Origin of the sequence: Streptomyces sp. NPDC050997, assembly GCF_040660135.1 — a bacterium.
Taxonomy (GTDB): domain Bacteria; phylum Actinomycetota; class Actinomycetes; order Streptomycetales; family Streptomycetaceae; genus Streptomyces.
On the sequence record NZ_JBFAGK010000029.1, the window covers coordinates 56356 to 112740 of the forward strand.

Here is a 56385-nt window from a genome sequence, read left to right on the forward strand (position 1 = left end):
CCGTCAAGCAGCGTTAACAAGACGTTGACATGCGAGCAATAAGCGCAAAACTGCTGGTCACGGCTTTGCACAGCTCACAGGGGGTGCGTTTTCAGACTGTGACGGTGACTTTCACGGGGATGCCGTTGAGTACCGCGTTGCCCGAGAGCGGGTCGAGCAGGGTGCCGTCGAGGAGCTGGTTGACGTTCACGCCGGGGTCGGTGGCCGCGTGGCTCTGCCGGGTGCCGGGCCGGTCGTGACCCCAGCCGTGCGGCATGCTGACCACCCCCGGGCGCACGCTGTCGGTGACCTCGGCGGGAGCGGTCACCTCTCCCCCGGCGCCCTTGACGCGTACGGCCGCCCCGTCGCGTACGCCCAGCCGTTCGGCGTCCTCGGGGTGGATGTGCAGGGTGCAGCGGTTGGTGCCGCCGGTGAGGGCGGGGACGTTGTGCATCCAGCTGTTGTTGGAGCGCAGATGGCGGCGGCCGACCAGGACGAGCCCGTCGGGGCGTTGCTCCAGCGCGCGCCTGAGCCGGGGCAGGTCGTCCGCGATCGGCTGCGGCAGCAGTTCCACCTTGCCGCTGCGGGTCTTCAGGGGCTGCGGCAGCCGGGACCCGAGCGGCCCGAGGTCGATGCCGTGCGGATGCGCCAGCAGCTTGTCCAGGCTGAGCCCGTCCGGTCGTACGCCGAAGCCGTCGCCGTAGGGACCGAGGCGCAGCATCATGTCGAGCCGCCGCTCGGGGCCGTTCTCGCCGGTGAGCTGTGCGGCGAGCTCCTTCGGGTCCCGGCCGTGCACGGGTGAGTGCGGTTCCCCGACCGCCTTGCCGAGGGTCTGGCCGAGGACCAGGTCGTCGACGGCGGACGGGTCGGCGCCGTGCATGCCGGTCGCGGCCAGGACCAGCCGGGCCAGGATCTCGGTCTCGGCCATCCTGCCCGGCTCCAGGGGGACGGCGGGGCGGGTGTAGCGGACCTGGTTGCGGACGGCGAGGGTGTTGAAGGCGAAGTCGTGGTGCGGGCTCTGGGCGGGCGGGGGCGGCGGCAGGACGACATGGGCGTGCCGCGAGGTCTCGTTGAGATAGGGGTCGACGCTGACCATGAAGTCGAGCGAGTCGAGCGCCTTGTCGAGCCGGTCGCCGTCGGGCGCGGACAGGACGGGGTTGGCGGCGACGGCGATCAGCGCCCGGACCGGCTCGCCCTTCTCGGTCGCGGTGTCGATCTCCTCGGCGAGCGCGGACAGCGGCAGCTCCCCCTTGGCCTCCGGGTGCCGGCCGACCCGGGAGTGCCAGCGCCCGAGCGCGAACCCGCGGCCGGGTCCGGCGGGCCGGGGTGTCCTGTCGGTGGCCGCCTGCGGGAAGAGGGCGCCGCCGGGCCGGTCGAGGTTGCCGGTGAGGATGTTGAGGATGTCCACGAGCCAGCTGGCCAGGGTGCCGTGCTGGACGGTGCAGCTGCCGATGCGACCGTATACGGCGGCGGTCGGGGCGGCCGCCAGTTCACGGGCGAGGGCGCGGATGGTCGCGGCGTCCACATCGCACGCGCCGGACACGGCCTCCGGCGTGAAGTCCTGTATGGATCCCCGGAGTTCGTCGAGCCCCTGCACCTGCGGGGCCAGCGCGCCGAGGTGTACGAGGTCCTCCTCGAAGAGGACGTACGCCATCGCGGCGAGCAGCAGGGCGTCGGTGCCGGGCCGGATCGGGATGTGCCGGTCGGCGAGCCGTGCGGTACGGGTCCGGCGGGGATCGATGACGGTGAGCGTGCCGCCGCGGGCCTTGAGCGCCTTGAGCTTGCCGGGGAAGTCGGGGGCGGTGCACAGACTCCCGTTGGACTCAAGGGGGTTGGCGCCGATGAGCAGGAGATGGTCGGTGTGGTCGAGGTCCGGGACGGGGATCGCGTTGGCGTCGCCGTACAGCAGGCCGCTCGAGACGTGCTTGGGCATCTGGTCGACCGTGGAGGCGGTGAAGAGGCTGCGGGTGCCGAGCCCGGCGAGGAGCACGGTCGGATAGAGGGCTCCGGCCATGGTGTGCACGTTGGGGTTGCCGAGGACGATACCGACGGCGTGCGGCCCGTACCGCTCGACGACCGGCCGGATTCCGGCGGCGACCGCGTCGAACGCCTCCTCCCAGCTCACCTCCCGCAACTCCCCGTCCTTGCGGACGAGCGGGGCGCGCAGCCGGTCGGGGTCGCCGTCGACAGCCCCGAACGAGGCCCCCTTGGGGCAGATGAACCCCCGGCTGAACACGTCGTCACGGTCACCTCGGGCACCGGTCACCCGGGTCCCGTCGATGGTGAGGGTGAGGCCGCAGGTGGCCTCACAGAGGGGGCAGATACGCAGGGCGGTGCGGGACACGGGTCCTCCCGGAGACGGCGGCGGCGGTGACGCCGGGTTCGGGGCCGAGCATACCGACCGGTATGCACGGAGGGGAGGCCTCAGCGCCGGCAACCCTCGCCGCGGCGCCTGGGCCGCTCGGTCCGGCACTCGTGCACCCAGTCCGGCACCCGTGCCGCTCAGTCCAACACCCGCGCCAGATACGCCCGCAGCAGCTCCCGCGTCTCCAGGATGATCCTCTCGTCCCCCTCCGGCGCCACCCGGAAAGCGAGATGGACGAGGGTGTCGGCGGTTTCCACGGCGACGAGGAAGACACGGCGCAGGTCCTCGTCCGGTTCACGGTCGAGATAGCCGGAGAGCAGGTCGGTGAGGCGGTCGGCGACACGGTGGTTGGGCTCGGCGTAGCGGGCGCCGACCGGGATCTGATTGCCGAAGTCGACGAGGGAGAAGCCGGGCGCGGTGCGCTTCATGGCGAGGTACTCGTCGAGGACGGCGTCCATCGCCGTGCGCCAGCCTCCCCCGCCCTCGGCTCCGCCCGAGTGGGAGGCGTCCTCGCCGCCGGTCTTCCTGAGGCGTTCGGTGACCCGCTCGGTGTAGCGCTCCAGGTTGCGCTGGGCGAGCGCGTCGGCCATCGCGCGCTTGTTGCCGAAGAAGCGGTAGACCGAGCCGATGGGGACCTCGGCGCGCAGGGCGACGGCCCGGGTGCTCAGGGCGTCGTAGCCGACCTCGTCGAGCAGATCGGCGCAGGCGTCGAGAATCCTGGTCAGCCGTTCGGCACTGCGACGCTGCACGGGCGCTCGGCGGAGCGATGTCGCTTGGGGCACGGGCTTCATGATGCCTTTCCGCCGCGGTCCGGGGAACCTCGCCCCCCGGTACGCGGTGGGGTGGCGGGCACACTCAACGCGCCGTTCGCGGTTCCGGTGTGCTCCGGCCCCGAGGCCGTGATGTCCGCGGTGCTCTCGACGGGTTCGCCGTCGACGCTCCACACCGTGCCGTCGTCGGCGTACAGGCGGGCGGTGAGGTGGTGCGTGCCGTGCGGGACGTAGCGGGCCGCGAGACGGTACGCGGAGGTGCGCAGCCGCGCGACGGGGCGCCCGTCCACGAAGAGCCGGGCCACGCCGCGGCCGGTCACCGCCGTCGCCTTGCCGCCGGCTGCGGAGAAGCGGAAGTCGCGGAGGGTCAGCCGTACGTTCCACCCGCCGTCGTCCGCCGCGGGCTGCACCTCGATGCCGATGCCGGGTGCGCCCTTCTCGTCCACCTCCCGGTAGTGGTGCCCCTGCTTGTCCGTCTCGTCGAGGAGCTTGCCCACCGGTGAGGGTGAGGCCCCTGTCTGCCCGTTCTCCTGCGCACCATCCGAGCCGCACCCCGCGGATCCGGTCAGCAGCAGGACACAGACCGCGAGCACGGCAGGAAGTCCCCGCGTCCACGACATGCCGGGGAGCGTAGAACACCGGTACGACACCTCGTATCCCCCTGGAGTCTGGTTCCGGTCGGCTCCGGTAGTACTCGATGAGGACGCCGTACGGCCTCTTGCGTCCGGGAAACCGCAATCCTACGGTGATACATAGGAATCAAACACCCAGGGAGATGTGATGAGCGGGGTCGCGCAGAAGACCGCGGAGGGGCTGACCTACCTCTCCGGTTTCGGCAACGAGCACAGTTCTCAGGCCGTTCCGGGCGCCCTGCCCGAAGGCCGGAACTCGCCCCAGCGCGCACCCCTCGGGCTGTACGCGGAGCAGCTCAGCGGTACGGCGTTCACCGAGCCGCGAGCCTGCAACCGGCGCTCGTGGCTGTACCGGATCCGCCCCTCGGCCGCGCATCCGGCGTTCACCCGCACGGAGAACGGCATGATCCGTACGGCACCCTTCACGGAGGCGGTGGCCGACCCGAACCGGCTGCGCTGGGACCCGCTGCCCGAGTCGGCGCCGGGAACCGACTTCCTCGCGGGGCTGTGGACCCTCGGCGGCAACGGCGACGCGACCCAGCGCACCGGCATGGCCGTGCACCTGTACCACGCCAACGCCTCGATGGACCGCGTCTTCAGCGACGCCGACGGGGAGTTGCTGATCGTGCCGGAGCGCGGCGGGCTGCTGCTGCGCACCGAGTTCGGCGCGCTGTATGTGGAGCCGACCCAGGTGGCGCTGATCCCTCGTGGGGTGCGCTTCCGTGTGGAGCTGATCGAGGACTCCGCCCGGGGTTATGTGTGCGAGAACTATGGCGCCCCGTTCCGCCTCCCCGACCTCGGCCCCATCGGCGCCAACGGCCTCGCGAACGCCCGGGACTTCCTGGCCCCGGTCGCCGCGTACGAGGACGTCGAAGGCCCGGTGGAGGTGGTCAACAAGTTCTGCGGCAACCTCTGGACGGCGACCTACGACCACTCACCGCTCGACGTGGTCGCCTGGCACGGCAACCATGTGCCGTACATCTACGACCTGCGTCGTTTCAATGTGCTCGGCACCATCTCGTACGACCACCCGGACCCGTCGATCTTCACGGTGCTGACGTCGCCGTCCGACACCCCGGGCCTGGCCGGCGTCGACTTCGTCGTGTTCGCGCCGCGCTGGCTGGTGGGCGAGGACACCTTCCGGCCGCCGTACTTCCACCGGAACGTGATGAGCGAGTACATGGGCCTGGTCGAGGGCGCGTACGACGCCAAGACGGCCGGAAAGGGGGGCTTCGTGCCCGGGGGCGGCTCGCTGCACACCATGATGTCGGCGCACGGGCCGGACCGGGAGACCTTCGACCGGGCCAGCGCCGCCGAGCTGCGTCCGCAGAAGGTGGACGACGGGCTGGCGTTCATGTTCGAGACACGGTGGCCGCTGACCCTGACACCGCACGCGGCCCGGGCGGAGCACCTGCAACAGCGGTACGACGACGTGTGGCAGGGCATGCAGCGGCATTTCCGCCCCTTGCACTGAGGATTCCCTACCGGTACGGATGGGCCCGTGACCTCCTTCGCCCCGGACTCGATCGTCCTGAACCGCAAGCTGCCGCTCTGGTATCAGGTGTCGCAGTCGCTGCGCGCCTCGATACTCGGCCGCTCGCCGCGGGACCCCTTGCGGCTGCCCACCGAGGAGCAGCTCGCGGGGCACTACGGGGTGAGCGTGCTGACCATGCGGCAGGCGCTGAAGGAACTGGAGGACGAGGGCCTGATCACCCGCCACCGTCGCCGCGGCACCTTCATCGATCCGACCGCCCGCAGGGGAACTCCCGTACGGCTGTTGGGCTCGGTGGACGCGATCGTGGCCCAGCAGTCCGGTATGGCGACGGAACTGCTCGACCACGGCAAGGCGCCGGCGCCGGCCGAACTCGCCGAGTACTTCCCGGATCTCGGGGAGGTGGCGACGTACCACCGGCTCCGCTCCGACGAGAAGACCGGCGAGCCGACCAACCACGCCCGCAACTACGTCCGGCCCGAACTCGCCGCGTCCATCGACCTGGACGACCTGGCGCGCTGGCCGATGACCAAGGTGCTGCGGGATGTCGTCGGGGCGGACATCAGCCGCATCACGGACACGGTGGAGGCCCGCCTGGCGGACCCGGAGACGGCCCGCCTCCTCCAAGTCCCGCTGCTCAGCCCGATCCTGCACTACACGGGAGTGACCTATGACGGCGAGGGCCGGGTACTGGACGCGGCCGTCATCCACTACCGGGGGGATCGTTTCTCCTTCACGGTCACCCTCGACGCCACGTAGGCCTGTCCGGCGGATCGGCGGATCCTCGCGCGAGCAGGACAGCGTGCCGGAACGGTGGCGCTTCGGCCGGGTGGCCGGACAGGCCCTCGTCCCGCTGTCGCCGGCAGGTCGTACGATGCCCAGCGTGACGCACGACGACGCTCCGCCGCTGGCGGACCTCATGCCGTGGTCGGTCGCACCGCCCCGGCTCGGCCGGGGGTGGCCGGCGGGCCCCGACCCGGCATCCCTCAGGGCCCGCTGGGACGCCCTGCTGAAAGCCGAGGGCCCCGGCCGGGAGACCCTGTTCGAACCCACCCGTTCCCGCACGCTCCACTCGGCCGTCGGACAGTTGCCGGGCCGGTACGGCGGCACGGAGAAGCTGGTGCGTGCCTCGGGGCCCTGCCCGCAGCCGGTACGGGTGCTGCACGGCCCCTTCGACGAGCAGTGGCTGATTCCGGACCAGCGGCTGATCGACAGCGCCCGGCCGGAGCTGTGGCGGGTGGCCGACGAACAGCAGATCTTCGTCGCCGAGATGCCCGACGCCGCCGGCTCCCAACTCCTCGCGACCTCACTGCTCCCGCTCCTTCGCCCCGGTCGGATCCGCCCCCTCTACCGCCGCCCCGGCGGCGCGGAACCGAACCTGGCACCGGGCCTGCTGGAGCACCTGGCCGCCCGCCTCGGCCTCTCCCCCACCCCTGCGGACCTGCTGGCCTGGATCGTGACGGCGGCCCGCCCCGGCCTCACCGTCCCGCTCACCGAGGACCCCGAACTCTGGGCGCACGGCGTCGAACTGGGCCACCGCACGCTCTGGCTGATGCGCCGCGACGGCGCCCGCCCCAAACTCCCCGGCGGGCGCCGCCCCTACGTCCGCGCCCCGCTGCCCGACCGCCCGCTGACCGTGCGCTACGACCGCGACGAGGAGTCCCTGCACCTCGACGACGGCCGTATCTCCCCGGTCCCCCCGCAGGCCTGGGACTTCGAGGTGGCGGGGGTGCGCGTCCTGGAGCAGTGGCTCGCGAACCGCACGGCGACGGCCGATCCGGGCACGCTGGCGGCGATCCGCCCGGTGACCTGGCCGCAGACGTGGACGTCGGAACTGCTGGAGCTGATCACCGTGCTCGCGCTGCTGGCGGAACTGGGCCCGCGGCGGGCGGAGTTCACCGTGTCCGCCCCGATCACGGCACCGGAGCTGAGAAAGGCGGGCATCCTTCCGGCGCCCGAGGCGACACGTCGGCCGGCCTCGGTCCTCGACCACCACGAGGAAGGCCCGGAAGGGCAGTTCGCCCTGCTCTAGTGCCGCGGCACCAGGGCCCTGCCCGCCGGCCTCCGCCCCTACCTACCCCCTGGGCTCGAAGGCGTCCAGCACACGGCCCAGCATCCGCTGGAACACCGCCTCCATGTCGATCGGCCCCGCGTCCTCCGTGAACGCGGCGGCCAGCCTCGGATAGGCGCCGGAGGCGATCCGCCCGCCCAGATAGGCGATCCGCACCGCGTTCTCCTGGTCCTCCGACCACGGCAGCGACCGCGACCGCTCGGCCGTGGACAGCTCACTCGAGACGTACACCGTCACGCACCCGTTGAGCATCGCGAGCAGCTCCATCTTCGTGCCGTAGGGCGCGTCGAAGGGGTCCAGGCAGGCCATGCAGTGCTCGAGATAGCGCAGGGCGTTGGGGCTGAAGCCGTACACCGGTGACATCAGCCGTGGCAGCCAGGGATGCCGGTGCATGAGTTCCCGGGACTGACGGGCCACCCGGAGCATGTCGGCGCGCCAGTCGCCGCTCGGCTCCCACAGCTCGTGCTCCCCGCTGACCGCGTCCACCATCAGCTCGTACAGGTCCTCCTTACGGGGGACGTAGTTGTAGAGCGACATCGTCCCGCAGCCCAGCTCGGCCGCGACATGCCGCATCGAGACGCCGTCCAGCCCCTGCGCGTCGGCGATCCGCACCGCCGCCGCCGCGATGTCCGCCCGCGTGAACGCCGGTCTCGGTCCCCGGCCCGTGCGGTCGGGACGGGCCCAGATCACTTCGGGTACGGCCGCTCGGCCCGCCATCGATCATCACCTCGTCCACCATCGTAGTTACGTACACCGTACGTAGTGCGCTATGGTCGAGACATGACTACTACGTACGCTGTACTTAGTGAAGGTCTGGAGAAGCGGTTCGGTGCTGTCCACGCACTCCGCGGCCTGGACCTCGCGGTGGAGACCGGCACGGTCTGCGGAATCCTCGGACCGAACGGGGCGGGCAAGACCACGGCCGTCCGACTGCTCACCACCCTGCTGCGGCCGGACGCCGGCTCCGCGCGGATCGCGGGACACGACCTCGTCCGGGAGGCGGCGGCGGTACGGACGAGGATCGGCGTCACCGGGCAGTACGCGTCGGTCGACGGGGACCTCACCGGCCGCCAGAACCTCCACCTGTTCGCCCGGCTGCACCGGGTGCGCGGGCCGGCCGGGCGGGCCGGGGAACTGCTCGACCGCTTCGGACTGACCGAGGCCGCCGACCGGCCCGCGGCCACCTACTCGGGCGGGATGCGCCGCCGGCTGGACCTGGCGGCGAGCCTGATCCGCCGCCCCGAGGTGCTGTTCCTGGACGAGCCGACGACCGGCCTCGACCCGGCGAGCCGCAACCTGATCTGGGCCGCCGTACGCGACCTCACCGCGGACGGCACGACCGTACTGCTGACCACGCAGTACCTGGAGGAGGCCGACCAACTCGCCGACGACATCGCCCTGGTGGACGGAGGCCGGGTGGCGCACACCGGTTCGCCGACCGAACTGAAGGCACTCATCGGGGCGCATGTCGAGGTGGTCGTCGCGGACGTCGACGTCATGGCGACAGCGGCGGGCGTCCTCGACCAACTCACCGGCACACAGCCGACGTTCGACCACGAACGCAAGGCCGTCGGCGCGGTCACCCGGGACTCGACACTCACGCTTCCCCGGCTGGTGCGTGAACTGGACGCGGCCGGCGTGCCGTTGCTGGACGCGAGCCTGCGCCCGCCGACCCTCGACGACGTGTTCCTCCGACTCACCGAGGACACCCCCCAGGACCAGAAGGAGGTCGCCGCATGAGCATGCTGGCGTACGACGGAACCGCGATGCTCGGCCGCCAGCTGCGGCGGGCACGGAACAACCCGGGCCTGCTGATCCTGACCCAGACCATGCCGGTCACCATGCTGCTGTTCTTCGGCTACGTCTTCGGCAGCGCGCTGGCGATGCCGGGCGAGGAGTACCGCTCGTTCCTGATGCCGGGCCTGCTGGTGGCGACCGCCGCGAACGGGATCATGACGGGGATGTTCCAGGCGGCCCAGGACACCCACCGGGGCGTGATGGACCGCTTCCGCACGCTGCCGATGAGCAGGGCGGCGGTACCGCTCGGACAGGCCGGTGCGGATCTGGTGGTCACGGCGGCCGGCACGGTGCCCTTCCTGCTGGTGGGGCTCGCGGTGGGCTGGCGGATCGAGGGGAGCGCGCTCGAAGCGGTGGGCGCCTTCGGCCTGTTGCTGCTGTTCCGGTTCGCGACCACATGGATCGGGATCTTCCTGGGCCTGCTCACCCGGAACGAGGAGGCCGCTGGCCAGCTGGGCGGCTCGACCTTCCTGCTGCCACTGCTGTCGAACGCGTACATCCCGACCGATGGCCTGCCGGGCTGGCTGCGCGTGGTCGCCGAGTGGAATCCGATCAGCGCGGTGACAACGGCCCTGCGGGACCTGTTCGGGAACGCGCCGGTGCCGGAGGGCGCGGCCTGGCCGGTGGCCCATCCGATCGCCGGGTCACTGGTCTGGTGCGCGGTGCTGTTGGCGGTGTTCGTACCGGCCGCCGTGCACCGGTACGCGAACGGCGAGCGGTGAACCGGCGCCGGTAGGCCGGATCGACGCCCGTACCGGGCGGAGCCGCCCGGCACGCCGGGTGGAGGCGGCGGGCGGCGTGGATGAGGGCGCGGGGGATGGACGGGGGTCTTGCCCCGCGCTCGGGAGCCACGACCGGTGCGCCGCCGCGTGCCGTGGGGTGACGGACAAGGAAAAACGCGGCGTCGCGCCGGGACGGCGTGGCGACCCGAGCGAGGGCTCCTCGGGTCGGCCCCGAGGAACGCCGGTGTCGCTCAGCGCCCGCCGAACAGCGAACGGCGCAGCCGACGCAATGGCGCGAAGAGCGAGAGGCGGCGCACTCGCGCTCCCCTGGCACTCCGGTTCTGTGCGGGCTCACGTGCGGTCAGCTCACGCATCAGCGAGGTCGCCTCAGCCGCTTCCCGCTGCGGGACGGCAGGGCCCCCCAGCACCGAAAGATGGCGATCAAGACGCGAACTGGTTGCACTGCTCCCGCATGTGATCGCAGGAACCCTCGCCCTGCTGCGCACTGTTATCTGCTCCATGTCACTCCCCACCCGTACGAGTCCACCCGGCCCGGGCAGAGTAACCCTATCGCCCCCTCGGGGCACTCATGTATCGCGGTCGCATGATTCACCTTCCCCATAAGGGCGTTGACGACTCCTCCCCGGTTACTCTCCGAATCCGACCGATTTCAGGGCGAGTTGGACAACCGGCTGGGTGGTGGGCTGCTTCGAGCCCCCGCCCGGCTCGACGGTCACAGCGAGTGACGTCGCCGACTTGTTCAGGCCGGATGTGACCAGGGGCGTGTCGTCGGCGAAGAGCCCGAGGGAGCGCGGTTGCGCGTCGGGGCGCATCAGCCACAGTTGGCGTACGCGGTCGCTCGGCAGATCGCCGTACCCGCTCAGGGTCACCACCGCACGCCCCTCCGAGGCGGAGGCGATCACTCCGATGGTTCCGCCCTTGGGGTCCTGCCCGGTTGTCGCCCGGGCGTCGGGAGCCGCGAGAACGTGGGCGATCTCACTCGCCCGGGCCCGTTCGGCGTTCAGCGTGTCCTGTGTCTTGTTGGCCTGGACGGCGAACAGGGACCCCACCACGAGGGCCGCGGCCGCCGTCGCCGTGGCGAACGGCACGAACAGGGGGCGCGAGCGCGGCGCATGGGAGCGTGACGGCGGTGGCTGCGTGCCCCACACATGCGGCGGCAACTGGGGCGCCCGCGCCCGTCCCGGGTCCTGCCGGTACTCCTGCCGGTGTTCCGGCCGGGCGGCGGGTTCCTGCGGAGTCGTGCGTACGGCGGCCAGCACCCGGTCGCGCAGCGCGGCGGGCGCCGGGGCGGCCGTCGACCAGGCGAGCCGGACGGCGTCCTCGGACAGGGTGCGGACCTCGGCGGCGCAGCGGGCGCACTTCCTGAGGTGCTTCTCGAAGCGGACCCGTTCGGCGGGCTCCAGGGCGTCGAGGGCGTACGGGGCGGCGAAGGAGTGGAGATCCCCGCGGCGGAACAGGCGGTCGCTCAGGCTCATGCGACACCTCCCAGGCACTCGCGCAGGCGGGTGAGTCCGTCGCGCATCCGGGTCTTGACCGTGCCCAGCGGCAGGGAGAGCCGCTCGGCCACTTCACGGTACGTATAGCCCTCGTAATAGGCGAGCGTGACCGACTGTCGCTGCAGGGCGGTAAGTCCTTCCAGGCAGTGGCGCACCCACTCCCGTTCGAGTCCGGCCTCCACCTCCTCGGTGACCTGGTCGAAGGCGGGGTGGTGGGCGCGGCGGGCCTCGCGCTGCTCGCGTTCGCCGGCCGCGCGGGCGCTGCGTACCCGGTCGACGGCCCGGCGGTGGGCGAGGGTGAGGACCCAGGACAGGGCGCTGCCGCGCCCCGGGTCGAACCGGGCCGCTGACCGCCAGAGTTCCAGCAGCACCTCCTGCGTCACCTCCTCCGACTGCGCCGGATCCCGTACCACCCGCCGCACAAGTCCGAACACCGGTCCGGACACCAGCCCGTACAACTCCTCGAATGCCCGCTGGTCGCCGCCGGCCACCAGCACCAGCAACTCGTCCGCCTCCAACTCGTCTCCCCCTCCAGCCAGACCGCATCTGGGCCGCCGTCCCGTCCCACGAGGCATTCGCAACCAACCCACCTCCGGATGGGGTTACGGATCGACGAGCCGAAAACGCGGGTGGCTGTCGATGAAACAAGTTTTCACTTCCGCCGTAAGAACGTTTGGGATTCGACCAATCCACCCTGCCGACCGCTCCGAATCGCGTTCGTCAGGCAAGTTGGCACTGAGGACGGACGGCATGACACCAAACTCCAGGACCGGCGCGCGACACCGGAGCCTTGCGACCCTCATATGCGGGGCGCTGGCCGCCGGCGGGCTCGCAGCAGTCGGCGTGGCCACGCTGGAACCGGGGGCGGCCTCCGCCTCCAGCCACCGGGAGGCCCCGCTGATCTCGGGGCAGCCCCAGTACGACAACACCGACGTGTACGCGTTCGTCAGCCCGGACCATCCGGACTCGACGACGATCGTCGCCAACTGGATCCCGTTCGAGGAGCCGGCGGGCGGACCGAACTTCTTCCCGTTCGCCGAGGACGCCCAGTACGACCTGCACGTCGACAACAACGGTGACGGCCTGGGCGACCTGCTGTTCCGGTACACGTTCAAGACGCACACGAAGAACGACAAGACGTTCCTCTACAACACGGGCGCGGTCACCAGCCTGGACGACCCGGACCTCAACATCACGCAGACGTACGACATCGAGCTGTTCCAGCTTGAACATGGGAAGGCGAAGTACAAGACGAAGGTCGCCGACGATGTGCCGGTGGCGCCGTCGAACGTCGGCAAGGCGTCGATGCCGGACTACAGCAAGCTGCGCTACGAGGCGGTGCACAAGCTCGCCAACGGCGCGAAGACCTTCGCCGGCCAGGCCGACGACCCGTTCTTCCTGGATCTGCGGGTCTTCGACCTGCTGTACGGCGGAAACCTCACCGAGGTCGGGAACGACACCCTCAAGGGTTACAACGTCAACTCGATCGCCCTCCAGGTGCCGACCGAGATGATCACCGAGTCGCACGACCAGCCGATCGTGGGCATCTGGTCCACCACGCAGCGCAAGAACGCGCAGGGGTACTACGCGCAGGTCTCACGCCTGGGCAACCCGCTGGTCAACGAGGTCGTCAACCCGCTGAAGGACAAGGACAAGTTCAACGCGTCCGAGCCGAAGGACGACGGCCAGTTCCTGAAGAACGTCACCAACCCCGAGCTGCCGAAGCTCATCGAGGCGATCTACAAGATCAAGGCGCCCGACGAGCCCCGCAACGACCTCGTCGACGTGTTCCTCAAGGGCGTCAAGGACCTCAACCAGCCGCCGTACGTGACGCCGGCCGAGGAACTGCGCCTCAACACCTCGATCAAGCCGACCGCCAAGCCCAAGCGGCTCGGCGTGCTCGACGGCGACACCGCGGGCTTCCCGAACGGGCGCCGGCTGACCGACGACGTGATCGACGCCTCGCTCCAGGTCGTCGAGGGTGAACTGCTCGGCGCGAAGAACGACCTCGGTGACGCGGTCGACAAGAACGACAAGAACTTCGAGAAGTCCTTCCCGTACGTCGCGCTGCCGACGGAGGGTTCGCGTGGCCCGCTCGCGAAGGGCACGACCGACGGGACCGACGTCCGCAGCCAGCTCGGCGACGCCCTTCAGCCGGCCGGCTCGGACAGCTCCGACAACATGACCCTGATCGCCGGCTCCGCCGGTGCCGGTGCGCTCGGCATCCTGCTGATCGGCGGGGCCCTGATGTGGTGGCGCCGGATGCGGGACCGCGCGTACTAGGCCGGCCCTCCCGGCCGCACCGGCCGGGAGCCCGTCCCATCGACTGGCGCGGTCCGCTCGTACCCATCCCCCACGGCGCGGGCCGCGCCGCAGCACGACAACCAGGTTGAACAGTCCGTCGACCCGTCGACACGTCGACCAAGGAGAGGGCATGCCCCGGCGTACGAACGACAGCGCACCGGAAGGCGGCCACATGGCACCGCCACCCGCCGCACCGGAGCGCGACCACGGCACGGGTTCGCCCGCCGGGGTTCAGACACCGAACACGCCGGAGGCCACCGAGACTCCGAAGGCCACCGAGCCGGCCTCCGGGCCGGCGCCCCAGCCCGCCGAGGCCGAGGCAGCCACCGCGCCGGAGGGCGCGGAGTCGCGACCCGACGGGCCGACCGCGGCGACCGGATCCGAAGCCGACTCGGCCGCGGGCCCCGAACCCACCCACCAGGAAACCGGCGTGGGCCCGGACACGGCGTCGCAGGGCGCCGGTGCGGAGGAAGACCAGGACATCGTCCCCGTCACGGAGGGCGGCGACAGCGGCGACTCCGCCACTGAAGCCGAGGCCGGCACCGGCACGCCGAGCGAGGAGCTCGGTGGGGCCGGTGAGGGGGCGGCTACGGATCCGCGGGTCGTGGCCGTACGGCGGGTCTCGGCTGCCGGGCGGCGTTGGCGGGTTGCCCAACTCACCGGGTGTGCCGCCCTGTTGGCGGTGGCGCTCACCGCCGGGGCCATCGTGGTGGGGGCCGCTCGGGACGGCGGGGGTACGGCGGTGGCACCCGCGTCCGCCGCGCTGTCGCCCCAGTTGCTCACCAGCGGCGACATCGACGCCAGCATCACCGCTCTCCAGGCTCATCTCCGCGGCCAGCCCCGGGACTTCGGCGGCTGGGCCACCCTGGGTCTCGCCTACGTCGAGCAGGCCAGGACCAAGGGCGACCCCTCGCGCTACCCGCAGGCGGAGCGTGCCCTGAAGCGGTCGCTGGAGCTGGAGCCGGACAACGACCAGGCCCTGGCCGGCCGAGCGGCCCTCGCAGCCGCCCGGCACGACTTCGAGAACGCGCTGAAGTACGCCGACGCGACTTTGGAACAGAACCCCTACAGCGAACGCGCGCTGTCCTCCCGTATCGACGCGCTCGTCGAACTCGGCCGCTACGACGACGCGTCGAAGGCGGCCGACACCGCCGACACCCGGCGGCCGGGCGTCCCCGTCTTCACGCGGTACGCGTACGTGCACGAGCTGCGCGGTGACGTGGCGACCGCGAAGCGGGTGCTGGAGCAGGCGCTCGCCACCGCCACCGCCCCGGGAGACGTGGCCTACGTGTCCACCTCTCTCGGCCAACTCGCCTGGAACCAGGGCGACTACAAGGCGGCCCTGACCCATTACGCGCGCGCCCTCGCAGCCGACGAGAACTACCTCCCGGCGCTGGAGGGCCGTGCCCGCGCCCAGGCCGCCGACGGCGACAAGGCCGCCGCGCTGCGGAACATGGAGGCCGTGGTCGCCCGCTACCCGCTGCCCGGCCCGCTGGTCGAACTCGGCGAGCTGTACGAGGACCGGGACGCCGAGGGCGACCGGGCGAAGGCGCGCGACCAGTACGCCCTCGTCGACGCCTGGACGGCACTCGCCCGCGCCAACAAGGTCAACGTCGACCTCGACACCGCGCTCGCTGCCGCCGACCACGGCGACAAGGCCGAGGCGCTGCGCGCGGCCCGCGCCGAGTGGTCCCGCCGGCACACCGTGCACACGGCGGACGCCCTCGCCTGGGCCCTGCATGTCAACGGCCGTGACGAGGAGGCCCTGCCGTACGCCCGCCGGGCCACCGCCACCGGCTACCGCAACGCCGCGTTCCGCTACCACCGGGGGATGATCGAGCGGGCCACCGGCCACGAGAAGGAGGCCCGCACACATCTGACGGCGGCGCTGGAGCTGAACCCCGGCTTCTCGCCGCTGGGCGCCCGCGAGGCCCGTAAGGCGCTCAAGGCACTGGGGGTCGGCCGGTGAAGGCCCGGTTCGCGACCCGTCGCCTCGGCACCTCCGGCGCGGCCGTGCTCACAGCCGTGTGCGCGCTGGTGCTGCTCCCCTCGGGGGCCGCGAGCGCCCACCCCCTCGGCAACTTCACCGTCAACCACTACGACGGACTCGTCGCCGCCCCCGGCGAACTGCGCGTCCAGCACGTCGAGGACCTCGCCGAGATCCCGGCCACCCAGGCCAAGCCGGACCTGAAGAAGCTCGGCACGACCGAGTGGGCCCGGCAGCGGTGTGCGACGGCCGCCCGGGACAGCGAGGTCACCGTCGACGGCCGTACGGTCAAGCTCACCGCGCACGGCAGCCAGGTGCGGGTGCGTCCCGGGCAGGCCGGGCTCGACACCCTCCGCGTGGAGTGCGGGCTTACCGCGCCGCTGCCCGAGAACAAGACCGTGACCCTCGGCTTCCACAGCGCGGCCACCTCCGCCGGCCCGGGCTGGCGGGAGATCACCGCGCGCGGCGACCGTATGACGCTCACCGGCTCGGACGTACCGAAGAAGTCGCTGTCGGGCGAACTGACCAAGTATCCGGAGGAGTTGCTGTCCTCCCCCGCCGACACCACGACCGCGTCGTTCCGGGTCCGCCCCGGCGGCGCGGCCCTGGCCGAGACCGACCGGGACGCTCCCGCCGCCTCCGTCCTCCCGCGCGGCGCCGACCGCTGGACGCGGGCCCTGGACTCCCTGGTCGCCCGCAACGACCTCACCCTCGGCTTCGCCGCGCTGGCGATCCTGATCTCCGTCGCCCTGGGCGCGATGCACGCGCTCGCACCGGGCCACGGCAAGACGCTGATGGCCGCGGTGGCGGCCGCCCGGGGCGGCAAGGCCCGGATGAAGGACGTCCTCCCGCTGGCCGCCTCGGTGACCGTCACCCACACCCTGGGCGTGGTCGCCCTCGGCATCCTGGTGACGGCCGGCTCGGCGGCGGCGCCCTCGGTGATCGCCTGGCTGGGCATCGCCAGCGGCGCGATGGTGACCGCCGCGGGGCTCACCCTCCTACGACGGGCCTGGCACAACCGGGCCCACGCGCGCGGGCAGGCACAGGGGCACGACCACGCTCATGGCGACGGTCAGGGGCACCACCACGACCACGGGCCCGGTCACAGTCACGACCACGGGCCAGGTCACGGTCACAGCCACGACCACGGTCACGACCACCCGCACGATCACGGCCACCCGCACGAGACAGCCGACGCGCACGAGCGTCCGCTGGTCCTGGCCGCCGCACACAGCCACACCACCTCCGCCGCCTCCCTTGCCGGCTCTCCCGCCCTGTCCCCGACCCCCAGGCACGACCACCCCCATCCCCACCCCCACACGCACGATCACGGCAAGGGCCACTCCGTCACGCACTCGCACGGCGGCTTCAGCCACACCCACGACACCGCCCCCACCCTGCGCGGCACGATCCTCCTCGGCTTCGCCGGCGGGCTCGTGCCCAGTCCGTCCGCGGTCGTGGTGCTCGTGGGCGCCGCAGCGCTCGGGCAGGCCTGGTTCGGGCTCCTGCTCGTCGTCGCCTACGGCGTCGGACTCGCCCTCACCCTGACCGCGGCCGGCTTCGCCGTCGTCAAACTGGGTACCGGTGTCACTCGGGTGTTGGACAAGCGTCCACGGTGGACCGCCAGTCCGCTGACGGCCCTGGTACGCAGGACCGCACCTCTGGGATCCGCGCTCGTCGTCGTGACCCTTGGGGTCGGATTGGTGCTCAAGGGGGCGGCATCCGCACTCGGCTGAGCTACGTTTGTGGAGAAATCACGCGGATGCGAATGGGGGACGCCCGTGTCCGAAGAACCGGGCAGTGAACGTCTGATCGCGGGCCGCTACCGTCTCCTGTCCGCGCTCGGCGAGGGCGGCATGGGAACCGTGTGGCGTGCTCACGACGAGGTGCTGCACCGCGAGGTCGCGGTCAAGGAGGTACGGGCACCCGCCGGGCTGCAGGGATCAGAGATCGAGCGGATGTACGCCCGGCTGGAGCGGGAGGCGTGGGCGGCGGCCCGGGTCGCCAACCGCAACGTGGTGACGGTGTACGACGTGGCCACCCAGGACGGCCGCCCCTGGATCGTCATGGAGATCGTGCGGGGCATCTCCCTGGCCGAACTGCTGGAGGCGGAGGGGCCGATCGCCCCCCAGCGGGCCGCCCACATCGGCGCCGAGGTGCTGTCCGCGCTGCGGGCCGCGCACGAGGCCGGGGTGCTGCACCGGGACGTGAAACCGGCCAACGTGCTGATGTCGAACGACGGCCGGGTCGTGCTCACCGACTTCGGCATCGCCATGGTCGAGGGCAGCTCCGCGCTGACCATGACCGGCGAGGTCATCGGCTCGCCCGAGTTCCTGGCGCCGGAGCGGGCGCTGGGCCGCACGCCCGGCCCCGAGTCCGACCTGTGGGCACTGGGCGTCCTGCTCTACGCGGCGGTCGAGGGCCACTCCCCGTTCCGCCAGAACACCCCGCTCAGCACCCTGCGGGCGATCGTCGACGAGGAGCTGCCGCCGCCGCTCCGGGCCGGTCCGCTGACCCCGGTGATCGAGGGGCTGCTGCGCAAGGGCCCGGCCGAGCGGCTGTCGGCCGAGCGGGCCGAAGAGGACCTGCGGGTCATCGGCGCGGGCGGCACACCCCGCGCGGACTTCGGGCCGGAGTCCTCGTTCGCGTACCCGCCGACCGTCGCGGCCCATCAGCAGCCGCCGCCGACCTCGCCGGGTCCGTCCCAGTGGACGCAGCCCGCCCCGGCCGACGGCCGGACGGCACCCACGACCGCCCCCGGCGGACCCACCGGACCGCGGCGCAACCGCCGCGCGGCCGTCGTGCTGGTCGCGGGCATCGCCGCCCTGGCGCTGGCGATCGCGGGGCTGACGTACGCGCTGCTGAACGGTGACGACGGGAACGGGAACAAGGCCGACGGCGGAGGGACCAAGAACGAGACGTCCGCGCCGGTTTCGCCCTCGGTGAGCGACACCGCGCCGAAGGACACCTCGAGCTCGGAGCCCACGCCCAGCGAAAGTCGCGAGTCCACGTCCGCCGCCCCGCCGCAGTCGGTGAAGGTCTCCCTGGCCGGCTCGCGCACGGAGTACTCCGGCACCTGCCCGCCCGCGCAGAACGACGCGCCCGCCTTCACGGCGACGTTCACGGTGGGCACGGTGCCGGCCGAAGTCAGCTACCGCTGGGTGTCGCGGGACGGCGAAGTCATGGACGCGGGGTGGAAGACCCTCTCGTTCCCGGACGGCGGCGGAAAAACCAAGCAGGACACGGCGTTCGTGACGACGAAGGCCGACAACGGCAGCTTCGAGAACGAGATCAGTGTCGAGGTCCGCGATCCCGTGCGGACCACGTCCAACTCGGTGCCGTTCTCGGTGACCTGTGAGTCGGAGGCCCCGTCGGACGAGGCCTCCCCCTCTACTTCAGCGACGCCGTGACGGCGCCGGCACTCCCCTGACGGTCAGGCCAGGCCGTTGAACACCGGCAGAAAGCCGCCGGACTGGCCGGCCGCCGTCGGGTGGTACGACTCCCCGATGTTGAGCAGCTCGAGGCTGTGCAGCCACGCGCTGCCGGAGCAGAGCTCGTGGCCGGTAAAGGTGCCGCGGACGTCGCCGAAGGCGAAGCCGTGGTCCGCGGCCCTCTTGGCGACCGCGGTGTTCAGGTAGTCGGCCGCGTCGTTGATGGCCTTCCGCTTGGTCTCGGAGAGGCCGACGCAGGTGGCGCCGAGCTTGTAGAAGCGGGGGTAACCGAGCACGACCACTCGGGCGGCCGGTGCCTTGGCGCGGATCGCTGAGTAGACGCTGTCGAGCCTGCCGGGGAGCGTCGAGTCGACGTACGCCCTCGCGGTGTCGATCCGGGACAGGCAGGAGCTGTCGGACTGGAGCACACAGGTGGTCATGACGTCGGAGAATCCGGCGTCGTTGCCGCCGACGCTGAGCGAGACGAGGGCGGTGGCGGAGTTGAGCGGGGTGAGTTGACTCGCCAGAACATCACTCGTTCGGGCGCCCGAGCAAGCGGTGAAGTCGAAGGAGGAGGGTGAATGGGCGGCGGCCCAGAGGTAGGGGTACGCCTTGGCGCTGCGCTTGCAGTCGCCGCTCGCGGAGAGGTAGCTGCCCGTGCCCACCCCGGAGGAGTAGGAGTCACCGAGCGCCACATAGCCGCCGGTTGCGGCGTGTTGGGACGCGTGGGCCGTGGCTGCCCCGGTGAGGGCGGTGCCTACGGCGAGGAGGAGTGAGCTGACGAGTACGGCAAGTCGGGAACGTCTCATGGAACCTCCCTTAGCAGGATTTCTGCCACAACCGTCGTAGCAACTACGCGCGTTGATGGGAAGTGTCCATGCCAAGACTTTTCGGCCGTTTACGGGAGCACCCCACCCCGTTCCCCACGTTTTCAATTACGCGTGCATGACAAACGTATGACAGAGCCTCAAGTCCCTTGATCTACACCCGTAGACCACTGATTCTTTACTCAGTCATGGGGAGGAACGCAGCGCTCCGTGGCCGTGCGCGCGATGACACGCGCATCCCCCACAGACGCGCGTCCCCACCCAAGGCGCGCGCCGCCTAGAGGAGGAATCCTTCGTAATGGCACACCTGCGTAGCAACAAGGTCCGGCTCGCCACGATAACCAGCCTGGCGACCGCCGCCCTCGTGGGCGGGCTCACCACTCTCCCCGCCCAGGCCGCCCCCGCCGAGGGCACGGTCCTGGCGGCCGGATCCCCCACCGCCATCAAGGACAGCTACATCGTCACGCTGAAGAAGGGCGTGGACTTCAAGGCCTCCTCCGCCGAGGGCCGGAGCCTGGTGAAGGAGTACGGCGGTGCGGTGAACAAGACGTTCGGCGCCGCGCTGAACGGCTACACGGCGACCCTGTCCGCGACCGAGGCCAGGAGACTCGCCGCCGACCCGTCGGTGGCCACGGTCGAGCAGAACCAGACGGTGCACGTCACCGACACCACCCAGTCCAGCGCCCCTTGGGGCCTGGACCGCTCCGACCAGGCATCGCTCCCGCTCTCAGGCACCTACACCTACCCGGACACGGCGGGCAGCGGGGTGACGGCGTACGTCATCGACACCGGCGTCCGCATCACGCACTCCCAGATCAGCGGCCGGGCCAGTTACGGCTACGACGCCGTGGACGGCGACACCACCGCCGACGACGGCAACGGCCACGGCACCCACGTGGCCACGACGATCGCCGGCACCACCTACGGCATCGCCAAGAAGGCGAAGATCGTGGCGGTCCGCGTGCTCGACAACGCCGGCTCCGGCACCACCGCGGGCGTCATCGCGGGCATCAACTGGGTGACCTCGAACCACAGCGGTCCCTCGGTCGCCAACCTGTCGCTCGGCGGCAGCGCCTCCAGCACCCTGGACACGGCGGTCTCCAACTCCATCGCGAGCGGCGTGACCTACGCGGTCGCGGCCGGCAACAGCAGCGCCGACGCCTCCTCGTACTCCCCGGCCCGCGTCGCCGCGGCGATCACGGTCGGCGCCACCACCAGCACCGACGCCAAGGCCAGCTACTCGAACTACGGCTCGGTCCTGGACATCTTCGCCCCCGGTTCCTCGATCACGGCGGGCTGGAACACCAGCGACACCGCGACGAGCACCATCTCCGGTACGTCGATGGCGACCCCGCACGTGGCGGGCGCGGCGGCGGTCTACCTGGCCAACCACACCTCGGCCACCCCGGCGCAGGTCGCCACGGCCCTGGTGAACGGATCCACCACCGGCAAGGTCACCAGCGCGGGCACGGGCTCCCCGAACCGTCTGCTGAAGATCGTGCCGTAAGTGCGGTGAGTGCCGTGAGTGCCGTGAGTTCCGCGGCACCAACTCGTATGACCTGAACCAGCGTTCCCCGGAGGCCACCCGCGCCTCCGGGGAACGTTCGCGCTTGACGGCCCCCGCACGGCTGAGCGACATTGAAGCCCGACATCCGGCGCTTCGGGGGGCAAAGTCGCCAATGCGGACCATACGCGTCAAGGCATCGTCAAGAGATCTGTCGCCGTTGCTCGCCGGCGCCGCGACGGCCGTCGCGGGATGCGGCGCGCTGCTCGCGCTCGCCGACTCGGACTCACCGCTGCGCGGCACGTTCACCCTGTTCTTCCTGCTCGCCGCGCCCGCGGCCGCCATCGCCGCCGCGCTGCGCGGGCTGGAGCCGTTCGGTCGGCTGCTGACCGCGGTCGCGGGCTCGGTCGTCGTCAACATGCTGGTGGCCCAGGGCATGCTGGCCGTGCACCGCTGGTCGGTGCGCGGCGGAATCGTGGCCGTGGCCGCCATCAGCGTCCTCGCCCTGCTGCTGGTTCTGGCGCGGCGACCGCGCGGCCGTCCGGCGCACGAAGCCGACGACTCGCCTGTCCCAGTGGACAGGTAACGGTCGATCAGCACCTGTCGCCCTAATAGCTGTCGATCGGCATCTGTCGATCGGTAACGGTCAAACCAACAAAAACGTGAGGCCTCGTTTCAGGTCTTGCCATACAGGCTCAATCGTCAATACCGTCGTACATCTCACCCGCATCGGTCCGTCATCAAGCGGCTCAGGGGAGGGCTCAGGACCGCGATGGATTCCGGCGCGGGGCGCGGTAGGGGGGTGCCGTGCTCGGTGACCGCACGTGTGACCGAGCCGTGCCGCGAGACCGGCTTCCGCTTTCCAAGGCCGGCCAGCTTTGCCAGCTCACCCGGCACGCACGGAGATCACTTCCGGCATGCCTCGGGTGAGAACCCCCCTTTCGAACCGGACAAAGAACCGGGCTGCCCAGGGGCGGGCGGTCCACCGGACGAGAGGGACCAGACTCATGAGCTCAGTTCTGCGCCCGGCCAGTACGGGCCAGGATCCGTCAACGGCCGGTGAATACCGTCCGATCTCCTCTCACCTGGCGATCACGCCGCCGGTGAGCGTGGTGATTCCCGCCATGAACGAGGCGGAGAATCTCCCCTATGTCTTCAAGACACTTCCGGACTGGATACACGAAGTGGTCCTTGTGGACGGCAACTCCACCGACGACACCGTCGAAGTGGCCCGCTCCCTGTGGCCGGACGTCAGGGTCGTCGAACAGCACGGCAGGGGCAAAGGCGACGCGCTGACCACCGGGTTCCAGGCCGCCACCGGCGACATCATCGTGATGGTCGACGCGGACGGCTCGGCCGACGGCAACGAGATCGTCAGTTTCGTCTCCGCCCTCGTCTCGGGCGCGGACTTCGCGAAGGGGTCCCGGTTCGCCAACGGCGGCGGCACCGACGACATGACCTTCATCCGCAAGCTCGGCAACTGGGCGCTGTGCACGGCGGTCAACCGCAAGTTCGGCGCCCGCTACACGGATCTGTGCTACGGCTACAACGCGTTCTGGCGGCACTGCCTCGACAAGATCGAGCTGGACTGCACCGGCTTCGAGGTCGAGACCCTGATGAACATCCGGGTGGTGAAGGCCGGCCTCAAGGTGCAGGAGATACCGAGCCACGAGTACCTCCGCATCCACGGCACCAGCAATCTGCGGGCCGTGCGGGACGGGCTCAGGGTGCTCAAGGTGATCCTGCGGGAGCGCTCCAACCGGCGGGCCCTGCGCCGTCGGCCGCAGCACTCCCCGCTGCTCGACTCGGTCCGGGGAGAGGTGTCTTGAGCGGTCCCGACATCTCCGTCGTGATCTGCGTCTACACCGAGGACCGCTGGGAGGACATCCTCGCGGCGGTCTCCTCGGTGCGGGAGCAGTCGCACCCCGCACTGGAGACACTCCTCGTCGTCGACCACAACGCGGCGCTCCTGGACCGGCTGTCCAAGGAGTACAAGGAGTACAAGGAGCCCGAGGAGGTGCGGGTGCTCGCCAACGCGGGCCCCCGCGGTCTGTCCGCCGGCCGCAACACCGGGATCGCCGCGGCTCACGGCGACGTCGTGGCGTTCCTGGACGACGACGCCGTGGCCGAGCGGGACTGGCTGCGGCACTTCGCCGCGGGCTACGCCGATCCACGGGTGCTGGCCGTCGGCGGCCGTACCGTGCCGATCTGGGCGTCGGGCCGCCGACCGGCCTGGTTTCCCGAGGAGTTCGACTGGGTGGTCGGCTGCACCTACCGGGGACTGCCCCCGGGCCGGGTGCGGGTGCGCAACGTCCTGGGCGGCAACGCCTCCTTCCGTCGCAGCGCCTTCGACGCGGCGGGCGGCTTCGCCACCGGTATCGGACGCGACGGCGACAAGCGGCCGCTGGGCTGCGAGGAGACCGAGCTCTGCATCCGGCTCACCCGGGCCAGACCGGAGGCGATCCTGCTGATCGACGACCGTGCGGTGATCCATCACCGGGTGCCCGAGGCGCGTGAGCACTTCGGGTACTTCCGCAGCCGGGCGTACGCCGAGGGCCTGTCGAAGGCGCTGGTGGCCCGAAGTGTGGGGACGGACAAGGGACTTGAGTCGGAGCGCCGCTACGCGACCCGGGTGCTGCCGGCCGGGGTGGCGCGCGGTCTGCGGGACGCCCTGCTGGCCCGTCCGGGCGGCGCGGGCCGCGCGGGCGCGATCGTCGCCGGGGTGCTGACGGCGGCGGGCGGGTATGTCGTGGGCAGTGTCCGGGCGCGCCGCGCCACCACCACCTTCTCGGTGGTCGCGATCGAGGGGGAAGCGGATGGCTGAGGCGCCGGTGCCGATCCTCATGTACCACGCGATCGCGGCCGAACCGAACGAGGCCACCCGGGAGTTGTCGGTGGCCCCGGACGCCTTCGCCGAGCAGCTGGACATGATCGGCGAGCTGGGGTTCACCCCCGTCGACACCGCCCAGCTCGCCGCCCGTTGGCGCTCCGGACGCCCGCTGCCCGCACGGCCCGTCCTGATCACCTTCGACGACGGCTACGAGGGCGTGCACCGGCACGCGCTGCCCGTGCTCGCCAAGTACGGCTTCGCGGCTACCCTGTTCGTCTCCACCGGCTGGATCCGGGGCGCGTACGACACCGGGGGCGGCCTCGACACCATGCTGGACTGGGACCAGATCCGCGAACTCGCCGCGGCCCGCGTGGAGATCGGCGGACACAGCCACACCCACCCGCAGCTCGACCAGCTCGACGACGCCACGCTGCGCCACGAGCTGATCCACTGCAAGGAGATCGTCACCGACGAACTCGGCACGGTCCCGGCCTCGTTCGCCTACCCCTACGGCTACTCCAGCCGCCGGGTACGACAGGCGGTGCGGGAGACGGGGTACGGTCAGGCGCTCGCCGTCGGCAACGGGCTGGCCCGCCGCCGGCAGGGGCCGTACGCCCTGCGACGCGTCACCGTGCGCCGCAGCACCGGCATCGAGGAGTTCGAGCGGCTCGTCCAGGGCCGCGCGATCGCCCGGAACTTCGCCGGGGACCGTGCCCTCACCAAGGGGTACGCCCTGGTCCGCAGAGCACGTCAGATCCGCCGGAAGGCCATCCGTTCCCGTGTCTGACACGACCACGACCACGCCCGAGGACACCACGCCCGAGGACACCTCGCCCGCGACCGGGGCGCCCGAACGGTCGGGGCGCCGGCTTAGGCTGCCCGGCCTCGGCCGGTCGCCGGGGGGCAGTCAGTTGTTCCGCAACGCCTACGCGCTGATGCTGAACACCGGCATCTCCGCGGTGCTCGGCCTCGGCTTCTGGCTGGCCGCCGCCCGCTACTACTCCGAGTCGGCGGTCGGCCAGGGCTCCGCCGCGATCGCCGCGATGAAGCTGCTCGCGGGCCTGACCGCGGTGACCCTGACCGGCGCGCTGGCCCGCTTCATCCCGGTCGCGGGCCGGGCCACCGGGCGGCTCATCTTCCGGACGTACGCGGGCAGTTCGGTGATCGTGAGCGTGGCCGCGCTGGTCTTCCTTCTCACCCTGAACCTGTGGGGGCCGTCGTACCGCTTTCTGCACGGGCCCCTCAACGGGCTCGGCTTCGTGGTGGCCGTCGTCGCCTGGTCGCTGCTGACGCTGCAGGACGGGGTGCTGACGGGGCTGCGCAGCGCGCTGTGGGTGCCGGTCGGCAACACCGTGTTCTCCGCGGTGAAACTGGGGCTGCTGGTCGCGTTCGCGGTGGCCCTGCCGACCTCGGGCGTGTTCGTGTCGTGGGTCGCCGCGATCGCCTTCTCCGTGCTGCCCCTGGGCTGGCTGGTGTTCCGGCGGCTGGCGCCCCGGCACATCGAGGCCACCGACGCGCACGCGCGGCCGCCGACGGTGAAGGAGATCGGGCGGTTCCTGGCGGGCGACTACACCGGCTCGCTGTTCTCCCTCGCCGTGGTCTACCTGGTCCCCGTGATCATCGCCTCGCAGGTCAGCTCCGAGGACAACGCGTACTTCTACATCACCACCACCATCGGCGGCACGATCAACCTGCTCGCCATCAACATGGGCGCCTCACTGACCGTGGAGGGCTCGCACGACCCGCGCCGGCTGGCCGCCAACACCCGGGCCGCGCTCAGGCGGATGGCCCGGATCATGCTGCCGGTGGCCGGGATCCTGTTCGTCGGGGCGCCCTGGATCCTCGGCGTGTTCGGCGCGGGCTACGCGGACGCGGCCACTCCGCTGCTGCGCTGGTTCGCGGTCGGCGCGGTGCTGCGGGTCGTCATGGAGACGTACTTCGCGGTGCTGCGGGCGCAGAGCCGCACCGGCCCACTCGCCTGGATGCAGGGCCTGTTGTGCGTTCTGGTGCTGGGCCTGACGCTGTTGCTGCTGCCCCGCATGGGCCTGACCGGCGCGGGCGTCGCGGAGATCTCCTCGCTCGCGGTGATCGTGGCGATCGCCGCGCCCAAGCTGTACAAGACCGTCCGGGCCGGGGCGGGCGACCGGCCCGAGGGCGCGGCGCCGGACGGGGACCTCGCCGACCTGGGGGCGCGCGAGGTCCCCGCTCCGGCCGGACCGCACCGCCGCGGGCCCGGCTGGGCGCTCGACAAGGACACCCTGGCCCTCGGTATCCACGTCGACTTCGACCACCTGGAACGCCGACCGGACGTCCGCCCGGGCCCCGGCACACCGCCCACCGGCACCCCCGTGGACCCCGAGGACCGACAGCCGACCTGGGCGCGGGAGCCCGAGCTGGGGCTGCCCGTCGAGGCGAGGGAGCCGGGCGCCGAGGCCTCGCTCGGGCCGGCGGAGGCCGAGGCCGAGGTGGACGCCCCGTTCGAGCCGCGGGAGAACATCGCGGGGGACGCCGAGGCGGACGTACCGGAGGAGACGCCCGCGGGCGCGGAGGCCATGGCGGCCGCGGAGGCACCGGAGCCCGAAGCGGCACCGGCGCCCGCGCGTGGGCTGCCCACCCGCGTCGGAGTGATCCTGGGTTGTCTGCTGACCGCCGCGCTGCTCCTCTACTGGGTGCCCGCGCTGCGGCTGGGCGAGGCCGACCTGGACGAGATGGGCGGGCTCGGGCTGATCTCCGTGCTGCCCCTGCCCACCCTGGTCGGGGCCGCGCTGCTGGTCGTGGTGTTCGCGTCGCTGCTGTGGCTCGGGCGCGAGCACCGGGCGCTGCTGCTGGTGACGCTGCTGGCGACCGTCGTCTCCCTGCACGCGCTGCCCGCCGTGATCGAGACGGAACCGCGGTTCGCGACGGCGTGGCAGCATCTCGGGTTCATCGACTACATCGACCGGACCGGGTCGGCCGTACCGGACCTGGACGCGCGCTGGAGCTGGCCGGGCTTCTTCGCTGCGGCCGCGTTCGTCGCCAAGGCCTGCGGGGTCAGCGACCTCACCGAGGTCATCCGCTGGTGGCCGACCGCCGTCCAACTCCTCTATCTGGCCCCGATGTTCCTGCTGGTGCGCTCGATGCGGGCGAGCTGGCGGGCGAAGTGGACCGGCATCTGGGTCTTCGTGCTCAGCGGCTGGGTGGGGCAGGACTACTTCTCCCCGCAGGGCTTCACGTATCTGCTGTATCTGGTGTTCGTGGCGATCCTGCTCGTCTGGTTCCGGGCACCGGGCGTGATCTGGGCGAAGCGGCGCCCCGGCGAGATCGAGGTCGAGCCGACGGACCGGCGGCAGCGGGCCGTGCTGCTGGTGATCGTGATCGGCCTGTTCGCGGCGAGCGTCCCGGCCCACCAGCTCACCCCGTTCGTGATGCTGGGGGTGCTGGCGGTGCTCGTCCTGGTCGGCCGCAGCGAACTGCGCGGCCTGCCCATCCTGTTCGGGGTGCTGGTGGCCGCCTGGGTGGGCTTCATGGCCGAGCCGTACTGGTCCGGGCACTTCGACGACCTGTTCGGCGGAGTCGGCGGGGTCGGCGGCAATGTGTCGTCGTCGGTGTCCGGCCGGATCCAGGGCGGCAGTTCGACGCACAAGCTCGTGCTGTACGTGCGGGTGCTGCTGGCCGGCGGGGTGATGGCCTTCGCCTGCTGGGGCTGGTGGCGCCGACGCTGGCACCACTACCGCGAACGGTCGCTGCTGGTCCTGACCTTCGTGCCGTTCCTGGGCTTCGGCATGCAGTCGTACGGCGGTGAGATGGCGCTGCGCGTCTTCATGTTCGCCCTGCCCGGCTCGGCCCTGCTCGCCGCCCTCGCCCTGTTCCCGCGCACCGGTGTCACCGTCGAGGAACGCGACAAGGACCGGGTGAGCCTGGCCCCGCTGGCCGCGCTGATGGCGGGGCTGGTCCTCATGGGCGGTTTCCTGGTGGCGCGTTGGGGCAACGAGCCGTTCGAGCGGATTAGGCCCGGCGAGGTCGCCGCCATGGACTACGTGTACGCCCATGACGATCCGACGGTACGGCTGCTGTGGCTGAGCAACGACACGGTGGACAACGTGACGCCGGCGATGCCGTGGGGCGCCAAGGACATGGAGAAGGTCGAGTACGTGCCGACGTTGGCGCCGTCCGACCCTGTGCTGGTGTCGGGCCTGGTCAAGGCGCTGAAGGACGCGGGCCCGCACTCGTATCTGATGATCAACCGCAGTCAGGTCGTCTATCTGCGGCTGGACGTGGGCTATTCGGACAGCTGGGAACCGCGGCTGGTCAAGCACCTGGACGAGCGGCCGGAGCTGCGGAAGGTCCTCGTCAACGACGACGTGACGATGTACACGCTGCGCAAGCAGCCCGAGGGCAAGGTCCCGGCCGCGGACCCGGGCCCGATCGGGCCGCAGGTGACGTGGACGCCGTGGACGGTCGTCGGGGCGCTGGCGGCGCTCGCGCTGATCGTGCTGCTGACGGCGCGGGAGGTCGTCCGGGTCGCGGTGCGGCCGAGTGTGCGGCAGCTGCGGTGGCTGCAGAGCAGCTTCTGGTTCTCGCTGCCGCTGCTGGCGGTGCTGTTCGCCGCGCTGGTCCAGCGGTTCCTGACGATGAAGTAGGGCTCCCCGTGCGGCGGGGCTCGCCTCAGCGCGGCGAGGTGTGGTGGCTCAGTCGGTCCGCCGGTCGAGCCACTTCACCTCGTACGCCTGCATCTCGAACCGCCTGCCGTCGACCTGGGCGCTGATCGACCGGTCGAGGGTGTTGACGACCAGGGCCACCGTGTCGGTCGCCAGGACCCGCACGTTGGGTACGTCGTCCTTGGCCACGGACACCGTCCGGTAGGTGGTGCCCGGCGGGAACTCCGTACCGAAGCGGGAGACGAGGTCGTACAGGGGAAGTTTCGCGCCGCCGCCGCCCCGGTCGGTCGGGGTCCACAGACAGCCGGGGCAGTCGGTGCCCTTCTTCTTCTCCGGGTTCCAGTAGAAGCCGGAGGAGGCGCCGCCCTTGACCATGGCCATCATCCCGGCGGCTTGGACGGCGACCCGGCGGGTCTCGGACCAGCCCTTGCGTTCGTCGTCGGCGTCGCCGGGCTCGACGTAGTACTCGGCCCACCACAGCGGCAGGTCACCGGTGCGGGCCCGCACCCACTTCCCCACCGCCGTGAACTTGTCGGTGGCCGCGAACTCGTCGGGCAGCAACTCGTCGTCGTTGGTGTAGCTGGAGCCGTCGACGACCACGAAATCGGCGCCGGCCTTGTGCCGGTTCCAGTAGGCGAAGGCGTCGAGGATCCGCTGGTCCATCGCGCCCCAGGGCCCCTTGAAGGTGGTCGAGGCGTCCGCCGAGCGCGGATCGACGCTGTCCATCACCAGGTACGGCCCGCCGACCATGATGTCCTTGTCGACAGCCTTGAGAGCCTTGTGGACCAGGTTGTAGAGCTTGGTGTAGCCCTCGTAGTCCCAGCGGGCCTCGGCGTCGTTCCAGAAGCCCTTGAACTCGTTCCAGACGACGAAGTGGCGTACGTCGGGATAGCGCTTGGCGACGGTCGCGGCCAGGTCGGCGAAGTCCTGGTAGTGGTCGGGCGTCGGCGCGCTCTCCAGGGCGGCCTGACTCCAGTTCGTGTTGCCGACGCCCGCCTTGCCGCCCTTCATCCAGTCCGGGGAGCAGCACAGGGTGATCACCGGGGTGGCGTCGGAGGCGCGCATGAAGTCGACCCGGCGGTCCAGGGCCCCGAAGTCGTAACGGCCCTTCACCGGCTCGGGGTTGTCGGCGCCCCAGCCCATGATGTGCTGGTTCTGCGGCAGTTCCCCGGCCTTCGACAGCAGATCCTCGACGCGCCGGGTGGCGGCACCGGCCCCCTCGTCGGCGCTGAACTGGGTGTGCGTGAAACCCCAGCCCACCTCGGGCTTCGACGCACCTGTGGGAGCCCTCGGCGTGCCGTGCACCTTGTCGCCGTCGCGTGAGGTGCCCTCACTGCCGCCGCCGTTGCCGGGAAGCGTGTTGAGCAGGGTCACGACCAGGGCCAGCGCGGCCAGGCCCACGCCCAGCAGCGCGGTGAGCCGCCACCGCCCGGCCCCCGAATTCCACCCATGACGTCCCATCGAGGGCAACGGTAACCGGCCGGACACCCGGCGGGGCAGATGTCGTAGCCGCACAGCTCTGTAACAGGACCGGCAGGGCGGGAAGGACGGAGGGAACGCACCGGAGGCACGCGACACCGGTGCACGACCCGAGCGGTGCACTCAGAAGCACTACGGAAAGCGGGTGCACAAGGCCCGAACGTGCCGGATCATGGCGGGCATGTCTGCGAACCCACACGACGCTCTGCCGATCCGGCTCAACGTCGACGACAGCGACTCGCCGTCCGACGTCGTCGACGCGCTGTTCCTCGGTCGCTTCGCGACGGGCGAGCAGCCGTACTCGCACGCGGCCAACATCGACCGGGTGCGGTCCGGGGCGACGCTGCTGCCGCCGGGCGCCCGCCTGCTGCGGGTGGCCCGCGACGACGACCGCAGCGCGACCCTGGCCGAGGGCGACGGCTGGACCCTGCTGATCTCCCGCTGGAACCGGGGCGCGGACGTCACGGTCACGGCGACCACCGCCGAGCTCGCGGCGAAGGTCCTCGACCAGGCCACCGACGGCGCAGCGGACGAGCCCGAGCCGCAGCCGGAGAACGTGACGATGGGCTTCTGGTACGTCTCCCCGAGGCGCGGCCCGCACCGCACCACCCGGCAGATCTCCGCGGGCACCTGGGACGAGGTGCGGACCAACTACACCGCGCCGGTCGCGGACGCGATGGACACCCTGATGAAGACCACCCCGGAGGACATCGCCGGCCGGCTGCTGCTCCTGCACGGCCCGCCGGGCACCGGCAAGACCTCGGCGCTGCGGACGCTGGCGCGGTCCTGGCGGGACTGGTGCCAGGTGGACTGCGTGCTGGACCCGGAGCGGCTGTTCAACGACGTCGGCTATCTGATGGACATCGCGATCGGCGAGGACGACAGCACGGGCAAGGGACGCTGGCGGCTGCTGCTGCTGGAGGACTGCGACGAGCTGATCCGCGGCGAGGCCAAGCACACCGCCGGCCAGGCGCTGTCCCGGCTCCTCAACCTCACCGACGGCCTGCTGGGCCAGGGCCGCAACGTCCTGGTCGGTGTGACGACCAACGAGGACCTGGAGCGCCTCCACCCGGCCGTGGTCCGCCCCGGCCGCTGTCTGGCCCGTATCGAGGTGGGGCCGCTGACCCGCCGGGAGGCCGTGAGCTGGCTCGGCGACGAGGAGGGCGTGGGCCGCGAGGGCGCGACGCTGGCGGAGCTGTACGCGCTGCGCCGGGGCACCTCACCGACGTCGCTGCCGGAGCCCCGGCCGGGGACGGACGCGGGGCTGTATCTGTAGAGCACGTGACCTGTAGAGCGCGTGCTTTGATGGGGGTATGACCCTGTTCGTCGGCACGTCGGGGTGGCAGTACAAGGACTGGCGGGGCGTGCTCTACCCGGCCGGGTGCCCCGCGCGGCTGTGGCTGGAGGAGTACGCCGCACGGTTCGCGACCGTCGAGATCAACAACGCCTTCTACCGGCTGCCGACCCGGGAGACCTTCGAGTCCTGGCGGGAGCGCACTCCGCCGGACTTCGTCGTCGCGGTGAAGGCCAGCCGCTATCTGAGCCACATCAAGCGGCTGCGGGACCCCGAGGAGCCGGTGCGCCGTCTGATGAGCCACGCGGCGGGTCTCGGCGACCGCCTGGGTCCGGTCCTGCTCCAGCTGCCACCGACATTGCGTGCGGACACGGAGCTGCTGGACACCTGCCTGTCCTGCTTCCCGGCCGGCACGAGGGTCGCGGTCGAACCGCGCCACGACTCGTGGTGGACGCCCGAGGTGCGCGAGGTGCTGGAATCCCGCGGCGCCGCCCTGTGCTGGGCCGACGTCCGCTCCCGCCCGGCGACCCCGCTGTGGCGCACCACCGACTGGGGCTACGTCCGCTTCCACGTCGGCCGCGCCCGGGCCTGGCCCCACTACGGCCTGCAGTCCCTGAAGAGCTGGGCCGAGCGGATCGCGGACACCTGGTCCGAGGGCGAGGACGTGTTCGCGTTCTTCAACAACGACCCGAACGCGGCGGCGGTGAAGGACGCGGTGCTGTTCGCGAGGGCGGCCGAAAGAGCGGGACTGCCCCCTACGCGCACGCCGTGAACACGCTCGGCCACGACACTCGTCAGCACCCGTCAGCCACGAGGGCTCACTCTTCCCTGCCCACCGCCCCCGCTCACCCCGCCCGGTAAGCCGCCCGCAGGGCATCCCGTACCGCGACAAGCGCCGCGTTCTCGTCCAGCCCCAGACGCCGGACCCGCTCGACGTACGCCTGGGCGGCCGACGCCGCTTCGCGTTCCGCCGCCGAGCCCGCGGCGGCGACATACGTTCCGTTGCGCCCCCGCGTCTCGATCACCCCGTCCGCCTCCAGCGCCCGGTACGCCTTGGCGACCGTGTTCGCGGCCAGGCCGAGTGACTCGGCCAGCCCTCGGACGGTGGGCAGCCGGTAGCCCACCGGCAGCACTCCCGAGCGCGCCTGCTCGGAGATCTGCGCCCGGACCTGCTCGTACGGCGGGGCGCTCTCATCGATGTGGATCTTCAAGGTCACGCAGCCGATTGTCCCGCACCCGGGCGAAAATGAGAGGCACCGGTACGCATCTCCCCCGTAGCGTGCGCCCATATGACCATGACTGTGCGCGATCTCCGTCCAGGGGTCCAGGCCGACTTCGAGGGCTTCGCCCGCGTCCGCCATCTCGCCCTCCCGTTCTATCTCGTCACCCCGGACTCCCTCGCCTACGACCTCGCCCACGCCCATCCCGACTCCCACTACCGGCCCCTGGTCGCGGAGGAGGACGGGGAGGTGATCGGCACGGCCCAGGTCGGGATCGTGCACGACAGCCCGGAACCGGGCCAGGGCTACGTCAACGTGTACGTGCACCCGGAGCGCACCGGCCGCGGCGCCGGCTCCCGGCTGGTGCGTGCCGCCGAGGAGCACCTGGCCGGCCTGGGGGCGACGAAGCTGTTCGCGTGGGTCCTGGACGAGCCGGGCAACCGTGCCTTCGCCGAACGGCACGGCTATCGCGGCAGCCGCTCCGCCCACTTCCTGCGCCTGGACCTGGCGCACGGCACCCTGCCCCCGCTCCAGGACCCGCCGCCGGGCGTCGAGCTGCGGACGGGCGCCGACTTCGCGGACGATCCCCGCCCGATGTTCGAGGTGGACGCGGAGGCGATGTCGGACGAACCGAGCGACATCGACTACGAGTTCACCGACTACGAGGCCTGGCTGGAGGACACCTGGAACCACCCCCTCTTCAGCCCCGAACTGACCTCGGTCGCCGTGGTCGACGGCCGCCCGGTGGCCTTCAGCGCGGCCCGCACGGACGGCGGCACCCGCTACGGCACCGTCATGACCGGCACCGCCCGCGCCTTCCGCGGCCGCGGCCTGGCCAAGCTCGCCAAGACCGACTCCCTGCACCGCGCCCGTGCCGCAGGTCTCACCGAGGCGTTCACGGGCAACGACACCGGCAACGAACCGATGATCGCGATCAACAAGTGGTTCGGCTATGAGATCTGTGCGACGGAGATGCGCCATGTCCACGAACTCGGCTGAACCGACGCGCCGCCTGGAGGTGGTCCTCGTCAAGGCGGGCCGCACGAAGATCCGTTACGGGGCGGAACTCCTCGGCGACGACGGCACCCGGATCGCGGTCCGCGCCCCCTGGGCCGGTGAGGACGTCCGCGACTTCGGCTTCGTCCGCTTCGAGCCGGGCGATGTCTTCACCGAGTACTACTGGCGGGACCGCTGGTACGCCGTGAAGGAGGTCCGCGACGGGGCCGGCGCGCTGAAGGGCTGGTACTGCGACATCACCCGCCCGGCCACGCTCTTCGGCGCGGAGCTCCTGGTCGAGGACCTCGACCTGGACCTGTGGGTCTCCGGCGACGGCACGGACGTACGCCGGCTGGACGAGGACGAGTTCGCCGAGAGCGGTCTGGCGGACCGGGACCCGAGGGCCGCGTCCGCCGCCGTGGCCGCGCTCGACGAGCTGGAGGCGCTGGCCCGCGAGAGCGGCCTCGCCCCGCTGCTCGGCTAGCAGCCGCCCCCGCCCCACCGCGTCCCGCCGCTCAGCCCATCGTCGCCACCGCCACGTACCGCTCGTCGTCCACGTCCTTCCCCCACAACCGCGCGTCGTCCGAGAGCCGGTCCACGCGCACCTGACCGCCGAGCGGTGTGAGCAGGGCGGTGAGCCGGTCGGCGGGTATGCCGACCGGGTGGGCCGTGCCCCACACGCCCTCGACCAGCACCAGCCGCCCTCCGGGGCGCAGCAGCTCCCGCCAGTGCCGCAAGGCCCGGCCGGGGTCGGGCAGCGCCCACAGCACATGCCGGACGAGCACCACGTCGAAGCGTTCCTCCCCCACCGGCGGCTCCGCCGCGTCGCCGACGAGGAACACGGCGTCACGCCCGGCGAGCTTGGCGCGGGCGAGGGCCACCATGTTCGGGGAGCCGTCCACCCCGGTGACGTGGTGTCCCTGCTCGGACGCGAGGAGCGACAGACTGCCGGTGCCGCAGCCCAGATCGAGGATGTCGGCGGGGGGCCCGGGCAGCCAGTCGCGCAGCCGCTCGGCCCAGGCGCGGCGCACCTCCGGGTCGCGCAGGCCGTGGTCCGGCTCGTCGTCGAAGGACTCGGCCCGCGTGTCCCAGTCGACATCCGCCGAGGTCATGGCCGGGTTCGTGGCATCACTCTCGTTCGTCATGGGCCCCAGAGTGACACCCGCCACTGACACTCGAATCGTGACAGCGGCCACTGACAGACCGGCAACCGATGAGCAACTCTCCCTCCACAGGTCTACCTCCGTGAAAACACGGAACCCGTAGCCCCTGGAGGAGGCAGCCATGCGCCGTATGACCGTGCAGAAGCCCCTGAAGAAGACGGACTCCCGGGTCCGTGAGGAGGCCGACGAGCGCCCTGCGGGACGCCCGGAAGTCCGCAAGGACATCGCACGCACCTGGTGGCCGGACGGCTGAGGCCTGGCTCTGTCAGTCCAGCCGCTTCCGGTAGTGAACACGGTCGTACGGCCCGTCGACGCGCCGCCCCACGACCTCATAGCCGAACTTCGGGTAGATCTCCTGGTTCTCCCACATCATCGCGTGGGTGTAGAGCCTGACCTCGGACAGGCCGAGCTCACGCGCGCGTACCTCGACGAAGTCCAGCAGTCGCCGTCCCACGCCCCCGCCCTGCGCGTCGGGGTGGACGGCGAGGTTGTCGAGGTACAGATGATCGTCGCGTTCCTCGATGACCACCAGACCGATCACGGGGTCTCCCGTGACGAACACCCGCCCCGCGGCCACGTTCGCCGCGTGGTCCCGCCCCATGGGCTGGGGCACCCTCCCGATCCGCTCGATGTAGTGGCGGTACGCCGCGTCGGTCACGGTCTTCACGGCCGGCACCTCGGCCACCGTGGCGGGTCGGATCTCCTCGTTCGTCATGCGCGCACGCTACCTACCTGATCCCAGTCCCAACCCTGCCTTAAGGCAGCCATAAAGATCGCCCCGGGCCGCCCACAGCAGGCGATTCCGGGGTTTCTTTGATCCGGGACCCGTCAGCACCGGTTCCGAGGAGATCCCCCATGCCCACGCCAGGGCCTGACCGGCGGCTCAGGCCGGACAGGCCCCGGCGACGGTCATCGGGTTCAGCCGACCGCCGACGCGCAGGTGGTGGGCTTGGCGTGGGCTGGGTCCAGCGCGTTGGCCACCTCGTGGAAGGCGATCCGGTCGAACAGTCCGATCGCCACGTGCTCGGACAGGTCGACCGGGCACAGGTCCTGGAGCAGCACGTTGTGCACGCCGGATCCGCTCAGGAACTGGCTCCGGTACGGCGTGACCACCTCGTCGTACTTGCTGGCGAGGACCGTGTAGCGGACGCCGGGCACGGTGTCGCCGCCCTCGTTGAGCCTGGTGAGGAAGGCGGAGCCGGTCACCTGGTCGGCGAGGGCGGGGGTGTTGGTGGTGAGCAGGTCCGCGATGCCCGGGAAGTACGGCAGCAGTTCGGTGAGCCCGGAGAGTGTGGTGCCGTGGTTGGAGGGTGCGATGCCGACGAGGGCGTTCACCTTGGCGGCTCCGCCGAGGAACTTGAGGTAGTGGCGGGGCATCATGCCGCCCTGCGAGTGGCCGACGAGGTCGGTCTCGGCGGCGCCGGTCGCCGCGAGCACCCTGTCGACGTATGCCTTCAACTGCTCGGCCGACTTGTCGATGGGGGCGAGGCCGTAGAAGAGCGGGACGCCGGAGAGCCCGCCGTAGTCGAACGAGAAGACGCAGTAGCCGCGGTTCTCCAGGTACGGCGCGAGGCCCAGCCAGTTGTCGACGGAGTTCGCGAAGGTGCCGTGCACGAGGACGACGGGCCGGGGGTGGGCGGCGGACGGCTCGCAGGAGTAGTCGTTCCAGCCGGTACTGGGGGCGTCGGCCGCCTGGGCGGTGGCGGGGACGACGGCTATCGCGGCGGTCAGGAGCAGCGCGGTCAGGGGTCTGAGCACTCGTTTCCAGGGCAGCATCGGGTGATCTCCTTGCGGCTCAAGGGAGTTGCGACGGCTCTACGCCCTGTGATCCGGATCACAAGAATGCTGTTCACTCGTCAAGTTACGGGCGAGTAGTTCACTTGTGAAGTTACGCGTCAGTAAAAACTTCCAGTGGTAACCATCGACGTCAGGTGCCACTGAGGAACAGTCACCAGGTGGGCCTGATGGGCCCATGGGGAGCAATGCGCCCCAATCGGTCACGCAGCGCGCGCACTTCACCCTCCCCGAGCAGCCCGACCCACGCCCCGACGGCCTCCGCCGCCGCCTCCTCCGCCGCACGAGTACAGGCCCACCCCTGTTCGGTCAGCACGATCAGCCGGGCCCGCGCGTCCCCGGGATGCGGCCGACGCTCGGCGTACCCCTTGCGCACGACCTCGTCGACCAGCTGACTGGCGGCCTGCTTGGTCACTCCCAGATGGGCGGCGAGGTCGGTGACCGTCGCCCCGTCCGGGGCGAGCCGGGCGAACGCGAAGCCGTGCGCCGGCCTGACCCCGTCGAAACCACGGGCGACGACACCCTCGTGAATGCGTTGCGTGAGCTCACCGGCGACGGCGAGCAGGGCGGCGGACAGGGCAATGGCGTCGGAGTTCTGCACAGCCGCATTGAAACACCCTTGACGAATTGGTCAAGCTGCTTGACCATCAGGGGGATACATAGTCAAGCAGCTTGACCATTTGTCGACCCGCCCGCATCCATCCGCAGGAGACAGCCATGCCCGTCATCCGCCCGTCCGAAGCCGTCACCCACGAGATCCACGGCGCCCGCTTCGTCGCGTACGCCACTCCCCTCACCGGCAGCAAGGAGCTGTGCGCCTGGCGGGGCGAGATCCCGGCCGGGACCAGGGCTCCCGTCCACACGGTCAACCGGGAGGAGATCTTCCATCTGCTCATCGGCGAACTGCTGATCACCCTCGACGGCCGCACCGACCGGCTCACCGCGGGCGACACGGCGATCATCGGCCGCGGAACGACCGTCGGCATCGAGAACCCGACCGACCACACCGCGATCTCCTGGGTCACCACGTCCATCGGCCTGGAAGCGGAACTGGCCGACGGCACACGCGTCACTCCGCCGTGGGCCAACTGAGCCCCAGGAACCGGAAAGACAGCCCTACGACGCCAGCACCCCCGTCACCGCGCGTGGCCCGAACTTCGCCCAGGTGAGCTGGTGGGAGGCCGGTTCGGCGGGGTCGAGGCCCTCGGCGCGCAGGGTCATCGAGCGGACCCGGGCACGCTGGAGGCCGAGGGCCTCGTACATGTCGTGGGCCGCCCTCGTCAGCGCCGCGGAGCGCGCGGTCGGCGCCTTGAGGTTGTGGGTGCGGGTCGCCGCGGAGCGGTCGGTGTAGCGCACGGTGAGGGTCAGGGTGCCGCACACCTTGTCCAGGGCGTGCAGCCGGGCGCCCAGTTCCTCGGCGGCCACGAGCAGCGTGCGGCGGTGCCGGTCCGGGTCCGACTCGTCGCGGGTGAAGGTGCTTTCGGTGGCCAGTGAGCGGGAGGTGGCGTTCGGTACGACCCGGCCGCGGTCGACGCCGTTCGCCTTCTCGTGCAGTTCACGGCCGGCCCTTGCGCCGACCAGTCGCTGGAGCGTGGACAGGGGGGCGGCGGCGACCCGGCCCAGGGTGTCCAGGCCGTACTCGCACAGGGTGCGGGCGGTCGCGGTGCCGACGCCGGGGAGCGCGACGACGGGCCGGTCGGCGAGGAACTCCGCCCCGGTCCCCTCAGGGACCGCGCAGGTCACCCCGGGGCGCGCGGCGCGCAGTGCCATGCGGGCCAGTAGCGGGCCCGGCCCGGCGCCGATCACGCAGTCGACGCCGTGCAGCGCGAGGGCGCGGACCCGGATCACCGACGCGAGTTCCACCGCGTCGCGCCCGAAGTACCGCTCGGCGCCCCGCAGATCGACCAGCGCCCCGTCCGGCGGGAGCGCCTCGACAACGGGCGTGAACTCCTCAAGGAGGCCGAGCAGCTCCGGAAACGCCCCGTCGCGCTTCGGCGGCAGCTGGAAACGTACACAGAGGATGGTCATCCCGCACTCCCCGGACTCCGGTGCCACAACTTCCGTACTCTCGCGGGCACTTCGCCCGCCGGGCGCAGATCGGCCCACGGATGCGGTTCGTATCCCGGAGGCATCTGGATTCACCCAGCGGCCGTCGGATCGTCATCCGGTCTCTCCGGCAGCCTGCGCGATCCGTACGGCGCTCGGCGCCGGAGTCCGGAAGCCCTTCGCCGTCAGGCCGGACGGTCGAGCGCGCCGTCGATCAGAGCTTCGAGCTGCCGCGCCACCTGGTCCAAGGGACGCATCGTGCGCTTCGCGCGGCACATCGCGATGGCGCCCTCGACGGACGCCACGACGAGGGCCGCGAGCCCCCGAGCCTGTTCGGGGTCGGCACCCTGATCCCGTAGCGCCTCGGCGAGCAGTCCCTCCCAGTCCTCGTACGCCTCGGCCGCGGCGATGAGGGCCGGCGGGATCTCGTCGGCCGGTGGCTCCTCGACGGAGACGGCCAGTACGGGGCAGCCGGCCCGGAAGTCGCTGTCGACGACGATGCCGCGCCACAGGGCAAGGAAGGCGCGCAGGCCGGCGACCGGGCCCGCCCGCAGTTCCTTGCGCAGGATGCGGGTGACCGCCCCGCCCGCGTACCGCACGGCCTCGGTGGCCAGTTGCTGCTTGCCCTCGGGGAAGTAGTGGTAGGTCGAGCCGAGCGGTGCCCCGGCGTGTTTGGCCAGGTTCCGGATGCTCGCGGCGTTCAGGCCGCGCCTGCTGATCAGGTCGGCCGCACCGGCGACGATGCGGTCGCGCGACGGTGCGCTGGCTTTGGCCAAGACCGTTCTCCCCTCTGGATATAACGATCGTCATAGTCTAGCGTGACCTCCGGTTATAACGGTCGTCATAGACCGTACGTCCGCTGAAGGGAGACTCCGTCATGCCGATGATCCGGCTCACCGTCCCGCCCGGTTCCCTGACCGAGGAGGGCCGCAAGACCGTCCAGCGCGACCTGGCCGCCGTCCTGCTGCGCTGGGAGGGAGCGCCCGACACCGCGTTCTTCCGCGCCCAGGCATGGAGCTACCTCGTCGAACTCCCCGAGGGGGCGCAGACCACCGCCGAGGACGACGCGCCCCGCTTCCTCGTGGACGTCACGGTTCCACAGGGCGCGCTGTCCGAGCGGCGCAAGGCCGGGCTGGTCGAGGACGCCACCAAGACGGTCCTTGAGGCGGCCGGGCTGTCGTCCGACGACGCGCTGCGGGTGTGGGTGCTGGTGCACGAGCAGCCGGACGGCACCTGGGGCGCCGGCGGTTCGGTCATCCGTTACGCCGACCTCGTGGCCCTGGCGAAGGGGCAGCAGGCCGATGCGTGAACTGACCTATGTCGCCCGGCACTCCGTCGAGTGGCGCGAGGTACCCGACCCGAAGCTCCGGTCCGATCAGGAGGCGATCGTCGCCCCGGTGGCCGCCACCTCCTGCGACGTCGACTCCGCGATCCTGGCCGGGCACGGCTTCGTCGACCCGCCCTTCGCCCTCGGCCACGAATGCGTGGCCCGGGTCGTGGAGACCGGCGACGCCGTCACCGCCGTGGCCCCCGGTGACCTGGTGGTCGTCCCCTGGTCCATCAGTTGCGGCAGCTGCGACCACTGCCGCGCCGGACTCACCGCGCACTGCACGTCCGTACCGCACATGGCCATGTACGGCGCGCCGCTGGGCGGCAGTTGGGGCGGGCTGTTCTCCGACCTGGTCCGCGTGCCGTGGGCTGACGCCATGCTCGTACCGCTGCCCGCCGGCCTCGACCCGGTCGCCATGGCCTCGGCGAGCGACAACTGGTCATTGTCGTGGCGCCTGGTGGCACCCCATCTGAAGAACAAGCCCGGCGCCCGGGTCCTGGTGGTGGCCCGCGGCAGCATCGGTCTGTACGTGTGCGACATCGCCCGCGCGCTCGGCGCCTCCGATGTCCTGTACGTCGACCCGGACCCCGAACACCGCGAGATCGCCCGAGGCTACGGTGCCGCCACCGCCGAGGAACTCGAACCGTTCCGGCACGGCTTCGACATCGTCGTCGAGGCCACCGGTCGGGTCGACCAACTCGCCCTGGCCGTCAAGTGCCTCGCCCCGGAAGGCATCTGCGAGTCCGCGGGCAACCACTTCCGCCCCGGCGAGCTGCCCCTGCTCGACATGTACCTCACCGGCGTCACCCTGCGCATCGCCCGTGACAACGTCCGCGACCACATCCCCGACGCCCTCGAACTCGCCGCCTCCGGCAAGGTCGCCCCCGAGCGCGTCGTCTCCCACGTCCTCGACTGGGAACAGCTCCCCGAGGCACTGCCCGAGAAGCACCTCAAACCCGTCTTCGTACGCGACACCACCCCGTCACCCACCGCGGGCTGACCCCACACCGCCGACGCCGGGAACCAAGTGGTTCTCGCCCAGGGCGGTCAGTGAGTCAGCCCCCGCTGCTCTCCCGGACGATGATCCGGTGGCCGATCACCTCGTCCCGGTAGGGGGCGCCCGAGTCCGGGGTGTCGATGCGGTCCAGCAGCAGGGACACCGCCGCGCCCGCGATCTCCCGTTTGTCGGGGGAGACCGTGGTCAGGCTGGGCACGCTGAAGCGGGATGCCTCGATGTCGTCGAAGCCGACCACGTCCACCTCGCCGGGCACCCGCACGCCGGTCTCGTGCAGGGCCCGCAGGGCACCGAGCGCCATGTTGTCGTTCAGGCACAGCAGCGCGTCCGGTGCGGATCCGTCCCGCATCAGCCGGGCGGCCGTCTCGGCGCCGTCCCTCCAGTGGTAGGCCTCCACCGGCACCACCAGGTCGGGGTCGAAGGGCAGGCCCGCCGCCGCCAGGGCCTTGCGGTAGCCGTGGGTGCGCAGCCGGTCGGTGCCCTGCTGGCCGCGTACCGCGCCGCCGACCACCGCGATCCGGCGCCGCCCGCGGGACAGCAGATGCTCGGTGGCCTCGCGCGCGGCGCGCACGTTGTCGATGCCGACGTGGTCGGTGTGTCCTTCGGCGGGGCGCTCGCCGAGCAGCACCACGGGCAGTCGGCGGTCGCGGGTGGCGAGGTCGCGGGGCAGCAGGGACAGCGGGCTGAGGATCACTCCGTCGCAGAACTGCGTGTCGAAACCGTGCAGCGCGGCCAGTTCGCGGTCGCGTTCCGCGCCGGTCTGGTGGATCAGCACGGTCCGGCCGTTGCGCCCGGCCGCCTCCATGACGTGCCTGGCCAGCTCGGAGAAATAGGCGACGTCGAGCTCGGGCACGGCGAGGGTGATCATGCCCGTGCGGCCCTGGCGCAACTGGCGTCCGGCCATGTTGACGCGGTAGCCGAGGGCGTCGATCGCCTCGCGGACGGCCGTGCGGGTCTGCTCCGAGACGTGCTCGTAGTCGTTGATCACGTTGGAGACGGTCTTGGGCGAGACGCCGGCGTACTCCGCCACGTCCTTGATCCTCGGTCTGGCCGCCACGCTGCCCTTCCTTCCGAACTCTCTTGATCGTACCGACCGTTGTGCATCGTTTTCCGGCCAGCCGATCGCACACAAACCGCGTCCGAGCTATTTACATCGATGTAATCGGCATGGTGCCATGAGCCCGCACCAGCTACACCACGCACTGACCTGCACTCTCGCCACAGGAGCGCCATGCCCGACCCGTACCTTCCGGACGAGCCGCCCCGTCCCGAGTACCCCAGGCCCCAGTTCGAGCGGGACGCCTGGCTGAATCTCAACGGCGTGTGGCAGTTCGAGACCGACCGGTCCGACACCGGACTGGAACGCGGCCTGACCGACCGCGAACTGGCCGACCGCATCCTCGTCCCGTTCTGCCCGGAGTCGGAGCTGTCCGGCATCGCGGAGACGGACTTCCTGGAGGCCGTCTGGTACCGGCGCACGGTGACCGTGCCGGCCGAGTGGGGCGACGCCCGGGTGCTGCTGCACTTCGGGGCGGTCGACCACGACACCACGGTGTGGGCAGGCGGCCAGGAGGTCGCCCGGCACCGCGGCGGCTTCACGCCGTTCACCGCCGATCTCGGCGAGGTGGCAGCGGCCGGCGAGGAACTGACCGTCGTGGTGCGCGCCCGGGACAGCCGACACTCCGTGCAGGCCCGCGGCAAGCAGGCCACCTGGTACGCCAACTCGCACTGCCACTACACCCGGACCACCGGCATCTGGCAGACCGTGTGGCTGGAGCCGGTCCCCCGTACCGTCGCCCTGCGCCGGCCCCGTGTCACACCCCAGCTGGCCACCAGTTCCTTCCTGGTGGAGCTGCCGCTGTCGGCGAACATCGCGGGGCACCGGGTGCGCGCCACGCTGAGCGACGCCGACGGCACCGTCGCCACCGCCGAAGGACGCGCCGACCTCGATCTGTGCCCGCGACTGGTGCTGCCCGTCCCCGACGACCGGCGGCGCACCTGGTCGCCGGGCGACCCCCATCTGTACGACCTCGCCCTGGAGGTCCTCGGCCCGGACGGGGCGGTCGTCGACGCCGCCCGTTCCTACGCCGGGCTGCGGTCGGTGTCCGTGCGCGGCAAGGAGCTGCTGCTCAACGGGGAGCGGGTCTTCCAACGGCTGGTGCTGGACCAGGGTTACTACCCGGACGGGCTGATGACCGCGCCCACGGACGCCGCGCTGCGGCGGGACATCGAGCTGGGGATCGCGGCCGGGTTCAACGGGGCCCGACTGCACCAGAAGGTCTTCGAGGAGCGCTTCCTCCACCATGCCGACCGGCTCGGCTACCTGGTGTGGGGCGAGTTCGGCGACTGGGGCTGCGAGGTCGGCGTCCGCGACGACAACCAGCGGCCCGACGCCTCGTACATCACGCAGTGGCTGGAGGCGCTGGAGCGGGACCATTCGCACCCCTCGATCGTCGGCTGGTGCCCGCTGAACGAGACGTACCAGAACCTGCACGACCGCATCACCGTGCTGGACGACGTCACCCGGGGCATGTTCCTCGCCACCAAGCAGGCCGACCCGACCCGGCCGGTCGTCGACGCCTCCGGCTATGCGCACCGGGTGCCGGAGACGGACGTCTACGACTCGCACTGCTACGAGCAGGACCCGGCGGCGTTCGCCAAGATCATGGACGGGCTGGCCGAGGACCGGCCGTACGTCAACACCGGCCCCGAGGGCCGCGCGTGGTCGGTGCCGTACCGGGGGCAGCCGTACTTCTGCAGTGAGTTCGGCGGGATCTGGTGGGACCCGGAGGCAGCCGCCGCGGTCGGCGACGACGCCGGGAGCTCCTGGGGGTATGGCGAACGGCCGCGGACCGAGGAGGAGTTCGTGGAACGGTTCCGCGGTCTGACCGGCGTGCTGCTCGGCGACCCCGGGATGTTCGGCTACTGCTACACACAGCTCACCGACGTCTTCCAGGAGTGCAACGGCGTCTACCGCTTCGACCGTTCCGAGAAGGCCGACACCGCGCTGCTGCGCGCGGCCCAGCTGCGCCCGGCGGCGTACGAGGACACGCCGTAGCACCCGGTTCCCGCTCGTCGAGGTGAGCGAGCGCACCGACCCCTGCCCGAAATTTACATCGATGTAAGAGGCCCATGGCGGGCAGCAGCGGCGCACGGACTTGAGTCCCCGCGCCGCCGCCCACCGGGAAGGAACCCCATGACCGGCACACCAGCCCAGGTCGGTCGCCACGGACCGACCAGACGCCGTGTCCTGACGACAGCACTCGCCGCGGGCGCCGCGGCCCTCGGCGCCGGAGCGCTCAGCGGCTGCGGATCGGCGCTCGCGGCCGACGACGGATCGACGGTCCGTCTGTGGGACCCGTTCAGCGGGGCCGACGGCGGCCTCCTCAACGAGATGGTGGCCAAGGCGCAGCCCGACATGCCGGGCACGCACATCGAGCGCACCGTCCTGGAGTGGGGCACCCCGTTCTACACCAAGCTCGCCATGGCCTCCAGCGGCGGCCGCGGGCCCGACGTGGCCGTCTCGCACATGTCCCGTCTTGCCGGGTACGCGCCCACCGGGCTGCTGGACCCGTGGGACACGGACCTGCTGGCCGAGTACGGCATCGCCCCGGACGACTTCGCGGACGCGGTGTGGTCGCGCACCCAGTTCGAGGGCCAGACCTACGCCGTCCCGCTGGACACCCACCCCTTCATCGTCTTCTACCACCCCGGACCGGCGAAGAAGGCGGGCCTGCTGACCGCCGACGGAACGCTGGACGCGGACGCGTTCTCCTCCCCCGACAGGTTCCTGGCCGCCGGCAAGGAACTGGCCAAGGCCTCCGGGAAGCAGGGCATCGCGTTCGGCTATGTCACCGACACCGCCCAGTGCTGGCGGCTGTTCTACGGCCTGTACCGGCAGACCGGCGGCAGGTTCGAACTGCCCGAGGGCGGGCCGGCCGAGGTGGACGTGGACCGGATGGCCGAGGTGATCTCCTTCATGGCCAAGGTGGTCGACGGCACCGTGAACCCGAAGCACCTCGACTACGCGTCCGCCATCGCCTCCTTCGTCAACAAGCAGACGGCGATGACCCTCTCCGGCGAGTGGGAGCTGGGCACCTACCGCGCGGCCGACAAGAACGTCGGCGCGGCACCCTTCCCCACGGTGTTCGGCACCCCGGCCGTCTACGCCGACTCGCACTCGTTCGTCCTTCCCCACCGGGACCACCCGGACGAGGAACACCGCCGGCGCACCCACCGCGCGGTGGCCGCACTGCTCAAGGCCGGTCAGGTCTGGGCCACCGCGGGCCACATCCCCGCCTACCAGCCGGTCACCCGTACCACCGCCTACGCCCGCCTCGAACCGCAGGCGCACTACGCGCAGGCCGCGAGCCATGTCGTGCTCGACCCGTCGGTGTGGTTCGCCGGGGCGGGCTCCGACTTCCAGAACGCCATGTCCCAGGTCCTCCAGCAGGCTCTTCTGGGCGACATGACACCGGACCGCGCGGCGCGCGCGATGGTGCGCCGCCTCAACACCTTCCTCTCCAAGCCCAGCCCGGCCTGATCCGGCCGCGAACCATCCGCGCAGGAGGCACAACGATGTCCTCTCCCCTTGCCCCGGCCCTGCCCGGGACGCGCCCGGCACGCCGGATCCTCTCTCCCGGCCTGCTGTTCGCCCTGCCCTTCCTCGTGCTCTTCGCCCTCTTCCTGGTCTGGCCGCTGGTCCAGGGACTGTGGATGAGCCTCACCGACACCTCGCTGTCGGTCCATTCGCCGAGCTTCGTCGGCTTGGACAACTTCTCGGAGGCGCTTCAGGACGCCGAGATGTGGCGGGCTCTCGGGCACACCGTGTGGTTCACCGTGCTGTCGACCGTCCCGCTGGTCGTCGTAGCGCTCGGCATGGCGCTGCTGGTCCACACCGGGCTGCCCGGCCAGTGGGTGTGGCGGCTGGCGTTCTTCGCGCCGTATCTGCTGCCCGTCGGTGTGGTGAGCCTGCTGTGGGCCTGGCTCTTCCAGGGCGACCTCGGCCTGTACAACCAGCTGCTGAACGCGCTGGGCCTCGACTCGGTGGCCTGGCTGAGCGACACGTCGGTCGCGATGTGGGCGATCGTGCTGACCACCCTGTGGTGGACGGTCGGCTTCAACTTCCTGCTGTATCTGGCGGCTCTGCAGTCGGTGCCGGACCACCTGTACGAGGCGGCGGCGATCGACGGCGCGGGCGCCTGGCGGCGGCTGTTCTCCATCACGCTGCCGCAGCTGAGCCGGATCACCGTCGTCGTCACGGTGCTGCAGATCCTGGCCTCGCTGAAGGTCTTCGACCAGATCTACCTGCTGACCAAGGGCGGTCCGGACAACTCCACGCGACCGGTCATCGAGTACATGTACGACGTCGGCTTCACCGGCTACCGGCTCGGCTACGCCTCGGCGATCAGCTACGTCTTCTTCGCACTCGTCATCCTCGCCTCCGCGGCGCAGTACGCCGCCCTCCGTCGCCGGGAGAAGTGACATGACCTCCACCATCGACCCGCCCCTCCCCCGTCCCAAGGCCGCGCCCCGCTCGCCGGTCATCCGGGAGGTGGCGGCCCGCCGGCGGCGCGCCGAGGCCCGCCGCGCGCATCTGTCCCTCGGGGAGAGCCGCACCGCGCGGGTGCTCACGTTCACGGTGCTGACCGTGCTGGCGCTGCTGTGGCTGCTGCCGGCGGCCGGGGGGCTGCTGACATCGTTCAAGTCGGAGCAGGACGCGAGCGATCCGGTGCACTGGCTGTGGCCGAAGCACGGCTTCACCCTGGACGGGTTCCGCAGTGTGTGGGAGCGCGGCGAGCTTCCGCTGTGGATGTTCAACAGCTTCCTGGTCGCGGCCGCCGTCACGGTGATCACGGTGGCGGTGTCCGCGATGGCCGGCTACGCGTTCTCCCGTACCGGGTTCGCCGGCCGCAAGGGGCTGTTCACGGTCGTGGTGGCGGCCGTCCTGGTGCCGCCGCAGATGCTGATCGTGCCGTGGTTCCAGCAGATGCTGACCCTGAACCTCGTCGACACCTACGCGGCGGTGATCCTGCCTCAGACGGTGGCGCCGGTGATGGTGTTCATCCTGAAGAAGCACTTCGACTCCCTGCCCAGGGAGTTGGAGGAGGCGGCCCGCATCGACGGTGCGGGGCACTTCCGGATCTTCTGGAGCGTGCTGCTGCCGCTGTCCCGTCCGATGCTGTCGGCGGTGGCGATCTTCGTGTTCATCGGCGCCTGGAACAACTTCCTGTGGCCCTTCATCTCCACCTCGGACCCCGACCTGATGACCCTGCCCGTGGGCATCACGTCGGTGAAGGACGCCTACGGCGTCCAGTACGCGCAGTCGATGGCGTCGGCTGTGCTGGCCGCGCTGCCGCTGGTGGTCGTCTTCCTGTTCTTCCAGCGGCACATCATCAAGTCCGTCGCCACGACGGGCCTCGGCGGCCAGTGAGCCGGCCCGCCCCCTGACAGGCACTCACCACGACGCAACGGAGTCGCCCATGAGTTCGTCCCCCCGCACGGCACGCACGGCGGCATTGGTCGCCCTCCTGCTGGCCGTGGTGTTCTCCCTCGTCTCCACGCCCACGTCGACCGCGGCGCCCCAGGCCGCGGCCGCGACCGGCACCACGTTCCGCAACCCGCTCAACACCGGGCTCGACCCGTACCTGACGTACTGGAAGGGCTCGTACTACATGACCACGACCCAGGGCGGCAGCATCCGCATGTGGCGCTCGACGTCCCTGGGCACCCTGCCGGCGTCCGACCCGGTCACGGTCTGGACCGACACCAACAGCTCCCGCAACAAGAACATCTGGGCCTCGGAGTTCTACCGCTTCGGCAACCGCTGGTACCTCTACTACACGGCCGACGACGGCGTCGACGACCACCACCGCGTCTACGTCCTGGAGTCCGACGCCGACTCCCCGACCGGCCCGTACCACTTCAAGTCGGCGCTGATCCCGCCCAACCACACCAACGACTTCGCGATCGACCCCAGCGTCTTCACCCACAACGGCAAGCTGTACCTCGCCTACAGCGGCATCAACGCCTACCAGCACAACGGGCTCAACATCGCGCCGCTGTCGAACCCGTACACCGTCTCCGGCAACGCGGTCGCGATCAACGGTGCGGGCGGCTGCGCGGAGGTGCGTGAGGGACCGGAGTTCCTCAACCGCAACGGCCGCACCTGGATGACGTACTCGACATGCGACACCGGCAAGCCCGACTACCAGCTGAGGATGATGTCCCTGGCCGACGGTACCGATCCGCTGGGGGCCGCCAACTGGAAGCAGCACAACGGCGCGGTGTTCTCGCGCAACGACTCGGTCGGCGTGTTCGGACCCGGCCACCACGCCTTCTTCAAGTCCCCGGACGGCACCGAGGACTGGATGGTGTACCACGCCAAGACGACCTCCCAGTACACCTACACCGACCGCACCAGCCGCGCCCAGAAGATCGGCTGGAACGCCGACGGCAGCCCGAACCTCGGTACCCCGCTCGCCATGGGCGCCACCCAGAACCTGCCTTCCGGAGACCCCGGCTCGGGCAACCACTGGATCAACGACGACAACCGCTCCAGCGGCGACGGCACTGTCGCCTATACCGGGACCTGGAACTCCGGTACGGGATGTGCCGCGCAGTGCTTCTGGGGCGACGACCACTGGAGCGACCAGGCCGGCAACACCGCGACCCTCACCTTCACGGGCACCCGGATCGCGCTGCTGTCGGTACGCGACACCGGCAACGGCATCGCCGCCCTCAGCATCGACGGCGGGGCGGAGACCCGCGTCGACTTCTACGGCGCCATCCGCACGGGTGAGACCGTGCAGTACATCAGCCCGAAGCTCGCCTCCGGCCGGCACACCCTGCGCATCCGGGTGACCGGCGAGCACAACGCCCAGTCCACGGCCTCGTTCGTGAGCGTGGACCGGGCCGAGGTGTACACCGGCTGACCGGACGGGAAGGCGGCGGCCGGGCGCCGGGCAGCGAGGCCGGCTGGTGCCCGCCGGCCTCGCGACTACTCGATCGAGGTTCTGAGCGTTGCGGTGGTCAGGGCAGCAGGACGTACCGCTTCCGAGCCGAAACGCCGCCGGGCCCGGTCGGCGGCGGTTTCGGCAGCGCGAGCACGGGTGTCCCCGGGGTCCAAGGAGAGCTGGCGGTAGGCGCTGTCGGCCGGCAACAGGTCGTCGGCGCGGATCGCGTAGGCGCGGACTCGTGCTCGCTGCAGCCCCAGGGCGGTCAGCAGGCCCAGGGCGGTCGCCGCGATGGCGGGTGAGTGGTTCGCGGGTTCCGGCAGCGTGCGTGTGCGGGTGGTGGAACTGCGGTCGGCGTACCGCACCGTGAGCGTGATTCGGCCGGCGACTTGGCGTTCGCCGCGTAGGCGCTGACCGATCCGGTCGGCGAGTCCCAGGACAGCTCGGTGATGTTGTGCCGGATCGAGACAGTCCCGGTCGAGCACGAGGTCGGCGGTCAGGTGTGCCGCGGGCTCCTTCGGGGTGACGGGACGGGGGTCGTGGCCGCGGGCGCGTTCGGCCAGCAGTCGTGCCTGGGCCGTGCCGAGGAGGCGTTGCAGGGTCCCCGCGGGCAGGTCGGAGACCTGCCCGATGGTGTGCAGGCCGTACCGGGTGAGGGCGGTCGCCGTGACGCGGCCGATCCCCGGCAGTGCGGTGACCGGGCGGGGGTACAGCCAGGTGGCGGCCTGACCGGCGGGGATCCAGGTGGTGTCGCCCGGCGCGGACGCGTCGGCCGCCATGGCGGCCAGCATGCGGTTGTTCGCGAGCCCGGCGCTGCTGTCTATGCCGTACAGGCCCTTCAGCCTCATCTTCGCCAGCTGGACCACGTCGTAGGGAGACAGGTCGAAGTATCTGAGCGCCGATGTCAGGTCGAGCTGGACGGCGTCGGGCGGGACGGCCTGGACGTGAGGCGTGATTCCGGACATCAGTTCGAGTACGTCGTCGTACTGGGCCTCGCTCAGTGCGGCGTGCAGATGGAGGTGGGCGATATGCCGCTGACGCGTGGTCATCCCGCGCTCCCCGGGCTGCGGTGGCCGAACTTCTTCAGGTCGGCCGAGCGGTTGCCGGCGGGCTGCAGGTCGGCGTACGGGTGCAGCCGGGCGCCCGTGGTGCCGTTGGCCAGGGTGCGCTGCGGCTGGGCGGGGGTCGGGGACGGACGGTCGGCGCCGAGGAGGGCGAGGGCGGCCTCGGGGCCGTTGTCGCGGCGGGCCTCGGCGATCTCGTCCAGGTCCCAGGCCATGGTGCCGACGACGGTGCGGCGGGTGCCGCGCACCTGGACCGTGCCGCGCACCAGCAGCAGTCCGCTGTGGAAGACGGTGTACGCGCAGGCCGGGTGGGAGTCCTCGAAGAAGGCCAGGTCGACCAGGCCGGAGCCGTCCTCCAGGGTGACGAAGATGACGCGCTTGCCGCTGGCGATCGGCGGGGTCTGCGTCGAGGCCCGCACACCGGCGACCAGGACCTGCTGACCGGCGCGCAGACCGGCCAGGTGCGCCGCGTCGGTCGCGCCGATCTCGCGCAGCAGCCGGTGGTGGTGCTCCATCAGATGCTTGGAGACGTCGATGCCGAGGGTGCTCAGCTCGGCGCTCAGGGCTTCACGTCCGGTCATCTCCGGCAGACCGCTCGGCTCCGCTCCCCCGACCGCGCCCGCTTCGATGGGCAGTTGGCCCTTGGCGGCGGTCCGGGTGCGGGAGGCCCGGTGGAGTTCGGCGATCTGCAGGAGCAGGTCGCGCCGGGTGAGGCGTCCGTCGTGCAGGGAACCCAGAGCGCCGATCTCGGCAAGGCGTTCGGCGATCGGCCTGCTGGGGTGGGCCCGCTGCCAGAAGTCCGACAGCGATCCGTACGGCTGCGCCTCCTCGATCCGGGCGCACTCGCCCTCGCTGATCCCGTGCACCGCGGACAGCGCGAGCCGCACGCCCCACTGTTCCCCGTCGGTCGGCTCCACGATGTGCCTCACCTTGGAGCGGTTGACATCGACGGGCAGGACCGGGACACCGCGGCGACGGGCGTCGGAGACGAGGACGCGCTTGGGCCACATCCCGGGATCGTGTTCGAGCAGGCCGGCCAGCAGGAACGCCGGATAGTGCGCCTTGAGCCAGGCACTCTGCAGGGCCGGTACGGCGAAGGCGACCGCGTGGGCGCGGCAGAAGCCGTACGCGCCGAAGGCCTCGACGGTCTTCCACACCTCGTCCCGCACGGTCTCGCTGTAGCCACGGGCCTGCGCTCGACGGTGGAACCAGTCCTTGATCCCGGGCAGTCGGCCCTTGTCGCCGAGTGCCCTCCGGGCGATCTCCGCCAGTGCGCGGTCGCAGCCGGTCATCACGGCGAAGGTCTCGATGATCTGCTCGTGCCAGATGGTCACGCCGTAGGTGTCGGCGAGCACCGGTTCGAGGTCGGGGTGGGCATAGGCGGGCGTGCCCCCGTGGCGCGCGGCGATGTACCGCTCGGGCATGCCTCCGGCGACCGGGCCGGGGCGGAAGAGGCTGATGTCGGCGATGACGTCCTGCGGATCGCGGGGCTGAAGCCGGGACAGGAGGTCCTGCTGGCCTGGCGACTCGAGCTGGAAGAGACCCAGGGTCTGGCTCTCCTGGATGAGCTTGAACGCGAAGACGTCGTCGAGCGGCACCTGGCGCGGGTCGTCCAGGTCGATACGGTTGCCGGTCGTCCGTTCGATCTCGGTGATCGCATGCGCCATCGAGGACAGCATCCGCACGCCCAGGACGTCGAGTTTGATGTTGCCCAGCGCCTCGATCTCCTCCTTCGCCGCCATCGCCATGGGGTAGTCGCCCTGCGGCGTGGGCTGCACCGGCAGCCGGTCCAGGAGGGTGGCGTCGCTGATGACCACTCCGCACGGGTGCATGGCCATGCCGTGGACCAGGGAGTCGAGGCCTTCGGCGAGCTCCCACAGGGGTCCGTACCGGTGTGCCTCGGCCGCCAACTGCCGTAGTTCGGGCAGTTCGGCGAGCGCACCGGTGATGTCGGAGGCCCGCAGGTGCGGGAAGCTCTTGGCGATCCGGTCGACGTCGGCGGGCGCGATACCGAGGGCGAGGCCGGTGTCCCGTAGGGCGCGGCGGGCCCGGTAGGTCTCGGGCATCGCGGTGACCGCCACCCGTTCCTTGCCGAACCGGTCGAAGATCGCGTCGTAGCACTCCAGGCGTCGGGCGGACTCCACGTCGATGTCGATGTCGGGCAGCGAGGCCCGGCGCACGCTCAGGAACCGCTCGAACAGCAGGCGGTGGTCGAGTGGGTTGGCGGTGGCGATGTCGAGCGCGTGGCAGACCATCGACCCCGCGCCCGAGCCGCGGGCCGCGACCCTGATGCCCTTGGCCCGGATGTCGGCCACGACCTGGCCGACGGCGAGGAAGTACGGGTCGTAGTCCAGCTTGGAGATCACGGCGAGCTCTTCGTCCAGCCGGTCGAGCGCCGCTCGGTCGCGGTCGAGGCCACGTCGGGCCATACCGGCCTCGCACTGGTCGCGCAGCAGCTGGGCAGCTCCGCCGGCTCCGGGGTCGGCGCCGAAGAGCGACGGTTCCGGGAAGTGCGGTGTGCCAAGACCGAGGTCCGCTCGGGGGTCGACGGCGCACGCGGCCGCCGTGGCAGCGGTGTCCGCCATCAGACGGCGCGCCCGCCGGGCGTCCGTTCCGGCGCACTCGGAGATCATCTGCGCGACGGCTGTCATCGCCCGCTCGTCCTTGAGCCAGCGCTGCCCGCTGTCCAGGCGGCGCCGGTCGATCGGGCGCAGCAGTCTCGCGGCGTCCAGGACGTCAGCGAGCCGGTGCTGTCCGGGGTCGGCGTAGCGGACGGCGTTGGAGAGCACCGCGGTGGTACGGGTGCGGTCGGCCAGCGCCAGCGTCCGGGCAGCCAGCCGAAGCGACCCCGGCTCGACGCTGAAACGTTTCTGCGCAACGGCCTCCAACCGGACTCCACTCCCGAAGATCTCCCGCCAGGGCGCCAGCAGCTTCATCGCGACGTCCTCCCGACCCACCGACAGCGCCCGCACCGGCTCCGAGAGCGGGCCGAGCAGCACGATCAGACCGGGGCCGCCGTACTCGCGCAGCGCCTCCCACGGCACCACCGGCGGCGTACCGGACAAAGCACCGGCATGGGCTGCCGACGTGATGCGGCACAGCCGCGCCCATCCCGCCCGGTTCTGCGCGAGCAGCACGAACCTGAGCGGCGGCTCGACGACGTGCGCCCCACCGCGCGCCGGAGTGCGGCGCCGCCGGGCCGGCGGCGGAGGCGCCAGGGCCTCTACGGCCAGGTCGACGCCGAAGACCGGCCGCACCCCGGTTCCGGCGCACGCCTGCTCGAACCGGACGGCCCCGGTGACCGTGTCCCGGTCGGTGAGCGCGAGCGCCGTCATACCCCGCTCGGCCGCCCGCCGGGCGAGCTGCTCGGGGTGGGCGGCGCCGTAGCGGACGGAGTAACCGGACGCGACGTGCAGATGGGCGTAGCCCGCCATGCCGCACCTCCATCACTCCACCCCTTTTCGACCATAAGCCCGATATGTTCATCGTACTCTCGTTCGATTACTCTAACCCCATCAGCCCCGGTCAGCGACATGATTCGAACACATCAGCGATTATTTGGCGAGGTGAGGGGCGGCCGGAACAGGTACCTCCCCGTCACCTCGCCCACCTGGCAGATCAGTTGCTCTCGCAGAAGTCCTTCGGACAGAGCGTGTGCACGATCCAGGCGCCGGCGACGGGGGCCGACGGACGCCGAACGGTCGGCGGCGGTGACTGCGGGCGCGGGGGTGCGCGTCGACGCCGCGTCGCAGCGGGGAGGGGCGTCGCGTGCCGGTCGAGCTGTCCGCCTACCGCGTCGCGCAGGAGGCGCTGACCGAGCGGGGCGGGAACGGGGAGTGCTGGTCCTGTGTCGGACGCGGGCGGGCGAGCCTAGGGGACGGGGCTCGTCACGCTGCCTCCCTCCTGGCGCGCGGTTGGCGCTTGAGGCGCGGCCCTCGTGTCGCGCCGATCAGGCTGTGTCGTACGGCAACACACCGTCGTACGACGCGAAAGTCCCGCCCCTCGTGCACGGGGCGGGACTTCGTCGGGCGTGAGACGTGGCCGTCAGCCGATCTGCGCGCCGAAGGCCGAGAGCGCCTCGGTGACCGGCTGGAAGAAGGTCTCGCCGCCCGAGGTGCAGTCGCCGCTGCCGCCCGAGGTGAGGCCGATCGCGTTGCTGCCGGAGAAGAGCGAGCCGCCGCTGTCGCCGGGCTCGGCGCAGACGTCGGTCTGGATCAGGCCGTTGACGATGTCGCCGTTGCCGTAGTTCACGGTGGCGTCCAGCCCGGTGACCGTGCCGTCGTGCACCTGGGTCGTGGAGCCGCTGCGGGTGACCTTCATGCCGACGGTGGCCGCGGCCGCTCCCGTGATCTTCTGCGTGGAGCCGTTGTAGAGGTTCACCTCGCTCGGGTGGGCCACGTCGCCGGTGTACTTGACCAGGCCGTAGTCGTTGTCCGGGAAGCTCGACTCCTCGTTCTGGCCGATCACGTCGCCGCTGGAGTCGGACCAGGTGGAGATGGACTCCGTGCAGTGCCCGGCGGTGATGAAGTACGGCGCGCCGCCCTTGACCACGTTGAAGCCGAGCGAGCAGCGTCCGCCGCCGCCGGTGATGGCGTCGCCGCCCGCGACGAAGGGCTTGTACTCCCCCTTCGTGCGCTGGAGTTCGGTGGTGGCGCCGAGCCCGTCGACGACCTTGGTCAGCTTCGCCCACTCGGCGTCGGAGACCGTGCGGTCGGCGGTGACGACCACCTTGTTGGTCGTCGGGTCGGTCGCCCAGGCGGTGCCGGGGATGCTCGCGTCCTGCTTGAGGGTGCCGTGGGCGCTCTTCAATTCGGCGAGGGAGTTCTCGACGACTCTGGCCTTGGCGCCGGCCGCCTCGACGGTCTTCGCCGCGGCCTCGTCGAGCACGTTGACCACGAGGCTCTTGGTCTTCGCGTCGTAGAACGTTCCCGCCGCCTCTGCGCCCAGGTCCTGACCGAGCGTCGAGGCGAGCTTTCCGGCCGCCAGGGCCGAGAGGGTTTCCGGCGCCGGGGTCTTCGCCGGCTCGCTGGCGTTCGCAGACTGGAAGGTGACACCCGCGGCGACCAGTGCGGCGATACCCGCTCCGGCCAGGGCCACCCGTCGCCTGGGTATGCGTCGGTGCTTCAACTCGCGTCCTCCTGTGGGGGGTCGGCCCGGACGGTTGTGGGGACCTCGGGACCGAAAGAGTGGTTGACGAGCGCCTACTCTTCCGAATTCCACAGGGGGCGCACAAGGTCGACTTCAGGACGCGCGTAGAACGCGGTTACGCGCCCCCTCCATTTGACAGTTCACGGTCACTCCAGGCCATTCCCGATGCAAACACTACGGGCGAGTAACTCTCATCAGCCTGTGAGGACTAGTCCTGTCTTGAAATCGCCCCTTGTCCATCGGGGTTCACCTGGGGCGCGACGGGCGGGAGTTGCTCCTGCACCGGTTGCTGTACCGCGGGATACCCCTGCTGGGCCTTCTCCAGGAACCGCAGCAGCTCCACCGGGAACGGGAGCACGAGCGTCGAGTTCTTCTCGGCGGCCACCGCCACCACCGTCTGCAGCAGCCGCAGTTGCAGCGCGGCGGGCTGATCGGACATCTCCTTGGCGGCCTCGGCGAGCTTCTTCGACGCCTGGAGTTCGGCGTCGGCGTTGATGACCCGGGCCCGGCGCTCCCGGTCTGCCTCGGCCTGACGGGCCATGGACCGCTTCATGGTCTCGGGCAGTGAGACATCCTTGATCTCGACCCGGTCGATGGTGACGCCCCACTCCACGGCCGGGCTGTCGATCATCAACTCCAGGCCCTCATTGAGCTTTTCGCGGTTGGAGAGCAGATCGTCCAGCTCGCTCTTGCCGATGATGGACCTGAGCGAAGTCTGCGCCATCTGCGCGACCGCGAACCGGTAGTCCTCCACCCGGACGATCGCCTCGGCCGGGGCGGTCACCCTGAAGTAGACGACGGCGTCCACCCGCACCGTGACGTTGTCCCGGGTGATGCCCTCCTGCCCGGGCACCGGCATCGTCACGATCTGCATGTTGACCTTCCGGAGCTTGTCGACGCCCGGAACGATCAGGGTGAACCCCGGTCCGCGCACCTCCGGCAGGAGCTTGCCGAGCCGGAAGACCACACCCCGTTCGTACTGTTTGACGACCCGTGCCGCCGACCACACGTACACC

At 71.1% G+C, this 56385-nt stretch carries 49 protein-coding genes (1 of these 49 only partly in view); 28 read left to right on the forward strand and 21 right to left on the reverse strand.

The genetic code is table 11. From position 1 onward, the window contains the following. Positions 1 to 91 precede the first annotated feature (91 nt). From AB0H86_RS39875 to AB0H86_RS39885, 3 genes are all read right to left on the reverse strand, one after another. Positions 92 to 2323 (reverse strand): molybdopterin oxidoreductase family protein, encoded by a 2232-nt coding sequence (locus AB0H86_RS39875; RefSeq protein ID WP_362450330.1) that lies wholly within the window; start codon positions 2321 to 2323, stop codon positions 92 to 94. Positions 2324 to 2481: 158 nt separating this feature from the next. Next, positions 2482 to 3135 (reverse strand): TetR/AcrR family transcriptional regulator, encoded by a 654-nt coding sequence (locus tag AB0H86_RS39880; RefSeq protein ID WP_362450332.1) that lies wholly within the window; start codon positions 3133 to 3135, stop codon positions 2482 to 2484. Further along, on the reverse strand, positions 3132 to 3734 hold the full coding sequence (locus AB0H86_RS39885) for a hypothetical protein (RefSeq protein WP_362450335.1): 603 nt from the start codon (positions 3732 to 3734) through the stop codon (positions 3132 to 3134). Before AB0H86_RS39885 ends, AB0H86_RS39880 begins: the two co-directional genes overlap by 4 nt. 160 nt (positions 3735 to 3894) lie before the next feature. Between AB0H86_RS39885 and hmgA the strand changes: the two genes are divergently transcribed. From hmgA to AB0H86_RS39900, 3 genes are all read left to right on the forward strand, one after another. Then, positions 3895 to 5220, forward strand: coding sequence for a homogentisate 1,2-dioxygenase (gene hmgA, locus AB0H86_RS39890; RefSeq protein WP_362450337.1), 1326 nt, complete (start codon positions 3895 to 3897; stop codon positions 5218 to 5220). 27 nt (positions 5221 to 5247) lie between these two features. Next, positions 5248 to 5997, forward strand: coding sequence for a GntR family transcriptional regulator (locus AB0H86_RS39895; RefSeq protein ID WP_362450340.1), 750 nt, complete (start codon positions 5248 to 5250; stop codon positions 5995 to 5997). A 115-nt stretch (positions 5998 to 6112) separates the two neighbouring features. Further along, positions 6113 to 7270, forward strand: coding sequence for a type ISP restriction/modification enzyme (locus tag AB0H86_RS39900; RefSeq protein WP_362450343.1), 1158 nt, complete (start codon positions 6113 to 6115; stop codon positions 7268 to 7270). Positions 7271 to 7312: 42 nt separating this feature from the next. Here the strand turns inward: AB0H86_RS39900 and AB0H86_RS39905 are convergent, their stop codons facing one another. Further along, positions 7313 to 8026, reverse strand: a complete 714-nt coding sequence (locus tag AB0H86_RS39905) for a TetR/AcrR family transcriptional regulator (RefSeq protein WP_362450345.1) — start codon at positions 8024 to 8026, stop codon at positions 7313 to 7315. Between the two features lie 63 nt (positions 8027 to 8089). Here AB0H86_RS39905 and AB0H86_RS39910 point away from each other — a divergent pair, with 63 nt between their 5' ends. Together AB0H86_RS39910 and AB0H86_RS39915 are read left to right on the forward strand one after the other, a co-directional pair. Continuing rightward, positions 8090 to 9049 carry an ATP-binding cassette domain-containing protein gene (locus AB0H86_RS39910; RefSeq protein ID WP_362450347.1) on the forward strand — a complete coding sequence of 320 codons (960 nt, stop codon included), beginning with the start codon at positions 8090 to 8092 and terminating at the stop codon, positions 9047 to 9049. Further along, complete coding sequence (locus AB0H86_RS39915; protein ID WP_362450350.1) at positions 9046 to 9828, forward strand: ABC transporter permease; 783 nt, start codon at positions 9046 to 9048, stop codon at positions 9826 to 9828. Before AB0H86_RS39910 ends, AB0H86_RS39915 begins: the two co-directional genes overlap by 4 nt. Positions 9829 to 10079: 251 nt before the next feature. Here AB0H86_RS39915 and AB0H86_RS39920 read toward each other — a convergent pair whose 3' ends face one another. From AB0H86_RS39920 to AB0H86_RS39930, 3 genes are all read right to left on the reverse strand, one after another. Beyond that, positions 10080 to 10349, reverse strand: coding sequence for a hypothetical protein (locus tag AB0H86_RS39920; RefSeq protein ID WP_362450352.1), 270 nt, complete (start codon positions 10347 to 10349; stop codon positions 10080 to 10082). Positions 10350 to 10475: 126 nt separating this feature from the next. Continuing rightward, complete coding sequence (locus AB0H86_RS39925; protein WP_362450355.1) at positions 10476 to 11324, reverse strand: anti-sigma factor; 849 nt, start codon at positions 11322 to 11324, stop codon at positions 10476 to 10478. Beyond that, entirely contained in the window at positions 11321 to 11863 is a 543-nt protein-coding gene (locus tag AB0H86_RS39930) for a sigma-70 family RNA polymerase sigma factor (RefSeq protein WP_362450358.1), read from the reverse strand. The genes AB0H86_RS39925 and AB0H86_RS39930 overlap by 4 nt, the downstream gene beginning before the upstream one ends. A 232-nt stretch (positions 11864 to 12095) precedes the next feature. Here AB0H86_RS39930 and AB0H86_RS39935 point away from each other — a divergent pair, with 232 nt between their 5' ends. The 4 genes from AB0H86_RS39935 to AB0H86_RS39950 all read left to right on the forward strand — a co-directional run bounded on the left by AB0H86_RS39935 (position 12096) and on the right by AB0H86_RS39950 (position 19046). Next, on the forward strand, positions 12096 to 13628 hold the full coding sequence (locus tag AB0H86_RS39935) for a DUF4331 domain-containing protein (RefSeq protein WP_362450360.1): 1533 nt from the start codon (positions 12096 to 12098) through the stop codon (positions 13626 to 13628). Between the two features lie 151 nt (positions 13629 to 13779). Continuing rightward, entirely contained in the window at positions 13780 to 15618 is a 1839-nt protein-coding gene (locus AB0H86_RS39940; RefSeq protein WP_362450362.1) for a tetratricopeptide repeat protein, read from the forward strand. Continuing rightward, positions 15615 to 17372, forward strand: coding sequence for a sulfite exporter TauE/SafE family protein (locus AB0H86_RS39945; protein WP_362450363.1), 1758 nt, complete (start codon positions 15615 to 15617; stop codon positions 17370 to 17372). The genes AB0H86_RS39940 and AB0H86_RS39945 overlap by 4 nt, the downstream gene beginning before the upstream one ends. Positions 17373 to 17417: 45 nt before the next feature. Next, complete coding sequence (locus AB0H86_RS39950; RefSeq protein ID WP_362450365.1) at positions 17418 to 19046, forward strand: protein kinase; 1629 nt, start codon at positions 17418 to 17420, stop codon at positions 19044 to 19046. 23 nt (positions 19047 to 19069) lie between these two features. Here the strand turns inward: AB0H86_RS39950 and AB0H86_RS39955 are convergent, their stop codons facing one another. Then, a complete protein-coding gene (locus AB0H86_RS39955) occupies positions 19070 to 19876 on the reverse strand; it encodes an SGNH/GDSL hydrolase family protein (RefSeq protein ID WP_362450367.1) in 807 nt (268 codons plus the stop codon). Between the two features lie 316 nt (positions 19877 to 20192). Between AB0H86_RS39955 and AB0H86_RS39960 the strand changes: the two genes are divergently transcribed. The 6 genes from AB0H86_RS39960 to AB0H86_RS39985 all read left to right on the forward strand — a co-directional run bounded on the left by AB0H86_RS39960 (position 20193) and on the right by AB0H86_RS39985 (position 28847). Then, positions 20193 to 21401: a S8 family peptidase gene (locus tag AB0H86_RS39960; protein WP_362450369.1), complete on the forward strand. Its 1209-nt coding sequence runs from the start codon at positions 20193 to 20195 to the stop codon at positions 21399 to 21401. A 172-nt stretch (positions 21402 to 21573) separates the two neighbouring features. Then, positions 21574 to 21984 (forward strand): hypothetical protein, encoded by a 411-nt coding sequence (locus AB0H86_RS39965; protein WP_362450371.1) that lies wholly within the window; start codon positions 21574 to 21576, stop codon positions 21982 to 21984. A gap of 421 nt (positions 21985 to 22405) precedes the next feature. Beyond that, positions 22406 to 23227, forward strand: coding sequence for a glycosyltransferase family 2 protein (locus AB0H86_RS39970; RefSeq protein WP_362450373.1), 822 nt, complete (start codon positions 22406 to 22408; stop codon positions 23225 to 23227). After that, positions 23224 to 24222, forward strand: a complete 999-nt coding sequence (locus tag AB0H86_RS39975) for a glycosyltransferase family 2 protein (protein WP_362450375.1) — start codon at positions 23224 to 23226, stop codon at positions 24220 to 24222. The genes AB0H86_RS39970 and AB0H86_RS39975 overlap by 4 nt, the downstream gene beginning before the upstream one ends. After that, positions 24215 to 25015 (forward strand): polysaccharide deacetylase family protein, encoded by an 801-nt coding sequence (locus tag AB0H86_RS39980; protein ID WP_362450377.1) that lies wholly within the window; start codon positions 24215 to 24217, stop codon positions 25013 to 25015. The genes AB0H86_RS39975 and AB0H86_RS39980 overlap by 8 nt, the downstream gene beginning before the upstream one ends. Continuing rightward, on the forward strand, positions 25008 to 28847 hold the full coding sequence (locus AB0H86_RS39985; protein ID WP_362450379.1) for a lipopolysaccharide biosynthesis protein: 3840 nt from the start codon (positions 25008 to 25010) through the stop codon (positions 28845 to 28847). Before AB0H86_RS39980 ends, AB0H86_RS39985 begins: the two co-directional genes overlap by 8 nt. A 48-nt stretch (positions 28848 to 28895) precedes the next feature. Here AB0H86_RS39985 and AB0H86_RS39990 read toward each other — a convergent pair whose 3' ends face one another. Then, entirely contained in the window at positions 28896 to 30326 is a 1431-nt protein-coding gene (locus tag AB0H86_RS39990) for a xylan 1,4-beta-xylosidase (RefSeq protein ID WP_362450381.1), read from the reverse strand. 199 nt (positions 30327 to 30525) lie between these two features. Here AB0H86_RS39990 and AB0H86_RS39995 point away from each other — a divergent pair, with 199 nt between their 5' ends. Together AB0H86_RS39995 and AB0H86_RS40000 are read left to right on the forward strand one after the other, a co-directional pair. Continuing rightward, positions 30526 to 31620 (forward strand): DUF5925 domain-containing protein, encoded by a 1095-nt coding sequence (locus tag AB0H86_RS39995; RefSeq protein ID WP_362450384.1) that lies wholly within the window; start codon positions 30526 to 30528, stop codon positions 31618 to 31620. Positions 31621 to 31657: 37 nt separating this feature from the next. Next, entirely contained in the window at positions 31658 to 32410 is a 753-nt protein-coding gene (locus AB0H86_RS40000; RefSeq protein ID WP_362450386.1) for a DUF72 domain-containing protein, read from the forward strand. 73 nt (positions 32411 to 32483) lie between these two features. Here the strand turns inward: AB0H86_RS40000 and AB0H86_RS40005 are convergent, their stop codons facing one another. After that, the gene (locus AB0H86_RS40005; protein ID WP_356772819.1) at positions 32484 to 32855 is read right to left on the reverse strand and encodes a GntR family transcriptional regulator; all 372 of its coding nucleotides are present in this window, start codon (positions 32853 to 32855) and stop codon (positions 32484 to 32486) included. Positions 32856 to 32927: 72 nt separating this feature from the next. On the opposite strand from AB0H86_RS40005, the gene AB0H86_RS40010 reads away from it, so the two are divergent. Both AB0H86_RS40010 and AB0H86_RS40015 read left to right on the forward strand, forming a co-directional pair. Continuing rightward, on the forward strand, positions 32928 to 33857 hold the full coding sequence (locus AB0H86_RS40010) for a GNAT family N-acetyltransferase (protein ID WP_362450389.1): 930 nt from the start codon (positions 32928 to 32930) through the stop codon (positions 33855 to 33857). Continuing rightward, positions 33838 to 34338 carry a DUF402 domain-containing protein gene (locus AB0H86_RS40015; RefSeq protein WP_362450391.1) on the forward strand — a complete coding sequence of 167 codons (501 nt, stop codon included), beginning with the start codon at positions 33838 to 33840 and terminating at the stop codon, positions 34336 to 34338. The genes AB0H86_RS40010 and AB0H86_RS40015 overlap by 20 nt, the downstream gene beginning before the upstream one ends. A 31-nt stretch (positions 34339 to 34369) precedes the next feature. On the opposite strand, the gene AB0H86_RS40020 is transcribed toward AB0H86_RS40015, so the two are convergent. Continuing rightward, positions 34370 to 34999 carry a class I SAM-dependent methyltransferase gene (locus tag AB0H86_RS40020; protein WP_362450394.1) on the reverse strand — a complete coding sequence of 210 codons (630 nt, stop codon included), beginning with the start codon at positions 34997 to 34999 and terminating at the stop codon, positions 34370 to 34372. Positions 35000 to 35138: 139 nt separating this feature from the next. Between AB0H86_RS40020 and AB0H86_RS40025 the strand changes: the two genes are divergently transcribed. After that, positions 35139 to 35270: a hypothetical protein gene (locus AB0H86_RS40025; protein ID WP_362450396.1), complete on the forward strand. Its 132-nt coding sequence runs from the start codon at positions 35139 to 35141 to the stop codon at positions 35268 to 35270. 12 nt (positions 35271 to 35282) lie between these two features. On the opposite strand, the gene AB0H86_RS40030 is transcribed toward AB0H86_RS40025, so the two are convergent. From AB0H86_RS40030 to AB0H86_RS40040, 3 genes are all read right to left on the reverse strand, one after another. Continuing rightward, on the reverse strand, positions 35283 to 35732 hold the full coding sequence (locus AB0H86_RS40030; protein WP_362450398.1) for a GNAT family N-acetyltransferase: 450 nt from the start codon (positions 35730 to 35732) through the stop codon (positions 35283 to 35285). Positions 35733 to 35935: 203 nt separating this feature from the next. Further along, the gene (locus AB0H86_RS40035; RefSeq protein ID WP_362450400.1) at positions 35936 to 36793 is read right to left on the reverse strand and encodes an alpha/beta fold hydrolase; all 858 of its coding nucleotides are present in this window, start codon (positions 36791 to 36793) and stop codon (positions 35936 to 35938) included. A gap of 172 nt (positions 36794 to 36965) precedes the next feature. Beyond that, positions 36966 to 37412: a MarR family winged helix-turn-helix transcriptional regulator gene (locus tag AB0H86_RS40040; RefSeq protein ID WP_362450402.1), complete on the reverse strand. Its 447-nt coding sequence runs from the start codon at positions 37410 to 37412 to the stop codon at positions 36966 to 36968. A gap of 116 nt (positions 37413 to 37528) precedes the next feature. On the opposite strand from AB0H86_RS40040, the gene AB0H86_RS40045 reads away from it, so the two are divergent. Continuing rightward, a complete protein-coding gene (locus tag AB0H86_RS40045) occupies positions 37529 to 37903 on the forward strand; it encodes a cupin domain-containing protein (RefSeq protein WP_362450404.1) in 375 nt (124 codons plus the stop codon). 24 nt (positions 37904 to 37927) lie between these two features. On the opposite strand, the gene AB0H86_RS40050 is transcribed toward AB0H86_RS40045, so the two are convergent. Further along, complete coding sequence (locus AB0H86_RS40050; RefSeq protein WP_362450406.1) at positions 37928 to 38839, reverse strand: hypothetical protein; 912 nt, start codon at positions 38837 to 38839, stop codon at positions 37928 to 37930. A 203-nt stretch (positions 38840 to 39042) separates the two neighbouring features. Further along, positions 39043 to 39633 (reverse strand): TetR/AcrR family transcriptional regulator, encoded by a 591-nt coding sequence (locus AB0H86_RS40055; RefSeq protein WP_362450408.1) that lies wholly within the window; start codon positions 39631 to 39633, stop codon positions 39043 to 39045. 101 nt (positions 39634 to 39734) lie between these two features. On the opposite strand from AB0H86_RS40055, the gene AB0H86_RS40060 reads away from it, so the two are divergent. Together AB0H86_RS40060 and AB0H86_RS40065 are read left to right on the forward strand one after the other, a co-directional pair. Then, the gene (locus tag AB0H86_RS40060; protein ID WP_362450410.1) at positions 39735 to 40166 is read left to right on the forward strand and encodes a tautomerase family protein; all 432 of its coding nucleotides are present in this window, start codon (positions 39735 to 39737) and stop codon (positions 40164 to 40166) included. Continuing rightward, positions 40159 to 41187, forward strand: a complete 1029-nt coding sequence (locus AB0H86_RS40065; protein WP_362450412.1) for an alcohol dehydrogenase catalytic domain-containing protein — start codon at positions 40159 to 40161, stop codon at positions 41185 to 41187. Before AB0H86_RS40060 ends, AB0H86_RS40065 begins: the two co-directional genes overlap by 8 nt. A gap of 55 nt (positions 41188 to 41242) precedes the next feature. Here AB0H86_RS40065 and AB0H86_RS40070 read toward each other — a convergent pair whose 3' ends face one another. Then, positions 41243 to 42259: a LacI family DNA-binding transcriptional regulator gene (locus tag AB0H86_RS40070; RefSeq protein ID WP_362450415.1), complete on the reverse strand. Its 1017-nt coding sequence runs from the start codon at positions 42257 to 42259 to the stop codon at positions 41243 to 41245. 174 nt (positions 42260 to 42433) lie between these two features. Between AB0H86_RS40070 and AB0H86_RS40075 the strand changes: the two genes are divergently transcribed. The 5 genes from AB0H86_RS40075 (at position 42434) to AB0H86_RS40095 (ending at position 49136) form a co-directional block, all read left to right on the forward strand. Then, positions 42434 to 44260: a sugar-binding domain-containing protein gene (locus AB0H86_RS40075; RefSeq protein ID WP_362450417.1), complete on the forward strand. Its 1827-nt coding sequence runs from the start codon at positions 42434 to 42436 to the stop codon at positions 44258 to 44260. Positions 44261 to 44398: 138 nt separating this feature from the next. Next, on the forward strand, positions 44399 to 45745 hold the full coding sequence (locus tag AB0H86_RS40080; protein WP_362450418.1) for an extracellular solute-binding protein: 1347 nt from the start codon (positions 44399 to 44401) through the stop codon (positions 45743 to 45745). Between the two features lie 35 nt (positions 45746 to 45780). Next, a complete protein-coding gene (locus AB0H86_RS40085; RefSeq protein ID WP_362450420.1) occupies positions 45781 to 46686 on the forward strand; it encodes a sugar ABC transporter permease in 906 nt (301 codons plus the stop codon). Between the two features lies 1 nt (position 46687). Beyond that, positions 46688 to 47635: a carbohydrate ABC transporter permease gene (locus tag AB0H86_RS40090; RefSeq protein ID WP_362450422.1), complete on the forward strand. Its 948-nt coding sequence runs from the start codon at positions 46688 to 46690 to the stop codon at positions 47633 to 47635. Positions 47636 to 47684: 49 nt separating this feature from the next. Then, positions 47685 to 49136: a glycoside hydrolase family 43 protein gene (locus tag AB0H86_RS40095; protein WP_362450424.1), complete on the forward strand. Its 1452-nt coding sequence runs from the start codon at positions 47685 to 47687 to the stop codon at positions 49134 to 49136. 65 nt (positions 49137 to 49201) lie between these two features. Here the strand turns inward: AB0H86_RS40095 and AB0H86_RS40100 are convergent, their stop codons facing one another. The 4 genes from AB0H86_RS40100 to AB0H86_RS40115 all read right to left on the reverse strand — a co-directional run. Next, a complete protein-coding gene (locus AB0H86_RS40100) occupies positions 49202 to 50206 on the reverse strand; it encodes an ImpB/MucB/SamB family protein (RefSeq protein WP_362450426.1) in 1005 nt (334 codons plus the stop codon). Next, the gene (gene dnaE, locus AB0H86_RS40105; protein WP_362450429.1) at positions 50203 to 53655 is read right to left on the reverse strand and encodes a DNA polymerase III subunit alpha; all 3453 of its coding nucleotides are present in this window, start codon (positions 53653 to 53655) and stop codon (positions 50203 to 50205) included. The genes AB0H86_RS40100 and dnaE overlap by 4 nt, the downstream gene beginning before the upstream one ends. Positions 53656 to 54265: 610 nt before the next feature. Then, complete coding sequence (locus AB0H86_RS40110; RefSeq protein WP_362450431.1) at positions 54266 to 55348, reverse strand: S1 family peptidase; 1083 nt, start codon at positions 55346 to 55348, stop codon at positions 54266 to 54268. A 229-nt stretch (positions 55349 to 55577) separates the two neighbouring features. Further along, positions 55578 to 56385: the 3' portion of a slipin family protein gene (locus AB0H86_RS40115; protein ID WP_362450440.1), read on the reverse strand. The gene runs 50 nt beyond the window's last position; the window shows 808 of its 858 coding nt (coding positions 51-858); its start codon lies off the right edge, out of view — the gene reads right to left on this strand; it ends in the stop codon at positions 55578 to 55580.

What these genes read in the sequence shown, in the direction of transcription:
- AB0H86_RS39900 (WP_362450343.1), top strand. Translation starts at nt 6,113, where the DNA reads ATGCCCAGCGTGACGCACGACGACGCTCCGCCGCTGGCGGACCTCATG.
- AB0H86_RS39880 (WP_362450332.1), bottom strand. Translation starts at nt 3,135, where the DNA reads ATGAAGCCCGTGCCCCAAGCGACATCGCTCCGCCGAGCGCCCGTGCAG.
- AB0H86_RS39925 (WP_362450355.1), bottom strand. Translation starts at nt 11,324, where the DNA reads ATGAGCCTGAGCGACCGCCTGTTCCGCCGCGGGGATCTCCACTCCTTC.
- AB0H86_RS39885 (WP_362450335.1), bottom strand. Translation starts at nt 3,734, where the DNA reads ATGTCGTGGACGCGGGGACTTCCTGCCGTGCTCGCGGTCTGTGTCCTG.
- AB0H86_RS39960 (WP_362450369.1), top strand. Translation starts at nt 20,193, where the DNA reads ATGGCACACCTGCGTAGCAACAAGGTCCGGCTCGCCACGATAACCAGC.
- AB0H86_RS39905 (WP_362450345.1), bottom strand. Translation starts at nt 8,026, where the DNA reads ATGGCGGGCCGAGCGGCCGTACCCGAAGTGATCTGGGCCCGTCCCGAC.
- AB0H86_RS39970 (WP_362450373.1), top strand. Translation starts at nt 22,406, where the DNA reads ATGAGCTCAGTTCTGCGCCCGGCCAGTACGGGCCAGGATCCGTCAACG.
- AB0H86_RS39980 (WP_362450377.1), top strand. Translation starts at nt 24,215, where the DNA reads ATGGCTGAGGCGCCGGTGCCGATCCTCATGTACCACGCGATCGCGGCC.
- AB0H86_RS40080 (WP_362450418.1), top strand. Translation starts at nt 44,399, where the DNA reads ATGACCGGCACACCAGCCCAGGTCGGTCGCCACGGACCGACCAGACGC.
- AB0H86_RS40090 (WP_362450422.1), top strand. Translation starts at nt 46,688, where the DNA reads ATGACCTCCACCATCGACCCGCCCCTCCCCCGTCCCAAGGCCGCGCCC.
- AB0H86_RS39910 (WP_362450347.1), top strand. Translation starts at nt 8,090, where the DNA reads ATGACTACTACGTACGCTGTACTTAGTGAAGGTCTGGAGAAGCGGTTC.
- AB0H86_RS40100 (WP_362450426.1), bottom strand. Translation starts at nt 50,206, where the DNA reads ATGACCACGCGTCAGCGGCATATCGCCCACCTCCATCTGCACGCCGCA.
- AB0H86_RS40030 (WP_362450398.1), bottom strand. Translation starts at nt 35,732, where the DNA reads ATGACGAACGAGGAGATCCGACCCGCCACGGTGGCCGAGGTGCCGGCC.
- AB0H86_RS40060 (WP_362450410.1), top strand. Translation starts at nt 39,735, where the DNA reads ATGCCGATGATCCGGCTCACCGTCCCGCCCGGTTCCCTGACCGAGGAG.
- AB0H86_RS40050 (WP_362450406.1), bottom strand. Translation starts at nt 38,839, where the DNA reads ATGACCATCCTCTGTGTACGTTTCCAGCTGCCGCCGAAGCGCGACGGG.
- AB0H86_RS40075 (WP_362450417.1), top strand. Translation starts at nt 42,434, where the DNA reads ATGCCCGACCCGTACCTTCCGGACGAGCCGCCCCGTCCCGAGTACCCC.
- AB0H86_RS39940 (WP_362450362.1), top strand. Translation starts at nt 13,780, where the DNA reads ATGCCCCGGCGTACGAACGACAGCGCACCGGAAGGCGGCCACATGGCA.
- AB0H86_RS39965 (WP_362450371.1), top strand. Translation starts at nt 21,574, where the DNA reads ATGCGGACCATACGCGTCAAGGCATCGTCAAGAGATCTGTCGCCGTTG.
- AB0H86_RS40035 (WP_362450400.1), bottom strand. Translation starts at nt 36,793, where the DNA reads ATGCTGCCCTGGAAACGAGTGCTCAGACCCCTGACCGCGCTGCTCCTG.
- dnaE (WP_362450429.1), bottom strand. Translation starts at nt 53,655, where the DNA reads ATGGCGGGCTACGCCCATCTGCACGTCGCGTCCGGTTACTCCGTCCGC.
- AB0H86_RS39935 (WP_362450360.1), top strand. Translation starts at nt 12,096, where the DNA reads ATGACACCAAACTCCAGGACCGGCGCGCGACACCGGAGCCTTGCGACC.
- AB0H86_RS40010 (WP_362450389.1), top strand. Translation starts at nt 32,928, where the DNA reads ATGACCATGACTGTGCGCGATCTCCGTCCAGGGGTCCAGGCCGACTTC.
- AB0H86_RS39995 (WP_362450384.1), top strand. Translation starts at nt 30,526, where the DNA reads ATGTCTGCGAACCCACACGACGCTCTGCCGATCCGGCTCAACGTCGAC.
- AB0H86_RS40085 (WP_362450420.1), top strand. Translation starts at nt 45,781, where the DNA reads ATGTCCTCTCCCCTTGCCCCGGCCCTGCCCGGGACGCGCCCGGCACGC.
- AB0H86_RS40025 (WP_362450396.1), top strand. Translation starts at nt 35,139, where the DNA reads ATGCGCCGTATGACCGTGCAGAAGCCCCTGAAGAAGACGGACTCCCGG.
- AB0H86_RS40000 (WP_362450386.1), top strand. Translation starts at nt 31,658, where the DNA reads ATGACCCTGTTCGTCGGCACGTCGGGGTGGCAGTACAAGGACTGGCGG.
- AB0H86_RS40065 (WP_362450412.1), top strand. Translation starts at nt 40,159, where the DNA reads ATGCGTGAACTGACCTATGTCGCCCGGCACTCCGTCGAGTGGCGCGAG.
- hmgA (WP_362450337.1), top strand. Translation starts at nt 3,895, where the DNA reads ATGAGCGGGGTCGCGCAGAAGACCGCGGAGGGGCTGACCTACCTCTCC.
- AB0H86_RS40015 (WP_362450391.1), top strand. Translation starts at nt 33,838, where the DNA reads ATGTCCACGAACTCGGCTGAACCGACGCGCCGCCTGGAGGTGGTCCTC.
- AB0H86_RS39920 (WP_362450352.1), bottom strand. Translation starts at nt 10,349, where the DNA reads ATGGAGCAGATAACAGTGCGCAGCAGGGCGAGGGTTCCTGCGATCACA.
- AB0H86_RS40020 (WP_362450394.1), bottom strand. Translation starts at nt 34,999, where the DNA reads ATGACGAACGAGAGTGATGCCACGAACCCGGCCATGACCTCGGCGGAT.
- AB0H86_RS39915 (WP_362450350.1), top strand. Translation starts at nt 9,046, where the DNA reads ATGAGCATGCTGGCGTACGACGGAACCGCGATGCTCGGCCGCCAGCTG.
- AB0H86_RS39955 (WP_362450367.1), bottom strand. Translation starts at nt 19,876, where the DNA reads ATGAGACGTTCCCGACTTGCCGTACTCGTCAGCTCACTCCTCCTCGCC.
- AB0H86_RS39990 (WP_362450381.1), bottom strand. Translation starts at nt 30,326, where the DNA reads ATGGGACGTCATGGGTGGAATTCGGGGGCCGGGCGGTGGCGGCTCACC.
- AB0H86_RS40045 (WP_362450404.1), top strand. Translation starts at nt 37,529, where the DNA reads ATGCCCGTCATCCGCCCGTCCGAAGCCGTCACCCACGAGATCCACGGC.
- AB0H86_RS40095 (WP_362450424.1), top strand. Translation starts at nt 47,685, where the DNA reads ATGAGTTCGTCCCCCCGCACGGCACGCACGGCGGCATTGGTCGCCCTC.